Genomic DNA, 57,671 nt, shown 5'->3' on the forward strand with positions numbered 1-57,671 from the left:
ATATGTTTGAGAAAGCATGGGAAGAATTAGAGAAGACGGATCGGGCCATAGCCGATGTTATAACCCGTGAACGGGAGCGTCAGGAACACGGCATCGAGCTTATAGCCTCAGAGAACTTTGTATCCCCCGCCGTCATGTGCGCCATGGGATCAGTGCTGACCAATAAATACGCGGAAGGCTACCCTGCCCACCGCTACTACGGAGGCTGCCACGTAGTTGATGAAGCCGAGAACCTTGCCCGTGACAGAGCGAAACAGCTTTTTGGCTGCGACCACGTGAACGTCCAGCCTCACTCGGGCTCCCAGGCGAACATGGCAGTCTACTTTACATGCCTTGAGCCCGGCGACACCATTCTGGCCATGAACTTGTCTCACGGCGGCCACCTGACCCATGGCTCCCCGGTGAACTTTTCCGGACAGTTGTACAACATCATTCCTTACGGAGTGAGCAAAGATACAGAGACCATCGACTTTGCCGAAGTTGAACGCCTTGCCCTAGCCCACAGGCCTAAGCTCATCGTCTGCGGGGGCAGCGCCTATCCCCGTGAGATTGACGCGGAGAAATTCCGCGAGATAGCGGATAAGGCAGGCTCTCTGCTGATGTTCGACATTGCGCACATAGCGGGTCTTGTGGCGGCGAAGCTTCACAAAGACCCCATTCCATTCTGCGACTTTGTCACCACCACCACCCATAAGACCCTTCGCGGCCCCCGCGGCGGCATGATCATGTGCCGAGAGGCCTTTGCCAAGGGAGTTGACAAGAGCATCTTCCCCGGTATGCAGGGGGGTCCTCTTATGCACATTATCGCGTCCAAGGCAGTGGCTTTTGAGGAAGCCCTTCAGCCGTCCTTCAAGGAGTACCAGGGCAGAATAGTCAAGAACGCGGCCTCCCTCGCGGAAGCCCTTCTGAAACATGATTTTCATCTTGTTTCCGGTGGAACGGACAACCACCTTATCCTGATCAACCTCACGAGCCGTGGCGTAACGGGTAAGGCCCTTGAGACAGCCCTTGACAAGGCAGGCATCACGGTGAACAAGAACACAGTGCCTTTCGATACCCAGAGCCCCTTTATCACCAGCGGAGTGAGAATCGGCACGCCGGCGGTGACCACCCGCGGCTTTGGTTCCAGCGAGATGGAGCAGATAGCGTCCTGGATGGACGAAGTGGCGAAGAACGTAGAGAACGATAAGGTACTTTCCCGCATCCGCGCCGAGGTCCTTGATCTCTGTGGCAAATATCCCCTCTACGCGGGAATGTAAGCGTCTTGCCGTTGTAAGTTACTTGCTTTTAAAAGGCCATAAGTATGGAGGGTCGGATGATTTCCCGACCCTCTTTTTAACGAACCTTCCACTGACCGCCGTTCTTTCCGGCAGCTTATGCCGTCCGCGTTCCTGACAAGAAGCAGCTGCAGTTTCTTTTTAGCTTCACTATCCTTATTCCCATCGCCACCCCTCAAGTTAGGTATGATCCAGGTCTTTGTGGCAGCTGCTCTCGCCCTTTTTGCCGCCATGGCGATCATGTTCTACGAGCGTTTTCTTGTTTTGAAAGGTCAATAACACTCCAGAAAAATGCTTCCATTATGATAGAATGTTGAACACTACATCTAGGGAGGAGAGAGGCATGAAGTTTTTTATAACAGGAGGGGGCGGCCAGTTAGCCCTTGCCTTCCAGCGGCTTTTAAAAGAGGAAAATCTGCCTTTCGCTGTATATTCCCGCCAGGAGCTTGATATAACAGACATCACAAGAGTGCGAAAACGAATGCAGGAGGAAAAGCCTGATGTCGTTATAAATTGCGCGGCGTGGAATGATGTGGACAGCGCCGAGCAGAACTGGCGGGGCGCCTATATGGTCAATGCCATTGGCCCAAGGAACCTGGCCATCGCAGCAGAAGAACTGGGGATTCCCCTTGTAACCTTCAGTTCTGATTATGTTTTTAACGGAAAAAGCGTCCGGTCATGGACCATCGCAGATAAACCGGATCCTATTAATGTATATGGACAGACAAAACTTCTGGGAGAAGAATTTGTAAAAGATCACATCCGCCGTTTTCTCATCGTACGGGTGAGCTGGGTCTTCGGGCCAGAAGGAAGGGAAGAATCGAACTTTCTCAAAAAGGTTCTGCGGTGGAGCCGAGAGAAGGATGAGCTAAAAATTGTCTCAGATCAGATCTCAAGCCCTACATACGCACCTGATCTTGCGGAGCGTGTAATGGAACTTCTAACCCTTCGCGCGTGGGGAACCTATCATCTGTCGTGCAGCGGACGGTGCAGCCGTTATGAGTGGGCTTCTTTTGCCCTTAAAGAAATAGGATGGAAAAAGAACATTGTTCAGGCACAGAGCAATGAATTCAGAACCCTTGCCCAGCGTCCAGCCATGAGCTCTCTTGACTCCTTCCCCTTAGAAGAATTCGGCATTTTTATGCCGCGGTGGGAAGATTCAACCCTGCGTTTCCTTAAAGCCATAGGGCAGAAAAATGGCGGTAACAACAATGTATAGCGGTCATTTTGACGGAGCGTCGAGGGGAAACCCCGGTGAAGCCGGGGCTGGAGCTGTTCTGTACAACGAAGAAGGACACATGGTATGGCAAAAGTTTGCCTACCTCGGCTCACAAACAAATAACGAAGCTGAGTACGGAGGTCTGCTCCTCCTCCTTCGAGAAATACAGCTTAGAGGAATTAAAAAAATTGTGATTCGAGGAGATAGCCGTCTCGTTATTTGTCAGATGAAAAAAGAGTGGAAGGTCAACAGCCCTCACTTGAAGGAACTCTGGGAGGAAGCCCAGAGTCTGCTCAAAGGATGCCAGGCAACCTTCGAGTGGGTTCCAAGAAAGGAAAACAGCAATGCGGACCTGCTGTCGAATAAGGCTATTGACGAGCATTCAGGAAAAGCAGTTCTCAAGGCAGATTTGAATGCTGTTCGTTTAGAGCGGATCACACCCACCATTTTCATTGCCCACGGTTCTGAAGATTATGCTGTGGATATCCTTCACCGGGCATGTACCTGCCCGGCATTTGTCAATCGCAAGCAGTGCAAGCACCTTGAAGCGGCATTGCGAAAGCTAGAGCAAAAACCGTCTTTCGATTAAAAACAGCAGAGTAATTTAAGGGGGGCCCATGGCATGACATCGGAGTATGATCGTCGGACCTTTTTTCTGTGCTGGCTCGTTACCTATCTTGGGCAAGCCTATCTATCTATGTTCTTTTTGTATCCTGTAGCCTTGCAGCGGCAGGGGATCCCCTTGGCTCTCTCTGGCTGGCTCATGAGTATCTTCAGTGTGGGTTCCATGCTTATGCGTCCGGCAGGCAGCATATTAAACGAAAGGCTCGGGGTGAGAAAAAGCCTTCTCTACGCATCGGTTTTTCTTTTTTGCTGCTCTATTCCTCTTCTCTTTTTCCGATCCTTTAATGCCCTCCTTGTTGCTCGAGGACTCATGGGTCTTTTTTATGGCGTTGTCATGCTTGCTGTGACCACGTATCAGGCCCTGAGCATCCCGGAAGAGCGAAGGGGAAGCCTCTATGCGTGGATAGCCGTGGCCTATGTGCTGCCGCAACTTTCCATAGTGCCTCTAAGTGAGTTTCTTATTTCCTCCATAAGTGTCCAAGCTTTTCTGGCCCTGGCACCGGCCGTCGCTGCTGCAACGTTCCTGATCTCAAAAAACCTCCCGAAACTCAAAAATTTCTCAAAAGAAAGCAAAGTCAATTCTGAATCAGATTCTCAGGAAAACAGCCTTTCGCCAGACCAAGATTCAAAGGTGGTATTTCCGGCTTCTTCACAGCAATGGGGCAGCTGGGGTGAAATGGTTCGTGTGAAAGGGTTCTGGCCTCTTGTTTTAACACTTTTAACCTGGTCTTTTGTCAATACCTCCACATTACAGTATATGCCGGCCTTTATACGCTCCCGAGGTTTGATTGCCAGCTCCTTTGTGGCCGCAAATGCCGGGGTTTCTCTTTCCTTGCGGCTTTTTGCCACGAGATTTATGGACCTCATCGACAGAAGAACAGGAGCTGCCCTTGCCATCACCTTAATGGGAGCTGTTGTGGTTGGAACGCGCTTTGCCTTTTCAAACCATTCATTTTTCCTTTTGGGACTCATCTATGGATTGGGAATGGGTTTAGGTTTTCCTATGATACTGGCCCTTATGCCAGATGTTTTTCCCGAGCGGCTGAGGCCCAAAGGCATTGCCATCGGCACCCTGCTCATGGAATCGGGTTTTATTTTTACCCCTTTTATCATCAGCTACGGAGGGGGCTTCTTTGGCTTGGGAAATGTCATGGCCTTCATCGGGGTTACTGCCCTTGCCGGAGGGTTTTTCCTGAGTCTCCACGTATGGCGGAAAGCGTAGGAATAGCTGCTACAAGCGCCCTCGTATAGGCATGTTTCGGTGCGGAGAGCAGGGCTTCTGTAGAGTTCTCTTCGCAACATTCTCCCTCGAGGAGGACAATGCCTCGTTTTGCCGCCCCACGGGCCAGATAGAGATCATGGGTGACAAAGACCATGGCCATCCCCTCTTTCACCCTTTCATTGAGCACATGGATAATTTCACTTCTGGTAGAAGCGTCCTGCATGCTTGTGGGCTCGTCGCACAGCAGCAGGGCAGGCTCCAGAATCAGAGATCGCGCAATAGAAACTCGCTGACGCTGCCCCCCTGATAATCCGGAGCGGACCCTTGATAGAAGAATGCGCTCCTCTTCTATGCCGAGGGTTTTTAAAAGGCGGCGGGCCTTGCTATAGGCCTCAAGACGAGATTTTCGCCCATTCACGATAATCCAGGGTTCTGCCACAGCATCGAGGACGGTAAGGGTGGGCGGCAGGCTTCCGTAAGGATCCTGGGGCACATAGCCGCATCTTCTCCTTAGCTCTATAAGCTGGGAGTGGGAACATTTGTCGATGTTCTCACCAAAGAGTTCCACATTTCCTTCAGTTGGACTTATCAGACCAAGCAGAACCCTGAGAAGTGAAGTTTTTCCGCTTCCTGATTCTCCTATCAAAGCCAGACTTTCCCCCTGCTGAAGAGAGAGGGAAATGTTGCGAAGGGCCCATTGTCCCGAATTTTTACCATCCCTTGAGGGGTAGAAGACGCTAACCTTATCTGTCTTTGCTATAGGGTTTGTCATACGTATTCACCTTCCAGTTCCAGCAATGCTTTCACGAGTTGTGTCGTATGTCTGTGGCGAGGTTTTGTGACAATATCAGCGGGGGCCCCCTCTTCCACGATCTCTCCCTCATGCATCACGGCGATGGCGTCGCAGATCTGGACGGCCAGTGGCAGGTCGTGGGTTACGAGGAGAAGGCCCATGTTTCTGCCTCGGGCCAATCGTTCCAAAGTAAGGATAATTTCCTTTTGTGTAATGACGTCTAGTGCGGTAGTCGGTTCATCAGCGAGAAGAAAGTCTGGGTCGCAGGCCAGGGCTGTGGCGATGGCGGCACGCTGCTTCTGTCCCCCAGAGAGTTCATGAGGGTACCGATTGGCCAGGGACCACTCAAGATCAGCTTCCTCAAGAAGGGAGCGGCAGCGATGTCTGCGCGCTTCTCCCGAAAGTCCAAGATGGATTGCGAGAACTTCTTCTATATGCTTCCCAATGGTCAGCACAGGAGTAAAGGAATTCATGGCCCCCTGGGGGATGAGGGCGATATCCTTCCAGCGGATGGCGTTGAGCATTTCCGGCCGGAGAGAGATAAGATTGAGATTGTCGAAAATAACGGCTCCAGACACCTCTGTGTTTGAAGGGAGGAGTCCTGGAATGGCCATAAGCAGCGAACTTTTTCCGCTCCCTGATTCTCCCACAAGGCCAGTGATCCTCCCACGGGGTATGGAGAGGAAGGCATTCTTTACAGCTGACACGTCGTGGCTTTCGGTTTTATAGGTAATGGAAAGATCAACGATTTCAATCATAGCCGACGAGCCTCCTTCAGTTGAGGATCCACCTGTTCCTCCAGAAACTTGCCGAGGTCAAGGAAAATCAGACACAGCAGAGTAATGCCCAATCCCGGAGGGATCAGCATCCACCACGCTCCCTGGGTGAAAGCCCCGAAGGAATGGGCTTCATGAAGCATTCGCCCCCAAGAGATGATGCGGGGGTCGGAGAGGCCGAGAAAAGAGATACCTGCCTCTGCCAGAATGGCTCCGGGAACGCCCAGAGCTATATTGGCCAGAAGAAGGGGAAGGGTCTCGGGCAGCAGATGGCGCCACAGAATATAAAAGGTGGGTGCGCCAAGGCCGCGCAGCCCTTCAATATAATAGCTGTCCCGCAGCGATAACGTCATGGCTCTAACTGTTCTGGCGGTTCCCATCCACGAAAAGAGTGAAAGTATGAGCACTAGCTGCCACAATCCCTTGCCCCAGAAAGCGGCAAGCACCATAAGGATGGGAAGAATGGGAATGGAGAGAAGAATATCCACGGCGCGCATAATGGCCCCATCCACCCAACCTCCTTTATATCCGCTTGCCAGGCCGAAGAAGAGCCCCAGCAAAGAAGCGAGAAGGGTAGCAGAAATGCCGACGATAAGAGAAACCCGGATTCCGGCGATAAAGAGGGCAAAAATATCCCGCCCCCGCTGGTCAGTTCCCAGAAATCCCCATCGGCCTCCTTTCAGGTGGAGGATGATGGTTCCATCTATGGCCTGAGCAGGTTCCAGCTTCAGGGAGTATTTCCCCTTCTCTGAAAAAAGCGCTCCGGCTACCTGGGTGAAGGGGCTGAGCCCCAGCATCTGTTTAAAGGAGAGGTCTCGGCTGTCAATGTCAAAGAAGCTGGCTCCTCCAGGGAGCTTCTGAAGAATCATTCTTTTTGACGGGGTTTCCCAGATAAGGGCTGCTGGAGCGGCGAGGGTCACCTTCCCAGAAAGATGAACCTGGGATGGGGCTTCATACTCCCAATCCACATGGGCCTCCACCGACGTATCTGAAAGGGTTATGGCCATGGTGGGAGGAAGGTTCCTGTTAAGCCATAAGGGCGTTGAAAAGGGTGGCGCCACCTCTAAGTTGGGAGAAATGGTAAAAAAGTGAGACCCAAGAAAACCGACGGACAGAAGGAGTAAGAGAGTGATAAAACTCCATCGAGTGAAAAGGCCTCTCATCAGCGCCCCCTCCTTTCAAAGCGGACACGGGGATCGACCAGGCCGTAGAGCAGGTCTGCGACGAGGTTGCAGAACACCGTCATGATGGCTAAAAGGTAAAAGGAAGCTCCGGCGGCAGGGTAGTCCTGACCAGTCACCGCTTCGAGCAGAAAACGTCCCACTCCGTGGAGGGAAAAAACAGTTTCCGTTATGACCGCTCCTGAAATAACTCCGGGCAAAGAGAGAAGGAGGATTGTCAAAAGGGGAGGCAGGAGGGTGCGGAAAGCGTGATTCCAGACAATGCGCTTCTGTGGAAGTCCTCGGGCACGGCCCATGAGAATAAAATCCTCACCCATAACCCTCACCATAAGATTTCGTACGTAAAGGGCCCATCCGCCAAAACTGAGAAGAACCAGAGAGCTTACAGGAAGGGCGAGATGCCACATATAGTCAGAAACCCTGGCCCAGAAGGCCGTGGGCGGAGGAACAGAAATGCTCCCGCGCAAGGGGAAAACCGGAATAGCGTAGGCAAAGGTCATGAGGAGCACCAGCTGCACGAAAAAAGAAGGGAAAGAAAAAGAAACGGCACCGCTCCATAGCACCATCTTCTCGAGCCAGCGGCCCCGTTCCAGCGCAGCCTGGATCCCGAGCCAGGTTCCAAGAAGAGCGGAAAGGAAAAGGGCGCTCCCCAGAAGGGCCACGGTATTGGGAAGGCGCGAGGCCAGCTCATCCCATACAGGGCGACCTGTTAAAAAGGAATAGCCAAACTCGAAAGTAACCATCTGTTTCATATAGAGCAAAAACTGAAAGCTTAAAGGCTTGTCGAGGCCGTAAAGCCGCTGTAACTCAGCTTTTGCTTCAGGAGAAAAGCGTGGATCGAGAATAGAGGCCACAGGATCTCCCGGCATAAGGCGAAAAAGCAAGAAATTTAAAATGAGCACTACGAGCAGCACCAGAAAAGAGCCTGCAACCCTTCGCAACCAGTAATTTTTCATCTCTTTCACCTGCTGTTCAGAAGCCAGAAGGCGGGATTACGGGTAAGATGCACATATTCGCCGGGACGGTATTCTCTGAAAATAAAAGGCCCCGACCCCATGAGCTGGGTGAGTTTTTTATCTTTGTCAAGCCAGGTTTCAGCCGGTTTCCAGCTTCGCCAGTCCTTTACCTGCTCAAGAACATGGCGGGGGAAGATGGGCAGACCGCCAATGTTGTGGAGGTGCCAGTAACTGGTGGAATTCATAGTAACCACAAGGGTCAGGTCGTCAGGTGTCTCTACAGAGGCCACATCCCGAACAGAATCGTAATAGCGGGGCGGCTGGTGCTCTCGCAGATACTGAATGGTGTAGGCGCTATCTCCAGCAGTAATGGGACGGCCATCCTGCCAGATGAGCCCTTCCTTCAGATGGAAGGTCAGCCTTGTTCCCCCATCGGCAGTGTCAATAGTCCATGACTCTGCAATCCACGGCAAATCCAGAAGAGTTTCCGGATCCACGGTAATGAGGGCATCATAGATAAATCCCAGCACACTCCAGTCATAGGCCGAACCTGCAGCAAGGGGGTTGAGTGAACGGGGCTCATCTGAAAGGGCCCAGCGGAGCGGCTTCATAGCACCGGAGGCTGGTTCCAGCTGAAAAAGACTCCACGTATTATCCGCTGTAGCGTAGGGAGTGGTCACGTAGCCCTTCCACGAAGAAGATGCTGCCGTAATAAAGTAGCGGCTATAAATTGGGATCACGGGAACAAGCTCCGCAAGAAGCTTCTGGCTTTCTGAAGCAGCCTGCCGCGCAGATGCTTCGTCAGGAGCCCACCGAAGCTCAGCAAGAACCTTATCGAGGCGAGGTTCAGCAATGCCGGGAATATTGTAGCCGCCCTTTACATCCATGGAAGAATGGTAAAAGGCGAAAAGGGAGTCAGGGTCACGGGTCATCTGCCAGGCCATGACGTAAGAATCGAAGTTCCTCTCGTCGAGGCGGGCGATCATGGCAGAAAAATCCATAGGTTCCACTTCTATGGGAACGCCAATGCCCCGAAGAGACGCGGCAATCCGCTCGGCAATCTCCGCGGTTGTTGGAGCCACCTGAGCAGTGGGAGAAAGAAGCTTCATGGGCGAAAGAGTAATCTTCTCTGTTGAGCCTTCCCCTGCTGGGGCCATAAGAATCCCCTTATTGTTCCAGCTCCAGCCGGCGTTGCCCAGACGTTCCTTAGCCTTTTCAAAACTATGGGAATACTTCACCACGTCATCCTCAAAATAAGGAGACGCAGGAGGCAAAAAAGTTGAAAGGGGTTCGGCGTACCCCGCAAAAAGATCGCGGACAAGCTTCTCCCTGGGGATGGCTTCCCAGGCGGCCTGTCTCAGTTCAAGGCGGTTCCAAGGGAAAGTACGAAGATTCAAACCGAAGAAAAAGCCGTGAAACCCCTTGGCCAGGGACATAAGCACAGAAGAATTTTGTGATAGCCTTTCTATATCAGCCGGCCGGGCAATGTCAGAAAGAATATGAATCTCATCTTTCTCGAGGGCCAGCAGCTGGGCGTCAGGATCCCGCACAATAACTAAATAAAGGTCTTCTACCTTCGGCCCCTTAAAAGTGGTGGCATCAAAAGCAAAGGCAGCAGTGCTCAAACAAAGAATAACCCCAATCAAAATAGAAAATCGTCTCATTCTCCCACCCCCACGGTGCCAGGTCTTGAATTTTTGCATACCCATAGCGGTATCATGCCTGTTTTATATTGGCGCTCTATTTGATAATGGCGTTTAGAAGCCATCTAGCTGTGTATAATATTTATGAACTTATAGTGTCATGGTATCAGATTCTGTATAGTAGCCGCAGGTGTTTTTTAAGCAGACGGATCTTAAGATGCCTTGAAACGTATTGTGTAGATTGCCTACTTTGGTTCCGACAAGTGTATCAAAAAGGCCTTCGCGAAACAGACTTTGTTTTGCAATTTTGTTGAAAAAGTGTCTGTTGTTACATTTTAGCTTTCTGTTTATAATCAACATAATTATAATGTAATACCTTTTTAATGACAGGGGGGAAGGAAAATGTCAATAATAAAAGAGTTTAAAGAGTTTGCTGTGAAGGGGAATGCCCTGGACATGGCTGTGGGTATCATTATAGGCGGCGCATTTGGGGGAGTCGTTTCGTCTCTTGTAAAGGATGTTATTATGCCGCCTATTGGCTTAGCCCTGGGAAACGTGGATTTTAAAGATCTCTATCTGGTGCTTAAGGAAGGTGCCACTCCCAAACCTTATGTTTCTTTAACCCAGGCCCAGGAAGCGGGTGCGGTCACACTGAATTTGGGGGTGTTTTTAAATACGGTGATCAGCTTTCTCATTGTAGCTTTTGCTGTTTTTATTCTTGTTAAAAATATAAACCGGCTGCGCAAGCCACCAGAACCTGCTCCCAAAGCTCCCGTTAAGATTTGCCCATATTGCTTAACGGAGATTCCAGAAAAAGCCGTCAGATGTCCAGCCTGCACATCTACCCTCGAAGCCAGCTAAATGGTGCCAGGTCTTGAAAATGTGCATTAGTGATTCAGGGCACCAAGTAGAGCGATAAGTAAGGAATATAGAGACTGTGAGAGGAATATAGATAGAGGAAAGTTTTATTCATTTTGGATTTTGTCATTTGTTCAAAGGAAAACTAGGGAGAGGAGAGCCTGTAATAGGACCTTTCCCTTTTTTTATGTCACTTTGTACATCATCTATAAAACTGCCCATTTCCAAAGTTTGGCACCGTTCTTCACCATTATTCTTTTCGAAATTTTTTGACAACGCGGCTTACGGTGCTGTAGTGAACCTGATAAAAACGTGCAATTTCGGATATGGTAAAGTCGCCTGATTCGTAAGCTCTTGCCATTCCTTCCCTTTGGTCTGTGTAGGCTTTTTCGTAATAAGAAAGACTTTTATGTGGTTTGCTCTCTGGATGTTGCTCGCGAGGAATCTCGGAGGATAAAGTTTTCTGATCTCGAATGGCCTTTTCTATGTTTCCCACAAAGCTGTCATTTCCTAAGTAGAGGTTCTTTTTTACGAGATCATATATAGAATCACAATGAGGTATTCCCTCAGATATGAAACTAGAATACTCCATTTTTGCCTGAGAAGCAGAACCGTTAAAATGCTGTAACACCTCCTGACTATGAAGCCAAACAGGCGAATTCGCTATCCCGACAGTGCTGCGGTAGCTACTCCAGTTCCATTTTTCAGGGCTGGCTACGATTTCCGCCCGAACGGGGTTTAGCTCTACATAGCGAACGGCTTCAAGTAAATACTCATCGCGATCGACTAAAAAAGCTTTATAGCGTCCCTGAAATAAATGGCCGACCCGTTCGTGACGCGTGTTAAAGAAGCGGGTATAATTCCCGTTCAAATCCCGCATGCCAGCGGACAAATTAGGCAGGGGTGTTTCAATGACAAAATGATAATGGTTTGACATAAGACAATAGGCGTAACATCTCCACCCAAGCCGACTGTAGTTCCGGGCGTAAATTTTTAGGAACTGGCGACGATCCAGATCGTCTTTAAATATATTCTGCCGGGCGTTTCCTCGGGAAGTGACATGGTAAAGAGCTCCTGGGAACTCAATTCGGAGTGGTCTTGCCATGCCTTATAACATAGCATACATAAAGGAAAAAGTGAAATTATGCATGTAGGTACAGATTCAAGAGAGATAAAGAACTTTTTGTAAAGTTGTTAAGACATCATTTTTATAAAGCGAAGATTTCTCGTTGTTTTATGTGAATCCGTGCACTTTTGCACAATTTCAAGACCTGGCACCATTTAATGTTTTTTGTATAAAAGAAAGGCGCCTACTAGACCATTGTATGTAAATGTGATAATTTTACTATCGCTGGTTACTTGCCGGCTACTCGTTTAATTAGGAGGCAACAACTTGAGTCAGGGAACAGTCAAATGGTTTAATGCGACAAAGGGCTATGGATTTATCACCAGCGACGAGGGCAAAGACGTGTTCGTTCACTTCAGCTCTATTCAGGGAGATGGCTTTAAAACTCTTGATGAGGGTCAGAGAGTTACATTCGAAGTGACAGCTGGCGCTAAAGGTGACCAGGCAGCAAACGTAGTCAAGCTTTAAGACTCAGCTGAGTATAAAAACGGCCTCTTTCGAGGCCGTTTTTTTGTGTGCGCCCAGCATGGGCGCAATCTATACGGTGAGAGTCTGGAATGCACAATTTCAAGACCTGGCACTGCTACTTTTTAGCTTCGACATATGCGGATCGCACAAAATTTTCAACGCCACTCCCTGGAAACCAGTTTTTTATATATTCACGGCTTTCTTCTTTTACTGTAATTATAATATCTTTGAAACCAGCATTTTTTAACATTTCTTCTACTTCTTTAACAAGGGCCGCTCCTGCAACACACCCGCTATAAGCGTTCTGATTTGTTCGAATTTCTTCCGGAAGATTCTGTAAAGCTACTATATCAGCAATAGCGACTCGCCCTTCCTTGCGAAGCACTCTGTATATTTCCCAAAAAACCTGCTGTTTATGTGGAGAAAGATTAATAACGCAATTTGATATAACAATATCCACAGTGGCATCTGCTACAGGAAGATGCTCTATTTCTCCGAGTCTGAACTCCACATTGGAATAGCCTTCTTTTCCCGCTATGGAACGTGCTTTGTCAATCATGTTGGGAGTCATGTCGACTCCTATAACAAAACCATCCTTTCCAACAGCCTGTGCTGCAAGAAAACAGTCAAAACCTCCTCCGCATCCCAGGTCTAAAACGATGTCTCCAGGCTTAAGGCTTGCAATTCCTAGAGGATTCCCGCAACCAAGCCCCATATTTGCTCCCTTTGCTGTGGAGGAAAGTTCTGCATCAGAATATCCCAACACTTGTGAAATATCAGGTTGTGAAGAGACTGAACAGCATGAAGCACCCTGATCGCAGCACGATGTTCCGGATTGCGCAATAGCTCCATATCGCTCCCGTATTTTACTTCGGATTTCATCAGCGCTTTTTGCTTTATGTTTTTTCTTATCAGTCATATTTCTCCCCCCTAATATTTTAAATATATAAGACCACACAGGGTCATGTAAATGGGCAAAAGCGAGCAAAAGCTCACAGTTTGTGAAAAAATTCATTCATGCACATTTTCAAGACCTGGCACCAGCTTCTTCAGCTTCTTGACATTGTGCAAAAAATGACTATAATAATAACAAGCTACTCATCAGTGATGAGCAGCGAGGAGGGGTACAGATGAGCAATAAAAAAATTGAATGTCTAGTTCTTTCTTTTTTTTCCATGAACGACACTCCCCAGGGTGCGGGGGCAATACGTGTTTTTCTGGATAAGAAGGGCTTTCAACTTGGAGAGGCCACTGTAGGACGGATTTTAAGAAAGTTAGACGATGGTGGACTTCTCAACAAGATTGGTTTTCAGGGAAGGATACTCTCCGATAAAGGGAAAGAATACCTCAAGTATCTTCTTTCTTTGCAAGAGAAAAAAGAATCTTTAAGGGATTTCAGTCAATTTTTATTCACAGAAGAAGGTACGTATGTGCGAGATATTTTGGTTGCGAGACGTGCTTTAGAGTCTGAAGCTGCCGCCCTTGCGGCAGAAAACGCAACTTTGGAAGACTTGCGGGAAATCGAGAAAATCTTATACGAAATGGAAAAATTACTTGCTTCTAATAAGAGTATGGCAGTTACTGACGTTAAGTTTCACGACGCCATTGCCAGGGCCTCCAAGAATCGAATTATTGAAACCGCCTTGCGTGTCATTCGGCACGGCGGCCAAGACTCTTCAATTGTTGAGAGGTTGAGAAATCAGGCCGGAAGCACTATTGGGTCAGACCATAAAGCCATATACAGGGCAATAAAAAACAAAGAGAAAGAAGAAGCGCGCCAACTTATGACTGAACATTTGAATAACATCTTAAAAGATTTGTCTTTTGTGGAGAAAACCACACAGGAGTCTAACGAAAGTGTCTGCATTTAAAGGTGTGCTTATGTTTGAACACTCTATTTTAAACAAGATTAAAAGGAGGTAAGGTCATGAGCAAAATCAACACAAAGCTAGTAAGGATCTTGTCAGTGTTATTATGCATCTTTCTTTTCTCTGGAATTGGTTTGGCCAGTGGGGGTACGAAATACCTCAAAATAGCGACAGGCACTGTGGGCGGCACGTGGTTTTCCGGCGGGTCAGTTTTGGCAAGCATTATTACAGAAAAGGTAGAAGGCGCAAACGCTTCCCCTACGATTGGCGGCGGAGTAAGTAACTGCAGGGACGTAGATGCCAATAGAGCACAGATTGGATATTCCTATAGTGGAACGGCTCTTGATGCATGGGAAGGTAGAGTTCCCTTTGAAAAGCCATTAAAAAATTTGAGATACATCGGAAACCAATATATTGAACCATTTCACATCCTGTTTCTAAAAGAACAAGGTTTCAAATCTTTAGATGATTTAAAAGGTAAATCCTTTAGCCCTGGTAAGGAAGGTTTTACGGGAAAAATCGTTTTTGACCGTTTGCTAGAAGAAGCCAATATCTCTTATGACATGCTTGGAAAAGCAACGTATGTAGGTTTCCCAGACGGAGCTCTTCTGATGAAAGATAAACACCTTGATTTTTATGCAATTTTGACAATGCCTCCCAATTCCGCGTTTATGGATGTAGACACATTTTCCGCTGTCGATATCCTGCAGCTTCCTGAAGATTTGCTAAATAGAATGGCTGAAAAATATGGTATGGAAAAATGGATTATCCCCGCTGGCGCATATTCCGGTGTGAAAAATGATATCACCACAGTTGGTTATGGCGGTGGATTCTATTGCAACAAAGATTTGCCTGAAGATCTGGTTTATGAAATAACCAAAGCTCTTTGGGAAAATTATGAGAGATTCGTTGACGCGGCGCCAGCTTCATTTAAGAGCCAGATTAAGCTTGAGAACGCTCTTCGTGGAACAGTGCTTCCTCTTCACGAAGGGGCCTATAGATTTTACAAAGAAAAGGGTATGGAAATTCCCGAGGCAGGTATGCCCCTTAAATAGTTTGATGTCAATTTAGAAAAAGCGTTTCAAAAGAGTGTGTCTACCGGTGCGTAGAGTATTAAACAGGAGGGTTGGCCTATGCTTGCTAACATAAAAAAACATATATTAGGTATCCCCGACGAAGAAACCATCTGGTCGGAACTAAGAAAAAATGGCATTCTTTCTACTTTCATTGGTCTTGTTACTGTATCGCTTGCTTTATTTCACATAATTACGTCCTATGTAGGTCAACTTGAAGCTTTCCAGCACCGGGCGACACACCTTTTGGTTATTCTGGTATTAGTTTTTTTGAGCTCTATAGAAAAAAGGATTAAAGACGTCCATAAGTCAAGTGGCCAAAAGTGGTTGATATCGCTAGATATCCTATTCGCGTTATTGGCAGCTGTGAGTTTGTACTATACCTTTACAAACAGCACTGTTCTTCCTTTACGTGCGGGGAATCCAAATACTTACGACATCATCATTGGCGGTATCATCCTTTTTTTAACCATAGAGGCCGCGCGAAGGCACGTTGGTCTAGGTATCGTGATAGTAAGTGTGTTCTTCCTCTTTTACGTTTACGCCGGGCCGTGGTTCCCCGGATTTTTAAGTCACGCACCCTTTACTATTGGTGAAATTATTAATATCCAATACCTGGATCTTGAGGGTATTTGGGGCTCTCCGTTAGGTGCTTCTGCCAGCTTTGTCATTGTTTTTCTTATATTTGCCGGCTTGCTTATAGAAACGGGTATCCTGGATGTTTTTATGGATTTTTCTATGAAGCTTGTTGGTAAATCTGTTGGTGGCCCTGCTAAAGTGGCAATAGTCTCTAGTACGCTAGTAGGAATGGTTAATGGAACAGCCGTAGGAAATGCCCTCCTCACTGGTCAGGTTTCCATTCCAATTATGAAGAAAATGGGATATAAACCGCCCTTTGCAGCGGCTGTAGAAGCTGCGGCTTCCACTGGCGGACAAGTTATGCCTCCCATCATGGGATCGGCGGCTTTTATCATAGCGATGTTCCTTGGCATTTCTTACAACGAAGTATGCAAAGCTGCTTTGGTGCCGGCTCTCTTATGGTTCTTTTCCCTCTATGTGATAGTCCATTTGGAGGCGCGGAAATGGAACCTCAAACAGCTTACCGATGAAGATCACGCCAATTTGCCTTCTTGGGGGTATTTGTTCCAGAGAAGCTATTTGGCAGTGCCCATGATCGTGCTGATTTTAATAATGGTTATGGGTTTTAGCGAGGTCAGAGCGGGGTTTTGGGGAATAATTTCTCTTCTTGCGGTGAGCCTTATAAGAAAAGAAACCCGATTCACCCTTAAAAGTTTATGCGCAGGTTTAAAATCAGGTGTCCAGATGGCTTTTTCCGTTACAACAGCTTGTGCGTGCGCAGGCATTATTGTAGGGTGTGTTATGCAGTCAGGCCTTGGATATACATTAAGCACCTCCCTGGTGGAAATTGCAAAAGGAAATGCCCTTATACTCTTGCCTCTTGTCATGATAACTGCTCTTGTACTGGGCACAGGAATGATGACCGTTGGGGTGTACATAATCGTCTCTGTTCTATTAATTCCCGCAATGACATCTATGGGGCTGCATACCTTAGGAAGCCATTTATTTGCTTTCTACTTTGGAATTCTTTGTAATATAACTCCTCCTGTAGCTACAGCGGCTTACGGTGCTGCCGGAATTGCGGAAACAAGCCCATGGTCTACCGGGGTAGCTGCCTTTAAACTTGCGATTCCAATATTTTGTGTTCCCTATGTTTTTATTTTTCAGCCCGCTCTCCTTTTGGACGGAACCCTTTCTCAAATATTGTTTACTGTCATCACAACCTTTGCCGGGGTCTTTTGTTTTGACGTCGCTATAACTGGATATTTGTTTAGAAGGTGCAAAGTCGTTGAGAGAGCTATTTTTGTTATAGCAGGCATAGCGCTAATTTTCCCTAGTTTTAAGGTTTCTCTATTAGGAATAGTTCTTTTTGCCATTGCCTTTGCCATACAGAAGTTTTTGAAACTTGAAAATGCCGTAAGCTACAGCTAACAGGCGCCTTTTTGTTCAGAAGATATTTTACGGGAGGATGTTTATATGAATGTTGAAAAAAAGCTTGCTGAATTAGGTCTTGTTTTGCCTGATGTCCCAACTCCTGGCGGTTCTTATGTTCCGGTTCAAATCTCTGGGAATATGGCCTTTACTTCTGGACAGACGGCGTTGATCAACGGGGAAAGAAGGTACCTGGGTAAAGTTGGAAAAGAAGTGTCTTTAGAAGAAGGAGTACTCTCTGCTAGGGATGCATGTCTCAACTGCCTGGCTTCTTTGAAAAAAGAGCTTGGGACCCTCGATGCAGTTACGAAAATAATCAAATTAGTGGGCTATGTTAATAGCGCACCAGGGTTTTATCAGCAGCCGCAGGTGATTAATGGCGCATCAGACCTGCTAGTAGAACTTTGGGGAGAAGTTGGCCGACATGCCAGATCCGCAATTGGCACAGCAGAGCTTCCTGTTAATACGTCTGTGGAATTAGATTTGATTGTTGAAATAAAAAAAGAAGATTAGCGGTACTTTTTAAATAGATTACGACTAAAACTTAAATACAAATGGAGGCACTTCTTATGTTTAAACCTACTGGTTCATGGGTGGCAATGCCCACTCCTTTCAAGTCTGACGACACTATCGACTATAACGGGTTTGAAATTCTTATTGAAAGACAAATCAAGTATGGAACATCCCAATTGTTTGTTTTGGGATCATGTGGCGAAACAAGCCTGCTTACTATTGAAGAAAAGAAAGCGATCGTCAAAGAAGTAATAAAAATGACAAAGGGAAGAATCCCAGTTTTTTTCAATGCTTCGTCAAATACTACGGAGTCAAGTGTTGAATTTGCGAAGTATATTGAAGGCGAGGGTGGAGACGGCGTTATTTTTACGGTACCGCCATATGTGCTGATTCCTCAAGGCGCAGCCTATGACCATCTTGATACATGCATGGGCTCCATTAATATTCCCTGTGGTATCTATAACAACCCATCAAGAATAGGAGTTCTTGTAGAGGCAAGTACCATTGCCAGGCTTTCTGAAAAACACCCAAACTTTGTTGTGGATAAAGAAGCCATGCCTCATGTAAAACAACTGGTGCAGGTAAAACGTCTGTGTGGCGATAAAATTAATATTCTTTGTTGCGATTATCCAAACTATTCAATTGTCATTCCCACCCTTGCTATTGGCGGAAACGGAACAGCTAATATCGGAGGGAACATCATTCCTGAGGAAGTCGCGTTGTTTTCCCGTCCGTGGGATAGCGTAAAAACAATGGAAACATGCAGAGAAACCTACTTTAAATACTTTCCGCTTCTTGAAAGTCTTTACCAGTTGTCTAACCCAATCGTCATTAAGGCTGCTTTGAAGATCCTGGGCTTGCCGGGTGGTCACTTGAGAAAACCCTATTCTGATTTTGTAGGGCCCAAATTTGATGAGCTCAAAAAGTTAATGGGTGAACTTGGCGTATTAGAAAAGTATGGCAACGGCAAATAATTATAAAGAGTCACGTAAGGTTTTAGAAGGGAAGTGTGAACCAAGGTGGGGAAGCATCTGGTAGTTATTGGTGGAACAGCCGCTGGATTGAGTGCTGCTTCGAAGGCAAAAAGAATGGATCCTGACATAAAAGTCTCTGTGTACGAAAGAACAGGGTTCATAGCATATGGTGCTTGCGGATTGCCATATTACATAGGGGATCTTGTTAAAACGGAAGGCAAGTTGGCGGATTTTACCCCAGATGAATTAAAAGAAAAAAGGGATATTTCCACATACATCCATCACGAGGTAACTAAAATTGATGCAGACAGTAAAACCCTAGATGTTTATGACTTAAGAAAAAATGAGTTTTTCAAGGTTCCCTATGATTATCTTGTCATTGCGACGGGAGCGTCACCAATAATACCGGATATTCCCCACGTTCATGCCAATGGCGTGTTCTTCCTTAGAACCGTCGAGGATGGAATGGCTATTAAAAACGCGATTAAAGAAAGAAATGTGAAAAAAGCTCTTATCGTGGGTGGAGGGTTCATTGGCCTTGAAATGGCGGAGCAGCTATCCTTTTTAGGCATAGAGGTCACAATTGTTGAAGCTTTGCCACGGCTTCTGCCTCTTCTTGACGAAGAATATTCCAACGCGGTGAAGAAAAACTTAGAAGAGAACAACGTGTACTTGCATACCGGAACAACAGTAAGCGAGATTATAAGTGAAAATGGCAATGTTGTAGGGGTCAAAACAAATAACGGTGAAATATTTGACACAGACATGGCCATTGTCTCCATAGGTGTGAGGCCAAATTCCAGTATGGCTCAAAACGCTGGACTAAAAACAGGAATTAAAAACGCTATTGTTGTAGATGAGTACATGAAAACCTCTGATGAGTCGATTTGGGCATGTGGAGACTGTGTGCAAACCTTTAATTTTATAACAAAAAGAGAAACTTATGTCCCTCTCGGAACAACTGCCAATAAGCAGGGCAGAATTGCCGGAGGAAATATTGCGGGTGATAAAAGTACGTTTAAAGGAGTGCTGGCATCCCAGATCACAAAAGTCTTCGATCTGTATATAGCATCAACGGGATTGACAGTGGATCAGGCGAGAGAAGCCGGATTTCTGCCAGAAGAGGCGAAAATAGTGAAAAAGGATAAAGCGTCATATTATCCTGGGGGAAAAGACAACAACATAAAGCTTATATTCGATAAAAATACGGGAAGACTTCTTGGAGCCCAGGCAATAGGCAGTGAATCTATCGCAGGAAGAATAAATTTGCTTGCAACGGCAATAACAGCAGGTATGACAGTCGCCGAACTATCAGAGGTCGATTTGGTATATGCTCCCTCTGTAGCCCCTGTTTACGATCCTATCTTGATTGCGGCCAGCCAGGCAGTGAAAAAAGTAGTTTTAAAAAGGGATTAGACCTAACAACCAGGGCAGACTGCAAAAACATCTCTTGATAAGAGGGGAGATCAAATAATGAAAGACATTCAAGAAATAGAAAGAACGCTAAATCAACTAAAGGAAGCTTTGCCGCGGGTCAATCTGGCTTTCCTTCCAACCCCTCTGCATAAGCTCCCAAGACTTTCTCGCCAGTATGACATAGAACTATTCATTAAACGGGACGACTTGACGGGGATCGAATTAGGGGGGAATAAAACTCGCAAACTCGAATTCGTTCTTCCTGACGCCTTAGCGGCGAAAGCCGATTATATTATCACTGGCGCTTCAATCCAATCAAATTGGTGCAGACAGATGGTATCAGCATGCGTACAATGCGGACTCAAAACGATTCTCTATCTCTTTGGGCCCAACATCCCTACTGAATGCCAAGGCAACTTGTTATTAGATAAAACGCTAGGAGCCGAAGTTCACCTTATCAAATTAAATGAGGGAGAGAACCTTTATGACGGGCTCAACAGAACTGAGGAAATGCGCAAAAAACGCATACAAGAGCTCGAAGACGCAGGTCATAATTGTTTCTACCTCAAGGTGGGAGCGCCTTTCCCAAAAGGCCATGCGGCCTATGTATGGGCCATGGCTGAACTTGTTCATCAATTACAGAATTTGGGAATGACCCTGGATGATCTTGATTACATCGTAACCCCCCTTGGTGCCGGGGGAACCTATGCCGGACTGTTCGTGGCAAAAAAACTATTTGAATCAAAAGTGAAGATATATGGATATTGCACCTCGGGCATGCATCCTACTATGGAAGACGACATCTTGAATGCATGTAGGGATACAGCGCATTTCCTAGGGGTAGATTTATCTTTCGGCAAAAGCGACATCCATGTCAGCTTTGACTATGGCGGAGAATATGATGTGCCTACCCCGAAAAGCACGGAAGCAATTAAACATGTAGCACGCAGCGAAGGGGTGCTGTTAGATCCAGTATACACAGCAAAAGCCATGTCCGGACTTCTTGATTATTTAGAAAAAGGATTGATACCCTCTGGAAGCCGCGTTCTATTTTGGCATACGGGCGGTCTTCCTGCCCTATTTTCAGGCCGGGAAACTGCCGGAACGATTTATGAGTAACCAATCATAAATTTAGTAATGGAGGAGTAGCCATGACAATTTACGAGAAATTTGGAATAGAACCGATTATCAATGTGGATGGGCCCCTCACAAGATACGGCGGCGCCATTATGGAGAAAGAAACTTTGGATGCCATGGATGAGGCAGCAAAGTATTCTGTTCCACTGGATCAGCTTCAGGCAGCCGCATCTAAGATCATCGCAGAAAAAACTCATGCTGAAGCGGGGCTTGTAACAGGTGGAGCCTGTGCAGCTCTTACTTTGGCTACAGCAGCATGTATTTGTGGCTACGATGTGGCTCGTATGGATCGGCTGCCCGATACAACCGACATGCCGAACGAAGTCATAATGCCTTGCCACCAGATTAGCGGATATACCCATGCTATACGGGCAGCTGGCGCCAAACTTATTGGCGTAGGAATCCCCCACGCGCCAGTTGCTCCTTTTTCTGTATATATCACCAATAAATGGCACATTGAATCTATGATCACAGAAAAAACAGCTGCCATTGCCTATGTTGTAAGAACAGGAAGCCATCCGTCCCTCGAAGAGGTTATCGAAGTTGGCAAAAAGTATAATATCCCTGTAATTGTAGATGCTGCTCCAGAAATTCCTCCAATAGAAAACCTTCATAAGTTTATAGACATGGGGGCCGATCTGGTATGCATCAGCGGCGGCAAGGGAATCCGCGGACCTCAGAACAGCGGCATCCTCTGCGGTCGCAAAGATCTCATAGCTTCTGCTGCTATCCAAATGTTGGAAGCCCCATCAGAAGCCTATGACGAATGGAACCCGCCAAGCTCTTTCATACCAAAAGATAAATTCCGGGGAACTCCAAGCCATGGAATAGGGCGCGCCATGAAAGTGAGCAAAGAAAATATTGTAGGTCTGTTGACAGCGTTGCAGAATCTAAACGTAGAAGCTTTTGTGGCTAAAGAGGCATCACTTATAGAGTTGTTGCAAGGAATAAAAGGAGAAATAGAGAAAATTCCTGGCATTAGCGCGACTTTTGTTGAATCCGAATACTGTCTATGCTCTTACCCCACCCTTGAAATTAATGTGGATGAAAAAATCACCGGCATAAGTGCGTATGAGATATGCGCAAAGATGCGTTTAAAGAATATCTATTTACGTGATCGCTACGTCAACCAGGGAATAGTCAGGATCTACTCTATAAATATGAACAAAGAAATAGCGGAGAAGATAGAAAAGGCCTTAATCGAAACAATAAATGGTGCCAGGTCTTGAAAATGTGCATAAGCGCATGTTTTCACAATTAATACCCCTAAAAAGAAAAGCTTCCTTCTCTGTATAGCGCAAAGAGCAGCAACTCCTCTCCGAAAGTGGGGCGGCTTAAAGCCGCCCCCTTTGTATTCTCTTGGTACAATTGCACATTTTCAAGACCTGGCACCGATTACTTTGACGACATGAAAATCGCAACGGGGTGGAGAGAAGGGATATTCTCGCATACGATTTTTATTACCACTGCAATGGGAACGGCCAAAACAGCACCACCGCCTCCCCACAGCCATCCCCAAAAGAGCAACGAAACAAGCACCACAATGGGGTTAATATCAAGGGCGTCTCCCATAACCTTTGGAGCCAGTAAATTGCCAATACCCACCTGAATAGACAATAATGCAAAAGCCGTTATGATGGCAGGTGTAAAATCAGGATAAAACTTTACTAATGCCACAAGAATGGGCGGAATGGATGCCAAAATCGATCCAATATAGGGAATAAAGTTAAGCAGAAAGGCTAAAACCCCCCAGTTTACAGAGAAATCCACGCCTATGAGCTTCAGTGCCATCCATACGGCTATCCCCGTCATTGCGCTGATTACGACTGCAGTGGTCAAATATCTCCCGATTTGTTTTGATATGGAGTCGATAATTTGCTGCACACGCACAGAGGTCTTAGGTGAAAAGGCCCTATTTAATTTGTCCGATGAGGTGGGGGACCCTAATAAGATAAAAACAAGAAAAACGATCATGAGAAACAGGTTGCTAACGAGCGATATGGCTGTTCCAGGCAAAGTAATCAGCCAAGCGGTAAGCCGTTTCCCCCAATCAAACTCAAGTAAAAGCTCGGTAGGAATGTCATTTGTTTTTCCGAATTCTTGCACGAGCAGCAATAGCTTATCGTAATACGAAGGGAAAGCGTTTGCAAAAGGAACTAAGCGCCTGTACAGAAAGCTCAATGCCAATAGGCAAAGCCCAAGAAAAACCGCTATAAGAGCGGTGATAGAAAGAACAGGCGGAATTTTTTTGCGCTCAAGGGTGCGGATCATTGGCTTGAAAATGTAAGAAATAAGCCAGGCTACTACAAGCGGCATCACGACTCCTCTGGCAAAATGCAATACCATCCCCGCAGCAACAATGCTCAGGAAGCCCAAAAAGAAAACTTGGCTTCGCAATCCATATCGACCGACGACTTGTACTTTTTCTTTGGAGTCGTATTTATTATCAGTGGAAAAGGTCATTTTGTGCCCCCCTGAACAGTATTTCAACTTATTAAGTCTACCTATTTTACCCTATGGTGCCAGGTCTTGAAAATGTGCATTGGTGCATGATTTCACTATCTAGGCACAAAGCAACAAATCAAAACGGGGCCGCTCAATTCAATCGAGCAGCCCCTGTCTTATCTCTCATCATTCCCGTTACTGCATACTTCTGACACAATTGCACATTTTCAAGACCTGGCACCACTTCCGTCGCGGATCCCCTCGGCAGAAGTGAGAACGTGTGCCCGCATCAATTCAACAGCTCTTTCTTCATCACGGTTTCTCAATGCCTTAACGATTTCCCTGTGTTCATCGAGGCTTGGATTTCCTCCAAAATCAAAAAACGACTCAAAAAGAACCAGATATACAAAAGAGCGAGAGAGCACGCTTACTATAAATTCGTATAAAACCACGTTTCCGCTGGCCTCTGCGATGATTTTGTGAAAAGCATTATTGATTTCCAGATACTTATCGAGGTCTTTTGCGGCAAAGATGCTTTCTTCTTTCTGAATTTCTTCTTCTAACATGCAGAGCTGAAGTGGAGTAATTCGGTGCACAGCTTTTTTAATGGCAAGGCACTCCAGATAGGCCCTCATTTCGAAGGTGTTCTCTATTTCTTCTTTCGAAGGGTTTACCAGGCTTGCTCCCTCGTTAGGGAAAATGTTAATTAGCCCCTCATTCGCCAATTGCCTAAAGGCTTCCCGCACAGGGGTCCGGCTTACATTTAACTGCTCAGCAATAGCGATTTCCGGAAGGCGCTGTCCAGGTTTAAATTCTTTATTCATAATCTTATGGCGCAGTTCCTTATACGCATAATCTACAGATGATTGAACTTGCGAACGGTGTCTCAACAAGAACTCCCCCCAACATGGGTTTTTATTAATACAGGCGGCCCATTGAGAGCCCCTATACAATCAGCTTTTCGAACAAAACAAAAACCATCTTTGTTTTTTATAATATTGTACCAATTCTTTTCAAAAAAAGTATAGTTTGGCAATTATGTTGAGCGTTGTGTTTCTTTACAAGCCTCAATTTTTAGTTTTACTCAAGTTGCTGTATCCATTGAATACTAAAAGATGCCAGCAGCCTTGTCAAGAATTATTCATTTTAAAAACGTTAGTAAAGCAAAAAGTAAAACTATCTTTTAAAGTTAGATAAGTGAATTGTCAAAGAATATCTTCACATCACCAGATGTATTTGTTTAAACAGTTTTAAGATACATCTCATTTAAATTGCCACACTTGCCAATTTCAAAACTTGACAAAAGGTAAAAATACGCTATAAATAACTTATGAATACCTTGTATCCCAAGAATACAAAATGATTCTAACACGTATATTTCAAATGATCTCCCGCTTCTTTGCATCTGCACAAGACATGCTTCTTTTGACAGAATAGCGTTTATCTCCAAAAGGTGCTTAATTTGAATCAATTAATATTTTAATTGGAGTTTTAGAAACCCTGCGTGGAAAACGCGGAAACCATGAAGTATATCAAAACTTCGGCATTAATTGACTCTTGCTTTCAGCATAAATTTAGGGGGGCTATGTGTATGAACGTGATTAAAAACGTGGATATAGCTGTCAACGCAAATGTCTATAACGATGGAAAAGTTACGAGCAGAACTTTCTGGACAAAAGAAGGAATGAAAAAGACGATAGGAATTCTGTTGCCAGGTCGTTATTCTTTTTCTACAGATGGGGAAGAAAAAGTAGAGATAACCTCGGGCTTCATTGAGGTTAAGATCCATCCTTCCTGCAGCTGGGTACGGTATGGAGAAGGGGAATTTTACGTGCTCCCTGCATCAACCTCATTTGAGCTGCAATGCAAAGAAATTGTAGAGTATGTTTGCAGTTATTCCAACAATTAATAGGGAGGGGAAAAAATGAAAGTTTCGTCGAAGATAGGAATTTTTGCTTTATGTGTCGCGTTGTTCTTGGCATGTGGTTTTATGAACCCAGAAACATCTGAAGCAGCTGACACTGTTTACAAGTGGAGAGCGGTAACCCATTCTCTCTCGGGAACGGAAGACTACAAGATCATTCAAGAATTTTGTGAAATGGTTAATAAGGCTTCAAACGGCAGACTTGTAATAGAACCTTTTGGTGCTGGTGTTTTGTTTCCAGTTTTCGATTCTTTTGATGCTATTAAAAACGGCATTGTAGAACTCTCTATGTGTTCAACAGGCTACTGGACTGGTAAAGATCCTATGTTTGCAGCCTTTGCCACCCGTCCGGGATGTCCTATTCGCAGCTACCATGAAGTTATGTATCTTGATAGGGCTGCTTATCCAGTTATGAAAGAACTTTATGCAAAACACGGCCTTACGCTCCTCGGAACTTTTGACGCCTGCACACCAGAACCCTTAATGCTCGCTAAGAAACCTATTCAGTCCATTCAGGATTTTAAGGGAATGAATATCCGTACAAGCGGAATGGGCACACAGTTTTACCAGGCTTTAGGAGCCTCTGCCGTATCATTGTCTGGTCCTGAAATCTATACTGCACTTCAGCTTGGCACCATCGATGCAGCGGAGTGGACAAACTGGCAGGAAAATATGGAAATGGGATTCCATGAAGTAGTAAAGTATGCTCTTGATCCGGCAGTTCATATTGGAGCAACTTCAAGCAAATTCCTCACAGTGAATCCTAAGAAATGGGAAGCTCTTCCAGAAGATCTAAAGACCATAGTGCTTCTAGCAATGGATCATGCCAGATATCAGTCTGCCCTGAAAATGCATTCTAGTGATGAGTTTTACAAGAGAAAGTGGATAGAAAGCGGTGTGGAAGTCGTAAGTCTCCCTGCAGAAGATTTTAAGGAAATGCAGAAAGTCGGAATGAAAGTTTATAAAGAATATGTTGAAAAGGCTCCCAATGGTCAGGCGTATTTAGAGATATATGCCCGTGTACTCCATGAGCTTGGTTACGAGGAAGAAGCAAGATTTTATGGATATGGGCAGTAGCAATTAGTAATCTTTGTTCTTGACAGAGTGAAGGTGGGGTTCTTAATGATCAACCTTCACTCTGCCTTTCAATGCAATTGCTCGAAAGGAGAATCTCCGTTGATGGAAAAGATCAATAAATTATTAGCCTACCTGACACTTCCTTTGGCCGTAGTTATAGTTTACAGCGCTTTCATGAGATATGTCTTTCACAACATGCCTGACTGGAGTTTCGAAATATCTCTTTTTATGTTTGGTATTCAGGCCATAATGGGAGGAGCGTATTGCCACGCAAGAAAAAAGCACGTAAGTGTAGATATTTTAGAAAAATATCTTTCTCCTAAAGGTAAAATTCGTCTTGAGATTGTTTCAGAGTGTGTCATCCTATTCGTTTGTATTATTCTCATTTACATCAGCGTTCCATGGGCATGGCAATCCTTTATGATAGGTGAAAAATCCATGCATCAAACAGCATTCAATCCTTCAATCTGGTGGTTTAAAACAGTTGTTCCTGTAGGAACGCTACTGCTTATGGTGCAATCTTTTCGCAATCTCAGCATAAAAATCCGGGAGTGCCGGGGAAAGTAAAAAGAAGGAGAAAACATGACCATTTCATATGTACCTCTTGCGATGTTTGGTGTTCTTTTTGCGGTTTTAGCCTTAGGGATTCCCATTGCTTTTTCTCTCTGTTTTATCAGTATTATTTTTGCGTGGAGTCTCTGGGGCTTTGGCGGCGTATCTCTTCTAACAACGGCTGTATGGGGGACAATGAACAACTTCGCTCTTATAGCTGTTGTTCTATTTGTTTACATGGCCCTTATTTTGCAAAAAACGCGAGTTGTTGAAGATATCTATGATGCCTGTTATAAGTGGTTTGGAGGCGTTCGAGGTGGATTGGCTGTTACGACTATAGTGGTAGGAGCCATCTTGGGGGCAGTTTCCGGTGTTGTTGCCGCAGGTGTAATCGGACTGGGACTCATCGGTTTGCCTCAAATGTTGAAATATGGCTACAATAAAAAAGTCAGTTTGGGGTCGGTTCTTGCGGGAGGAACCCTTGGACAGCTTATTCCGCCAAGCACTACTATGGTGGTTTATGGGGCTATAACGGGAGTATCAGTCGGTGGTCTTTTTGCTGGAGGAATAACATGCGGTCTCTTTCTTGCTTTTCTTTACTGTGTCTATATCCTTACCAGATCATTTCTTGACAAGGGCTTTTGTCCAGCTCTTCCAGAAGAAGATCGCGCAACTTTTATAGAAAAAATAAAAAGTTCTAAAGGAATTATCCTTCCTACTATTTTAATTTTCCTTGTCTTGGGTTCCATCCTTTCAGGAGCGGCGACTCCTACAGAAGCTGCGGGAGTTGGCGTAGCAGGGGCATTGATGCTTGGTGTGATGAGCCGCCGTCTTACATGGAAGATGGTAGCGGAGTCAGCATGGGAAACTCTTGAAATAACCGCTATGGTGGGATGGATTGTTGCTGGAGCTCTTGCCTTTGGTTCTGTCTTTTCCGGAACAGGTGGAAACCAGCTTGTCATGACTATTGCGACCTCCCTTCCTGGTGGGCGATGGGGAGTTTTCATTGCTGCGAATATTTTTGTATTCTTTCTTGGAATGTTCTTGGAACCCACAGCCATGATTATGCTTGCAGCTCCAATCCTTTCTCCATTGATGACAAAAATGGGCTTCGATCCTCTATGGTGGGGACTCGTATTTATGATGTTGCTTCAAATGGCTTATATCTCACCTCCCTTTGGCTTCAGCCTATTTTATCTTAAGGGAGCTACTCCTAAGGATATTGATATTTCAGATATTTATGCAGCTAGCGTGCCGTTCATGGGCCTACAAATTCTGGCCGTCATTTTATTGGCCTTTTTCCCGGAAATAGCTGTGGGTTTATCGAAGTTGCTCATTTAATTTGACAAGAAAATCAATATGTAAATAAGGGGTGCTTAAACCATGGAATATTTGTTAATAGAGGGCGGCAAAGTTTGGACTGGCGCAGGTACTGTAGAAGAAGCGCTTCTTCTTGGGGGAGACAAGGTAATTGCTGTGGGCAGCAAAAGCAGCGTGCAATCTCATCCGAAAGCGGCAAAGGCTAAAAAAATTGCACTCAAGGGAGAAACAGTCATTCCAGGCATGACAGACAGCCATCTCCACTTGACGGCTGTTGCCAAATATAAAGTAGCTATAGATTTGAGCGATGTTAAAAGTAAAGAAGAATTCTTGCAGAGAATAAAAAAAGGCGCTGAGAATTCTACTTCGGACAGTTGGGTGTATGCGTCCAGATTAAATGAGGCACATTGGGATAGACCTGCTCTTCCCACCCGGGAAGATCTTGATTCCCTGAACTTGCCTAATCCTATCGTGGTAACCCGTATCTGTTCCCATACCAATGTGGTTAATACGAATGCGCTGGAGAAATGCGGCATTCCCTTAGATGCAGACATAGAGGGAGCCGTAAAAGGACTTGACGGCAAACTCAACGGCATACTTCATGAGCAAGCGGGATTTAATGTAGTGGAAAAAATGAAGAAAAGTCTCTACACTCAAGAGCGAGTTACCGAGCTTGTTGCAGAAAAGTGCCATGAAATTGCTGCCTATGGCTTAACGGCGATCCATCCTTGCGGCGCTTTTTCCTATGGTCTTGAAGAGAGTCTCGAGGTATACCAGTCTCTCAGAGCTGCCAATCGTCTTTCACTAAGAGTATTTGCCTATTTCGATTTTATGCCCAATCTGCCAATTTCAAGTGGTTTAGGTGATGACTGGGTTAAATATCAGGGATGGAAAACATTTCTGGATGGATCACTCGGAGCCGCTACCGCAGCCTTCACAGAACCATACTCTGACAATCCGGAAAGTTGCGGTCTTTTAAACCATTCCCTTGACGAAGTTAAGGCCTGGCTTGAAGAATGTCAGTCCAGAGGTATTCAGGCGCAGATTCATGTTATAGGAGACAGGGCTCTGGATCAGGCACTTGACGCTATAGAATACGTTGTGTCAAAACGGGGAACAACCTCCCATTCTTTGCCGGTTCGTTTGGCTCATACACAGCTGTGCAGGCCGGATCAAATTAAACGAATGGCATCTCTCAGAGTTGTCTGTGATATTCAACCCATGTTTTTACCTAGTGATATGCATATGGCCCCTTCTCGACTGGGAGAAAAACGTCTTGAAATGGCTTATCCATGGCGTTCTCTTTATGACGGCGGTTTGCTTTTGACAGGTTCGAGCGATACTCCGGCAGAATCCATCAACCCGTGGACAGGTGTGTGGGCTGCTGTAAATCGCACTGGCGCCGACGGTAAGCCTGAAGAAGGATGGACGCCTAAAGAAAAACTTACATTGGAACAAGCCCTAAAAATTTACACTGTCAATCCTTACAAAGCTATGGGGTATGAAAACATTGGAACTTTGGAAGTTGGCAAGAAAGCAGACGTTGTCGTTCTAAACAATGACATTTGGGGGATGCCCACCCAGAAATTAAAAGATGTTACCCCTCAATATGTATTTGTTGATGGGCTTCAAAGTGTTGGCGATTTGACAGACTGGCCTACTATCAGCAAGTAAAATACGCAGAGCAATCTCAAATTCGTTTCTTATCAGTATTTTGTACTATTAGTTTATCGTCAAAATATGTATTCTTTGAACACCATGAATTCAAGAAAGAGGAGGAAGCTCATGGCCAAGAATAAGGTTGTATATCCTTATATTCCTAACTCTGTTCCTCATATTCAAGAAGAAATGTTAAAAGAAATAGGAGCAGAAAGCATTGATGAATTTTTTGAATGTATTCCTGAAGAGCTTAAACTTAAAGGTCCTCTTGACCTTCCTGCCCCTCTTCTCTCCGAGGCAGGGCTGAAGCGTCATATCGAACGGATTCTTTCTAAAAACGCAACAATATCTGAAAATATCAGTTTTCTTGGCGGAGGTTGCTGGAACCACTACGTTCCAGCCGTGTGTGACGAAGTTAACCAACGTTCTGAGTTTCTCACCGCCTACGCCGGGGAGCCCTACGAAGATCATGGTAGATTTCAGGCACTTTTCGAATATGAAAGTATGATGGCCGAGCTTATAGACATGGATGTAGTAAACGTCCCCACATATGACGGGGCTCAGGCATCCGCTACATCTATTCGAATGGCCGCTCGTATTACAGGCCGACAGGAGGTTCTTGTGGCAGAAAATATTCATCCTGAAACCATGTCGGTCATAAAAAACTACTGCAACCCTGATCTCACTATTGCCTATGTTCCATGCGACCCCAAAACAGGCTGCCTTGATCTTCAGAAACTCCAGAGTCTTGTTTCGTCAAAAACAGCAGTTCTTTACTTCGAAAACCCATCTTTTATCGGCACCATAGATCCCAACGGCGAAAAAATGGCAGAAATTCTTCATAACGCCGGTGCCCTCATGGTCACAGGGGTTGATTCTTCCTCCATGGGATTGCTCACCCCACCTTCCCGTTACGGCGCTGATATCGTGTGCGGCGACATACAGCCTCTCGGCATGCACACCTATTACGGTGGGGCCAGAGGCGGTTTCATGGGGGTTCGAGATGATGAAACCTTTATCAAAGAATATCCATCCCGGCTTTTTGGCATTGCCCCCACCTCTCATGGAGAATGGGGGTTTGGAGACGTTGCCTGGGAACGTACCTCCTTTGCCGAACGGGAGAACGCAAAGGAATTTGTAGGAACCGCCGCTGCCCTTTGGGGCATCACCGCAGGAGTCTACCTAGCCCTTATGGGCCCTAAAGGCATGAAAGAGCTTGGGGAGAGCATTTATGTGCGCTGCCAATACCTCATGAAGAGGATGGAAGAGCTTCCGGGCGTCAAAATTCCTCTTGCATCAACAGCTCATTTCAAAGAGTTCCTTGTGAATTTTGACGGTACTGGAAAAACGGTGCAAAAAATCAACAAAGCTCTTCTGGACAAGAATATTTTTGGCGGCCTTGACGTTTCAAAAATATTCCCCGGCTACGGTGAGTGTGCCCTCTACTGCGTAACAGAGACTGTGACCCAGGAAGACATGGATACGCTCATCACAGCTCTGGTCGAAATTCTTGCATAAAAGAAAGGAAGGAACACTCATGGGAATGAATATGCAAACCAAACTGAGAGACTTCCATCAGGCTCGATGGGATGAGCCTATTATCTATGAACTCTCTACGCCAGGTGAGCGAGGAGTGCTTTTGCCTGAAATAGAGGAAGGCATTCAGAACAGCGCAAAAGATGCTATGGCAAAACTTCCCTCCCACATGGTTCGTTCAGACTATGCAAATCTTCCTGAAATGGGGCAGATGAGAGTGTTGAAGCACTATCTGCGCCTATCCCAGGAAAACCTTGGCGCTGATCTTAATATCGACATTGGGCAAGGAACCTGCACCATGAAATATAATCCTAAAATAAATGAAGAATTGGCACGCAATCCCAAAATAAGCAAACTTCATCCCTATCAGGATGAATCTACAGTTCAGGGAGCTCTCGAAATTATCTATAACATGGATCATGCCTTGAGAGCCATTTCCGGCATGGATGCCTTCTCCCTGCAAACAGGCGGCGGCTCTCAGGCCCTTTATTCGATAATTTCTATTATCAGGGCCTGGGTTGAACATACCAAACAGACGGAAACCAAAGATGAAATCATCACAACCATCTATTCCCACCCGTCAAATGCAGCTGTGGCGAAACTCAAAGGCTTCAAGGTAATCACCATTTACCCCGGTGCAGATGGGCGGCCGGATTACGAAGCCCTTAAAAATGCCGTGTCGGAACGTACCGCGGCTCTCATGATTACAAACCCTGAAGACATTGGCATTTACAACTCTCGCATTAAGGAGTTCACAGACCTGGTGCACAGCGTTGGCGGACTCTGCAGTTACGACCAGGCCAACCTCAACGGCATTATGGGCATTACCAGGGCCCGGGAAGCCGGTTTTGACATTTGCTTCTTCAACCTTCACAAAACTTTCTCCGCTCCTCATGGATGCGGCGGTCCGGGAAGCGGAGCCGTTGGCGTTACCGATATGTTGAAGCCCTTCCTTCCTGTTCCCGTGGTAGAAAAGAATCTGGAGACAGGGGCTTTCTTCTTGAATAACGACCTTGCCCATACCATTGGAAAAAACAAAAACTTCTACGGAACCATCTCGGCCATTCTTAAGGCTTACGCATGGGTTAGAGCCTTGGGGGCCGATGGAATTAAAGAGGCTGCCAGAGTAGCGGTTTTAAACAACAACTATATGTTTAGAAAGATTCTGGCCATTCGGGGAGCGTCAGCACCCTATGCAGAAGGGGAGCATCGTATTGAACAGGTTCGTTACAGCTGGCAGAAACTAAAAGAAGAAACAGGCATCACTACAAACGACGTTCAGAACAGGATGTTCGATTTTGGCGTTCATTACTGGACCAGCCATGAGCCATGGATTGTACCGGAACCATTCACTATCGAACCTACGGAATCTTATTCCAAGCAAGAACTCGACGAGTTCCTTGCCATTACAGAACAGATTGTGAAGGAAGCTTACGAAAACCCGGAGATTGTGAAGACAGCACCTCACAACAGCACGATCCACCATGTACATCATGAGTATTTTGACGATCCGGAAAAATGGGCCATCACATGGCGGGTCTACAATAAAAAATATCAGGGATACTTTGAGAAAAAAGAAACAGAGGAATAAATCAAAATGAAGAAGCTGGGGCTGATCATAAATCCAATAGCGGGCATGGGTGGCAAGGTTGGGCTTAAGGGAACCGATGGCCTCAGCATATTATCGCGCGCTCTGGAAATGGGAGCCGCCCCCCATTCTCCAGGTCGTGCCGCTGCGGCTTTAAAACAGCTTCTAAGTATAAAAGAGCAGATACAAATTATAACCTTTCCCGGCGATATGGGTGAAACCGTGGCAAAGCAATGGGGTTTTTCAACCCAGACCCTCCTGAAAGGGATAGTTTCTGAAAAAAACACCACACGAGATGATACCCTCAGGGCCGCAAAAGAACTGCTCGATCAAAAGGTAGATCTTCTGCTTTTTGCAGGAGGGGACGGCACAGCCCGTGACATCTACGAAAGTGTAAAAACAAATCTCACAGTATTAGGAATCCCCTCGGGAGTAAAAATACACTCTGCCGTTTTTGGCTGCTCCCCCCAACAGGCGGGAGAGCTGGCACTCTTGTACTTAAATGGTAGCGAAACACGGGAAAAAAGTGCGGAGGTCATGGATATTGATGAAGACCTTTTCAGAAAGGGCATTGTTACGGCCAAACTCTATGGATACCTCAAAATTCCCTTTGAAAAGAGGAGGGTACAGCGCCTTAAAGCCGGGAGCTCGATATCAGAAGAGGCGCTTCACCAGGCTATAGCGGCCCATGTTGTTACCAACGAAATGAATTCCGACACGCTTTATGTCATAGGGCCCGGAACAACAACACGATCTGTAATGACCGTCCTTCAACTTGACTACTCCCTTTTGGGCGTCGATTGTATTGTTAACAAACGGCTTGTTGAGAAAGACCTTTCGGAAGAGGCGCTCTTAAAACTCTGTGCTCAATACGAAAAGCGAAAGCTCATAATTACTCCTATCGGGGGACAAGGTTTTCTTCTAGGGCGAGGAAATCAGCAGATAAGTTCAAAAGTTCTTCGTTTTTTCTCCCGTAACGATATTCTTGTTCTCTGCACGCCGGCAAAGCTTCATGCTTTAGAAGGTTCTCCGCTGCTCATAGATACCGGCGACAGTTCTATTGACCAAAAGTTTTCTGGTTACATGCGCCTCATTACGGGGTACAACGAATACGTAATGTATAACGTAGTGGTGCCAGGTCTTGAAAATGTGCATTAGCGTATAGTTTCACGAGTAAGACACAGGTAATAGCAGGGGCTGCTCAGTTGATCTGAGCGGCCCCTGTCTTTTATCTCAACATTCCCATTACAGCATGCTTCTGACACAATTGCACATTTTCAAGACCTGGCACCATTCCCTTCTCTTTGGTATTATTATCCATTGTATGTTTAAAAAATTCACGCTACAAATACTTATCATATAGAGTTTTGGTAAGATGCTCACGATGGTGATAGGAGGAAAAATAATGGAACAACTTCTTGTCTATGGAGGAAAAGTTTGGACAGGCGATTCGGATAAGCCCTTTGCAGAGGCGTTACTTGTGGAGGGAAACCGTTTTATCGCTGTCGGTACCCTAGAGGAAGTTAGAAACGCCGCAAAAAAGGCAGAAAATAAAAAAACCACTGAGTTACATCTCAACGGCAATCTTGTTATGCCAGGTATATCAGATGCTCACTTTCATTTCACAGCTTTCGCCAAACAGAATCTATATCTTGATCTTCAGGATATCCGCTCCCTCGACGAGCTTTTAGAAACTATTAAAAACTATGCCCGCCAGGTTCCTGCAGGTTCATGGATACGGGGCGTTCGATACAACGAAATGAACTGGGAAAAACCCGAAAAACTCTCCCGTTCCGTGCTTGATTCTTTAAATCTGCCTCATCCCGTTATTCTAAGCCGATATTGCGGCCACGCCCACGTAGCCAATACTTTGGCCCTTGAAAAGGGAGGGCTTCTGCAATCTCCCAACCTTTCCTCTGATGAAATGGAGCGGGATAGTTCTGGCCAACTCACAGGCAATATTTTTGAACGGGCGGCAATGCCCCTTCTAAGACGTGTAGAAGAAGAGTATGAGACTCCCGAAAAGATGCAAAAAGGCGTTGCCGAGGCCGGATTCATCGTGGCAAAAACAGGAACCACATCTGTTCATGCCAGCGATGCCCGGTCATACGGCTTGGGGGAAGATATTTTTGCCTTTCAGGGTCTCGCTGAGGAAGGCGCATTGCCAATTCGGGTGAACACATACCATGACGCCCTTCCAAACTTTACATTCCGCACTGGATTTGGCGATACCTGGGTTCGCTACGGCGGGTTAAAGGTTTTTCTCGATGGATCCTTAGGCGGGCACACTGCAGCCCTTCTTTCTCCCTATTCAGACAAAGCAGATGAAAAAGGAATCCTCCTTTACTCTGATGACGAACTTTACAACCTTCTGTATGACGCCGCCAGCCGTTCAATCCAGGTTCAGATCCACATGATCGGCGATGCTGCCATAGAGCAGGGCATCCGGGTTGTAAAACGGCTTCTTTCGAACATAGAAAAACCGGCCCTGCCCTTCAGGTTCAACCATCTTATAGTCTGCCACCCTGAACAAATAGAAGAGCTCAAAACCCTTCCCATTGTGGCAGACATTCAGCCAACCCAGTCTTACACAGACAGGGTGATGGCCCCGTCACGCCTTGGTTCTGACCGGTTGCCTTATTTGTATAATTTTAGAACCCTCTACGAAACAGGCCTGTTGCTCACTGGGTCAAGTGATTGCCCCATGGAGCTTCCAAACTCATGGTTAGGCATATGGGCGGCCGTAGCACGCAGCGAAATGGACGGCACTCCTTTGAGCTACCTCAATCCAGATGAAACGCTCACTCTCGAACAGGCCCTTCGCATCTACACCGTCAATCCCCCAGAAGCGGCGGGGATGGGCCATATCCTGGGAAAAATCAAAGAGGGCTATCTTGCCGATTTCACTATCATAGACGGGGATCCCTTTACCATGCCCGTACAGCAATTAAAAGACACAGAATCTCTTTACACCTTCGTTGACGGCAAGCTCAGCTACGGGAATATAGAGAACTGGCCTCACATAAAAGATATCCGCTAAGGCAGGAGGCATTGTGAATGTGGAAATACAAAGTTGGCATATTTAGCGTCGTCAACAAGAATGGAGTAGAAATAGAACAGGAAATACTCAAAGAAATCGATGCCCAGGTGATGAACATCCAAACAGAAGAAGATTTCGAAAGAATGCTGCCTGAAATTGACGGGCTCATTATCGCAGATGCTGCAATAACAGAAGAAGTCCTCGATAAGTTGGAAAAATGCAAGGTTGTTGTACGCCAAGGAATGGGAACCGACAATATTGACATCCCAGCTGCCACGGCCCGGGGCATCCAGGTCTGCAATACTCCAGGTTTCAATATTAGGGAAGTTGCGGACCATGCGCTGGCTTCCGCTTTGTGCCTTGCCAGATACATCCCGTTCTTCAACCATGTCATTAAGAACGAAAAAAAGTGGTCTCACCTCTCATTCCCGGCCCCAAAAAGGGTTGGCGCCATGGAGTTCGGCATAATCGGCTTCGGTAAAATAGGTCAGCTTTTGGCGTCAAAGGCCAAGGGTATCTTTGGAAATATCACGACTTTTGACCCTTACCTCAACAGAGACGCTGCTGCGGAGCTTGGCGTAGAAGGAAAAAATACCCTTGAAGAGCTGTTTCAGACTGCCGATATCATCAGCTTGCACGTGCCCCTTACACCAGAAACCCACCATCTTCTCAATAAAAACACCTTCGCTCATATGAAGCCGGGTATGTTTGTCATCAATACCTCCCGAGGTTCTCTCATCGATGAAGAAGCGTTGCTTTGGGCCATAAGGGAAAAAATAGTCGCAGGCGCATTCCTTGACGTTATTGAGAACGAGTGGGAACCTGATCTTGAGGCTCCGCTCTTTAAGGAGCCCAGAATCATTTTTACACCACATACGGCGTGGTATAGCCAGGATTCTTTACATCTGCTTCGAACAGTGCCGGCCCAGGAGGTCAGAGATGCACTTCTTGGAAAACGACCTGTGGGCAGGGTTAACTAAGAGAGGACGGATCTGAATGAAGTTATATGAGAAAAGCGCTCGCATGCAGCAATGTTCCTTTGAAGGGGGCATTCGAGACATCTTTGAAGCGGCTTTAAAACTGGAAAGCAAGGGGCAGAAAATTTATCACTTGGAAATAGGCCGTCCCGACTTCGATTCCCCAGAGTGCGCAAAAAAAGCAGCCATACAGGCTCTTGAGGAAGGGTTTGTTCACTACACATCCATGAACGGAATCCCAAGCTTGCGGGAAGCAATTGCAGAGCATGAGAGAAAGAAGGGCTGCCTCTTTGGGCCTCAAAACGTCATTGTCACCAGCGGCGCTTCGGAAGCCCTCCTGACATCCATGATGGGCCTTTTGAATCCGGGGGACGAGATTATTCTGCCGACCCCCTGTTTTGTTTCATATAGAGAACAGGCTCTTTTGGCTGGTGCGGTGCCAGTCATGGTTCCGTCTTTTTTAGAAAACCGATACCAGCTCGATATGGAATCCATAAAAAAGGCTCTTACTCCGAGAACCAAAATGATCATTATCAACTCGCCCAATAACCCTACCGGCGCTCTTATGCATCGTGGCGATGTGGAAGAGCTCATAGCGCTCGTTCAGGGTAAGGATATCTGGGTTGTCACTGACGAATGCTACTCTGATTTCATCTACGACAACGAACATGTGAGCATTGCCAGCTACCCGGAGATGAAAAAACAGGTCATCCTCGTCAGCTCTACGTCAAAAACATTTTCTATGACAGGGTGGCGCATTGGATACCTTATGGCGCCGGAACCGGTTCTTCCCTTTTTAAGCAAAGCTCACCTTATGACCATCTCATGCGCTAATTCCTTTGCTCAGGTGGGAGCCGCCGAAGCCTACAAGAGCGGAGCGGCCCATACGCAAGAAATGGTGGCGGCCTTCAAAGAGCGGCGGAACATTGTGGTATCGGCGCTGAATCGATGCCCGGGCATTAAGTTCCCCGACCCCCAGGGAGCCTTCTACGTTCTTCCATCAATAGAAAAGCTCAACATGAAGCCCCTGGATTTTGCCAAAGAACTTATGGAACGCTATGGAGTTGCCATTACTCCCGGAAACGCCTTCGGAATAGACAATCACGTTCGAATAGCTTATGCTATTCCGGCTGAAGATCTGCGCCAGGCCATGGAGGGCTTTGTGGCCCTTTATAACGAAAAAATAAGAGGTTGAGCATTCATAAACGTCAACTATTAAATAGGAAGGGGAATAAACGATGAAGAGATTTCTTATTTCTGTAGTAGCACTCGCATTACTTGTCATGTCGGCACACTCAGCGTTGGCTGCCTCTGAGTTTCGAATGAAAGTACACTCTGTAGGGAGTGACGCCCACCCCTCAACAACCATGCTTCATGAATTTAAAAAGTATGTAGAAGAGAACTCTGGCGGAAGAATAAGCGTTTCCATCCATAACAACGCCCAGCTTGGCGGAGATAGACAGGCCACAGAAGCCATGCAGCTTGGAACCATAGAGTGTGGAGTGTTGCCAACTACGACCATCGCTTCCTTTGACCCAAGATTTAACATCTTTGAGCTTCCATTTATCTTCAAAAGTCACGAAGAAGCCTACAAACACCTTGACGGCGCTCTTGGCGAAAAATTGAAAGAGGCCCTCCTGAGCCAGGGCATGCGTATTATCGGCTATGGAGTTAATGGATTCAGGCACATTTCAAACAACCGCGGTCCCATAACAAAACCGGAAGATCTCAAGGGACTAAAGATCAGAACCCAGGAGAACCCCATCCATATCGCAGCCTTTAAACTCCTTGGTTCAAGCCCCACCCCCATGAGCTTTTCAGAGCTTTACACCGCTTTGGCCCAGAAGACCGTGGACGCTCAGGAAAACCCCATAACCCTCACTTACTCTTCAAAGTTCTACGAAGTGCAGGAGTACTATTCTCTCACGGGGCACGTGTATGCTGTGGCTCCCCTCGTGGTAAGCACCATATTCTTTGACCGCCTGCCAGAAGACCTTCAGAAAGTTGTTCTCGACGCTGGCAAACTCTATGCGGACGGAGAACGGAAATCAACTGTGGAACTTGAGGGACAGATGCTCCAGGAGCTGAAAAATCATGGCATGAAGGTCAATGAGCTGACGCCAGAAGAACTTGAGGTTTTCAAAAAAACCACATTGCCAGTATATAAAGAGTTTGAGTCTAAGATAGGAACAGATCTTCTGAACATGATCCTGAAAGGTGAGGAGGCATCTTAAGAACCACAGGGGGTTCGTATTGAATGAAGCGTTTAAAGACCTTTTTGGACGACCTTGAGGAAAATCTGCTTTGCGGTATTTTAGCCCTCATGGTTATCATCATCTTTTTACAAGTTATTATGCGATATGTCTTTGCCAATTCTCTTACGTGGAGCGAAGAGCTGGCAAGGTATCTTTTTATATGGCTCACCTGGCTCGGCACGGGCTATGCCTTTAAGAGCAACCGCCACCTGCGGATAGAATTTCTTGTGGATAAGCTCTCCGTACGGGTGCGGTACTACCTGGAGTTTCTAATTCTCGTTCTCTGGCTAGGCTTTAGCGTATTCCTCGTCTATCAAGGGTGGATTGTTACAAATCTGAACTGGACGCGGGGTCAATTGTCCGCAGCCATGCAAATTCCTATGGCCCTGGCCTATGCTGCCGTGCCAGTGGGATGTCTGTTTATGGCGCTGCGGCTGGCTTTTAGGCTCTTTAGCGGCTTTTTAGAGAAAAGATATGAGTAGGAGGAGGGGCGTACGATGGATATAGCTGTACTTTTCGGGTTTGTCGCCCTCTTTCTCGCGCTAAGCCTTCCCATCGGCATTGCTCTGGGATTGGCCACCGCGCTTACCATGTTCTTAACGAGCCCTATTCCCTTGACCATGATAGCACAGACGGCCTTTACGGGGCTTGACTCTTTTCCCCTCCTTGCCATTCCATTCTTTATGCTGGCGGGATCGCTCATGGGTTATGGCGGAATTTCAAAGAGGCTCGTTAACCTTGCGGAAAGCCTTGTGGGCTTTCTTATCGGCGGTCTTGCCATGGTCACTGTCACAGCCTGCATGTTCTTTGCGTCTATATCCGGGTCTGGCCCTGCAACAGTGTCAGCCATTGGATCTTTTATGATCCCTGAAATGCGGGCCAAAAAATACGAAGGAGCCTTTGCCGCCGCCCTTACCGCTGCCGCTGGCTCTATCGGCGTCATTATCCCTCCCTCAATTCCTTTCGTCATTTTTGGCGTCGTATCGGGAGCTTCAGTGGGAGAGCTTTTTGTTGCGGGAGTCATTCCGGGTATCATCATAGGCATTGCCTTAATGATCGTTTCTTATTTTTCTGCTAAAAAACATGGATACCCTCGCTCTGACAAGACACTGGGACTCAAGTATTTTATGAAAAACTTTGTTGACAGCTTCTGGGCCCTGCTTGTGCCGGTCATCATTATGGGCGGCATCTACGGGGGAATATTTACTCCCACCGAAGCGGCTGTGGTTGTTGTGGTATACGCTCTCTTTATAGGAAAGTTCATCTATAAGGAGCTGGATTACAAAACCACCAAAGCAGCCTTTAGGGATGCGGTGATGGTGAACGGCGCCACGTCATTCATGCTGGGACTTTCCATGTCCTTTGCCACCTATCTCACCATGGAGCAGATCCCCATGCGGGTGGGGGCGTGGATCATCACAGTATCTAGCGAACCGTGGATCATCCTGTTTCTCATCAACCTGATGCTTCTTGTTGTAGGATGCTTTGTGGATAACATATCGTCCATGATCATCTTGACGCCTATTTTTCTCCCTGTCATAAAACAGATAGGCATCGACCCTGTCCATTTTGGAGTGGTCATGACCCTTGCTCTCGCCATCGGTTTTATTACCCCTCCCTATGGGGCCAATCTTTTTGTAGCATCAGCTGTTTCTGGGGAAAAGTTAGACAGCATATCCAAAAAGATCTTCCCCTTTGTGGGAGCCATGGTCGTCTGTCTGGCTCTTTTTACATATTTCCCGGGCATCAGCATGGGATTAGTCAATCTTTTAATGCGATAATCCTTTCAGGGCGGCTCTTAAACCGCCCTTTTTAAATTCCATTTTTCCTTGCCCATATCGTTCTTTCGAGAATGTTTTAATTCTCTAGTAGAAAGTTTTAGAGTTGCTGCTCACCGCTTGTCATATTTTTAAGCAATATATTAGTTGAATTTATGACAGACTCGGAGTATTATATTGGCGGAGGGGTGGTGATGAGATGCTAAATTATGAATTGATAGGACAGCGTTTTAATGAGTTGCGGAGCAAGAGTGGCCTAACACAAGGCCAGATGGCAGCTTATCTAGACGTAGATCAGAGCTATATTTCGAAATGTGAAAAAAATGAACGGCAATTCAGTATTGATATTTTAGAAAAAGCTGCATCACTTTTTGGGTGTCCGGTGGAATATATTGTAGGCTTAACAAGCGAATTTTCACCAATGTCTATTGCTTTTCGAGCAAAAAGCGTTACCAGGGAAGATTTGGAGGCTATAGCAGCGTTGAACAAAATAGCATTAAACCTACGCTTTATGGAAGAGCTGCTTAAGGAGGAATCCATTTGAAAGAGAAGATAGAAATCAACGGGGAAGCAATCTATTTACGCAAGCTATTTGGAGAAGATACGGATTCCCCCATTGATGTTTTCTCCTTGCTCCACAACAACGGCGATTTGACCATTGTGCTTTATCCTATGAGCAATCGGGTTAGCGGAATGTGCATAAGGGATGGGAACAATAAAATCATTTGTATTAATTCGACTTCGACTTACGGCAGACAGCGCTTCACTATTGCTCACGAGCTGTATCATTTATTTTTTCATAAAGATTTTAAAAGTATTGTGTGTTCAAAAGATATTGAGGCTCAAAAGGATCTTCAAGAAAAAGAAGCGGATCTTTTTGCATCCTATTTTTTGGCACCTTACGAGGCATTGACATCTTTTATTAAAAATAAGCTGAAAAAAGAAAAACAGACATTGCACGTTGATGATATCGTAAAGATAGAGCAACACTATGGGTTGAGCAGGCAGGCAACTTTATGGCGATTGGTTAATGATGGGTATATCACCCAAGAAAAAGCTAATACAATGAAAACAGGCATAATATCATCCGCAATAAGGCTGGGGTTTGATGACAAATTATATCGCCCGTTGCCAGAAGATAAACAGCACATTACCTTTGGAAAATATATCAAGCTGGCTGAAGAGTTGAAAGATAAAGAACTGATTTCTACTGGTAAATATGAAGAGATTATGTTGGAAGGATTTAGGGGGGATATTATATACGGGCTCAATCCTCCAGAAAACTATGATTAAAAAACTATTTTTTGATACCGACTGTATTTCTTCCTTTTTATGGGTGAAAGAAGAAAAAATTTTATTAACCCTTTACCCAGAAAGAATTATTCTGCCAAAGCAAGTTTCCGATGAGCTTTGTAACCCTAGTATCCCCCATATCAAGAGAAGAGTTGTGCAGTTGTGTTCGGAGGGGGGCCTTGCGATAAAAGAAATTCTTGCCCAAACAGACGAATTCCATTTGTATTGCGGTTTAGCAATTTCGCCACCTAAAGGTGAAAAAAGAATTGGCAAAGGAGAAGCAGCCGCAATCGCATTAGCTAAAACCTGTAATGGAATTCTCGCCAGTAACAATCTGAGAGATATTTCAAGGTACATAGAAAAATATAATTTAGAACATATAACAACGGGAGATATTTTAATTGAAGCTTTAAAAAAGGGTCATATCGATGAGCGAGAAGGAAACCGTATGTGGTGCGATATGATTAGTAAAAAAAGGTTCTTGCCGACTTCAACCTTTACGGAATATAAAACTAAAAAACTAAAAAACTAAAAATACTCCAACCCATCTGCCCGCAAACACCCCTGCCGCTATCCAATGTTAAAAACCCTAAAAATAGACAAAAATGCTATAGAGTAGATAAAATTTAGTCAACAGTGTATTATACAAAAGTGCTGCGCAATCAGATAGCTTTCAGTGTCTGCTTTTCTCAAAATCTCTTCAGTATTCGACGATGCCAACTCACATCACAGCACAAAATAGCCAATATTCTGTCTATCAAAATTAAATATACGTCTCAATAAAAAAAGAGTTATAATGACAAAACGAGCTAACTCTCCGCTCAGTAGGGGGTGTCACCATGAATGTACAACATCTTAAAGATCAGGTATGTCAGTGTATTGACGAGAAAAAAGAAGACCTTCTCTCTCTCGTTCGCGAGATAGGCAGCCACGCAGAATTAGGATTCAAGGAGTACCGCACCTCTTCCAGCGTTGCAGCTTTTTTAAAAGACCTCGGTCTCCCCGTCCAGACGGGGTTGGCGGTAACAGGCGTAAAAGCTCTATTGAAGGGAAGCCGGCCAGGGCCAACAGTGGCTATTTTAGGAGAGCTTGACGGGGTTATCAGCCCAGACCACCCGGAAGTGGTGAAAGGCACAAATGCGGCCCACGCATGCGGCCACAACCTGCAAATAGGCACAATGCTTGGCGCTGCCATGGGCCTTACATGGGCCAGCGCGGCAAAAGAACTTGACGGATCCATCTGCTTTATGGGGGTGCCGGCAGAGGAGTTTATCGAAATTCAAGAGCGAATGGAGCGCCGCCAAAAAGGAGAGATCCATTTCCTGGGAGGCAAACAAGAGCTAGTCTATCAGGGGGCCTTCGACGATATAGACATGGCCATGATGGTTCACGCCGGAACAAACATGCCCCATCCCTCGTTCATGATTGGCGAGACGGGCAATGGCTTCATTGCCAAAACCATTCGCTACATGGGAAAAGCCACCCACGCCGCCGCAGCCCCCCATGAAGGCATCAACGCCCTTAACGCCGCGGTTCTCGGCATCAACGCAGTGCACTCTATGAGAGAAACTTTTCGCGACGACGACCACGTTCGAGTCCACTTCATCATCACTAAAGGAGGCGACTCTGTAAACACCATCCCTGCCGACGTTCGTCTCGAAGCCTATGTGCGGGGCAAAACCATGGATGCCATCAACAGCACCCACGAAAAGTTCGACCGTGCCTTCAGGTCTGGCGGCGATGCAGTAGGGGCCAAAACCGAAATAGTTACAATTCCGGGATACCTTCCCCTCGCCTGCTCAGCCGCCATGAACAGCCTTTTTGAGTCGAATGCCGGGAGCTTCCTCCCCCATCAGAATATCGCCACGGCTCCCCACTTCGATGCCTCTACCGACATGGGGGATATCTGCCACATTATGCCCGCTATCCATCCTTATTTCGGCGGGGTTGCAGGAGCCCTCCATTCCGGTGATTTCAGGGTAGTGGATTACGATGCAGCGGTGATTCTTCCTGCAAAGGTTATGGCAACAACTGTTATAGATCTCTTATGCAACGGGGCAGAGAAGGGGCGTGAACTGCTTAAAGCCCACCGTCCTCTTATGTCACGAGAAGAATATCTTCAGACTCTGGAGCGTTACTTCAACATATGAAAGGAGTGGTAAAAGGTGAAGGATGCAATTCGCAACTGGAAGATTCATGCTTTAGTTGTCATCCTTGTAGTAATAGCAGAGTTGATCGGCATTCACTCTTTTAAGGTTGGCATTGGCACCATCGTTCTTCTTCCAATGCTTTATGCTCTTATTATAGGGGCTCTTCTAGGGCCAAAATTTGTCAAAGTTGTCAATCAAAAAGATATGGTGGACGCAGGCAGCCTCATCGGCGTCACCCTCATGCTTCTTATGGCGAGGTACGGCACTCTTGTGGGGCCCAACCTGCCCATGATTCTCAAAACAAGCCCGGCCCTTATTCTGCAGGAATTAGGCAATCTGGGAACCGTCCTCATAGGTATTCCCATAGCGGTTTTCCTCGGCCTGAAGAGGGAGGCAATCGGTGCTGCCCACTCTGTATCGCGAGAGCCCAACGTAGCTCTCATCGGAGATGTCTATGGCCTCGATACTCCTGAAGGGCAGGGGGTAATGGGAGTCTATATCTGCGGAACAGTCTTCGGAACCATCTTTTATGGCCTTATGGCTACTGTTACCGCAGCGCTTAACATCTTCCATCCATTGGCTCTGGGAATGGCTTCCGGCGTTGGAAGCGCCAGCATGATGACCGCCTCCGTCGGTTCCCTGAGCGCCATGTATCCTGATATCGCCGACAAGATCCAGGCCCTTGGCGCGGCAAGCAACATGCTCTCTGGCCTTGACGGCCTTTACATGTCTCTATGGATGGCCTTGCCTCTCTCAGAATGGCTCTATCGAAGAACTTATAAAATAAAATACGGCGAGTTCCCTGAAAAGCCAGAATACAAGGAGGTGTAAACCATGAAATCTTTTGAAGTCTTTATTGTGCTTCTCATTGTTGCCGTCATGACCCTCATAGGAAACCTGGTGGGGGCAAAAACACCTCTTATGAGCGCCATTCCAGGCATGGCAGCGTTAGTGGCTATCTGCATGGCTGGAGTTTTTTGCGCAAAGGCCATTCCAGTTCGCATTCCCTCTGTTGCCTATATCGTAACCATTGGCTGCATCCTGACCTATCCTGGTTTTCCCGGTTCCGCCATTCTCTCGGCCTGGGTCAAGAACGTTAATTTCCTGGCCCTTACCACACCTATTCTTGCCTATGCGGGCATCTCTCTTGGGAAAGACCTGGGAATGCTGAAAAAAACAGGCTGGAGAATAGTCGTAGTCTCATTCGTCGTTTTTATAGGAACGTACATTGGTTCAGCCGTTATAGCTCAGGCTGTCCTGAAAATGATAGGAGAAATCTAAGCACCACATGTAAAAAAGAAGTAACACTCCAGACGCAAAGGGAGGGGCTAGCCCCTCCCTTCTTTTCCTTCACTAAAACTGCCAGCAACACCACACCGAAACATTAATTATTCCCCAAATCAATTTAACCTTTTGTTTTTTAACCTCCTTCAACCCACTTATATAAGGTGAGGGGGGGTGAAAACATATGGAGGTCTACATTCCAATGGAAAGCCGCCTGCAGATTCGAGTCAACATTGGTTTTGACGATAACGGAGACCCAGTAACCCGTTCTCTCAATTTTGCCGATGTGCAATCTGAAGCAGTGGCTCTCAATGTGGCAGCTGTTTCAGCGGCTCTTGGCGGACTCCTCGACTATCCCATAACAGAAACACGAAAAATAGACACTAATGTCGTGGAGTAGAGAAGATTTTGTCAATAGTGTATAATGTGAGCGCGCTGCGGTATTAGTGACGCTCCCGGGTTGATTGCAGAAAGGAGTGAAACTTGATGAAAACCCTTCGCCTTAAGTTTGGTACTGCCGATGGAAAGAACCGAACCCTCTCCCTTCGCTATGCGCGTCAGGATGCGACGGAAGAAGAGGTTCGCACAGCAATGCAAGCCATCATAGACAACAATATATTTATAAAGGGTTTGGTCTCAATTCTTGGGGCCGAACTCGTAGAGACCTCTGTCACTACTCTCATTGAAGAGTAGAGCATAGGCCTCATGCGGCCGGAATCTTCTTCCGGCCGCTTTTTCGTGTCTTGAAAAAAGGAGGTGACGTTATGGAAGACTTTTTGGCATCCTGTCTTCAAAGTGGTTTTTCTGTAGCCGTAGCAGCCTATTTGCTTGTGCGCATGGAAAAACGGCTGGATGAACTGACAGGAGCCATCCGGCGGCTGGAGAGCGCTATTACCCATATGGAAGGAGGAGAACTCAGTGAAACCAATCATCAACTCGTTGCAGCTCACACCCCACTTTAATCTTCGAGAATTTCAATGTTCCTGTTGCCAACAGGTAAAACTGTGGCCCCCGCTAGTAGAGTGCCTGGAAAAGCTGAGAAGCCTCTGGAAAGAACCCATCGTACTTACCAGCGGATATCGTTGCCCCAACCATAATAAAAGGGTTGGGGGAGTTGCCAATAGCCTTCACGTGGAAGGCCGGGCTGCCGACGTGGTAGTAATGCATAGGTATCAGCCACTTTTTTGTGAACTGGCCGAAAGGGCTGGCTTCACAAGCATCTTGCCCTATGGAAAAAGAAACTTCATTCATCTGGCCATAAAAAATTCAAGGAGGCATAACGAATGATCTGTGTTCCCTGTAGTGACAAAGACCCAGAAGAAAAAATCCTTAGAGACTATTTTGACTACATTAAGAAAATAGCCTGGCGTTACGCAGGCCGCGGCGCAGAGGTTGAAGACCTGGAACAAGAAGCGTCAATGGGCCTCATCACATTAGCAAGAAAATGTCCCCCCAATGAAGAACTCTCCAATTACATTAGAAAACGCCTGCCTGGCCAAGTGCGGGATGCCGCGCACCGCTACCGCTATCCCGATCTTCACTGCGAACTGACAGAAGCCCACAAAGAGGCAATCCCCGCACCAAAAAAACACATACCAATCGATTTTATAGATCTTTTAGAAAGGAACTTCAGCGAATCCGACCTCTTCATCATCTGGGCCCTCTCGTGGGGCTGCACTCAGAAAGAGATTGCTGAAAAACTTAACAAGACGCAGCAATCCATCCACTATCGCCTTACGAAAATAAGAAAACACTTACAAGACCTTCTGAGGCGCTATTGGGATATGGAATAGACTCTATTGTTTGTAATCTGAGAGGGAGCCGTCAGGCTCCCTCTTTTACATCAGAAAGGGTATAATTTCATCTGTTAGCTCTGTAAAACAAACAATAACGTATACATGTGGAGATCGATATAAAAATGGATAGGCACTTTCTAGGTATTTCCTTAGCCCTTATGACAGGCGTTTCATGGGGCACAGTAAGCCCTATCGGGCGAATCCTTGCCCTTCAGGGCATCAATATGGTAACCGTTACAGTTCTCAGAACCTTTCTGGTGGTTGCGGGCTTTGGGCTCTATCTGGCGTTGCGGAGTCCCCAGTACCTTCGCACTTCCCTCAAAGAACAGAAAATATTTTTAATATACGGTATTCTGTCAGTGGTCTTTACCTATACAGGCTTTCTTTTTTCCCTCAAGTATTTAACTGTTTCGGCAGCCCTTATCATTCATTACACCTTTCCAATGGTGACCCTTCTTGGTGGCCTCCTGATAACAAAAGAACCTCCCACACCTGCACAGGTGCTTTCAGCCCTTCTCATCCTTGTTGGAGTATGGGTAGGCATGTTTTCTGGCAAGGAGGGAACTCAAGAGATCTCACTGCCCGGCATCCTCTGGGGGCTTGTGGCTGTTCTCGGATTGTCGGGACAATCCCTTCTGGGCAGAGAAACGTCCAAGAAAGGGGAACTCAACAGAAACAGCATCATCTTCTATTCACATGTATGGGGCGGCCTTTGCCTCATTATCATAAAGACCTTCACTGCCGGGTGGGCCGATGTGTCGCCCCTTTCCCTCGTCAACTGGGGATATATCGCCATTATTTCCTGTGTAGGCAGCCTCTTGGCCTATGCCGCTTTTTATACGGCCTTGAAATACATATCAGCCACTGCTGCCAGCCTCATGTGCACTGTAGAGATAATAACGGGCATCACTCTGGCCGCCCTTATGAGCGCAGAATTCCCCACATTGAGAGAAATGGCGGGCTGCACTATTATTATTCTGGCTATTGTGCTGGCTGCTATTCCCCCAAGGGTCTTTAAAGGCCGTTTTAAGGGCGCTCCACGGCAAAACAACGCCTAAAGAGGCATCAAACTATGAATAGCTAAAAACATATGCGCAGAGAGCCTTCTTTTTATTTGACTTCCTCTTTTATGAGTAATAAAATGACTCGAAAAGAAGAAGGAAAAACATAAATCATGATTGATTCTTTAATTACTTCAAAAACCCGTGTCAAATTGCTCTTAAAGTTCTTTCTCAACCCTGAGAACAGGTCGTACCTTCGTGAACTTTCCGAAGAGTTCGGCGAATCAACCAATGCTGTGCGGGTAGAGCTCAACCGCCTTGCTGAAGCAGGGCTTTTGCAATCCCAAGACGAGGGGCGAACCAAGCTCTACAAAGCCAATACAAAACACCCGCTCTTCCCCGAAATACGGGCCATAGTCACAAAAACCCTCGGTATCGACCAGCTTGTCGACCAGGTTATAAGGCGCCTCGGCAACGTAGAGCTCGCCTTTATAACGGGAGACTACGCAAAAGGCATAGACTCTGGCCTCATCGACCTCGTGCTGGTTGGCGATATTGACAGAGCCTACCTCCAAAACCTCATAGACAAGCTAGAAAAGATGATTGAACGGAAGATTCGGGTGCTGGTTTTGACTACCAAAGAATTGCAAGCGTTGCATAACAGGTTTGCAGATAACCTGCTTGTGATTTGGGAAGGCAAATCAAGCTTAATGGTTAACGATAAAGGCAGGGAGAAGAATGCTATTTAATTCCTATAGTTTTATCCTTTTTTTTATCCCCATTGTATGGTTAGGATTTAGATTCCTTTCGTCAAATAGGCTTTTGACGGGGGCTTTAATTTGGCTAACAATTTCATCTTTCTACTTTTATGCATACTGGAACCCGCCATTTATTTTTTTGCTGCTTTTTTCCATATTATTTAACTTCAGTATTGGAAAGGCGCTTGAGGGAAAAAATAGATATAGAAAATATTTCCTGTTCTTAGGAGTCGCAGTCAATTTATTATTGATTGTCTACTTTAAGTACGGGAACTTTTTTATGAGCAATATCTTTGCCCTGTCCAGTTCCCAATGGGTCGATAAAGATATCTTCCTTCCATTGGGGATTTCTTTTTTCACCTTCCAACAAATAGCCTTTTTAGTTGAGGTCTACCAGGGGAAGATCGTTGCTCCCTCCCTATTAAATTTTTCGTTGTTTGTTTCCTTTTTTCCTCAACTTATCGCAGGACCCATAGTTCGTTATCCCGAAATAGTTCCCTATTTTTCTCGCAAAAAAACATTTGGAGTAAGTTACAGGAATATCGCTCTGGGTTTGTTTCTTTTCTCTATTGGTTTAGCAAAGAAAGTCATAATAGCAGATTCTTTGTCTCCATGGGTTGCACAAGTTTTTGATAAGACGGGGTCGTTACAATTTTGGACAGCATGGAGCGGCACTCTCGCCTATACCTTTCAGATATATTTCGATTTCAGTGGCTACTCAGATATGGCACTGGGATTGGGAAAATTATTTAACATCAGCCTCCCTATAAATTTTAATTCTCCTTACAAGGCCCTTTCTATAACAGATTTCTGGAGACGCTGGCATATTACGCTATCAAGTTTCTTGAGAGATTATCTTTATATTCCTCTGGGAGGGAATAGAAAAGGAAAATTAAACCAATATAAGAACCTCTTGATAACAATGACCCTTGGCGGCTTATGGCATGGCGCTTCATGGACATTTGTCTTTTGGGGGTTATACCATGGCTTATTGCTTTTAGCTCATAAAGTGTTATCGAACTTTTTCAAAAAATATCATTTAGGAAAAATTCCCATATTTATAAAATGGGGAGCGACGTTTTTTAGTGTTACCTTGGGATGGGTTTTTTTCAGATCTCATTCTTTTGCTCAAGGCTGCACGGTAATAAAAGCAATGATAGGCGTTCAAGGTATTCCTTCTTTAAACTTATCATTATTGCGAGGAACGCATTTCCCTGAGTTATTGCTTTGTCTTTTTATTTGTGTGTTTATGCCCCAATCTTGGGAGATGGCTTCTTTCTATGAAATTAATAGTGATACCAGGCAACTTTCTCTATCTAAAATAAAAATTGCGGCAGCGGCCCTTGTCTTTTTATTAGCTGTGATACTTATAGGTACAAAACCCACAGAATTTCTTTATTTCCAATTTTGAGGTATTGCTATGAAAAATAAACGATTGGTTTCTCTTTGGCTTTTTGTTGTAGGAATTGGGCTTTTCATTTTCTGGGGCAGCCTTATTGCCGTAGACCCTCTGGGAATATGGCATTTCCCCATAATAAGGGGGTTTAACAATTACAAAGTATCCCAGCCGGCTCATCTAGATTTCTTTAAACCCTACGAGTATCGCATGATAAAACCGGATGTGGTTTTTCTTGGCTCATCTCGAGTATATGTTGGTTTATGCCCTGATGACTATCCCGATAAGAGTGTAAAAGTCTATAACATGGGCATGAGCTCTTTATCCATACGAGATGCCTATCAATATCTTAACTTTATGATAAAGGTTCATAAGCCTCAAAAGGTGTATTTGGGGCTAGATTTTTTCCAGTTTGATTCTCATAATTTCAATGATTCTCGACAAGGATTTTCTCAAGAGCGTTTAGATAAAATTTCTGGTAGTTGGTTCTCATATATGGCATTTAAATTGCAAGAAACAGCGGGGCTTCGTGGAATTATAAAGCCTACCGTGTTGAGAAGTCAGGAAGAGAGAGATACGGTTTTATTTAGAAAAGGATGGGATGTTCAAAGAGGCAGCGCATTAGAAGCGAATGAAGATGCCTATATACATTCATTAATGAGTTTTTTTAAAACATATCAGCAGTTTTCTTTATGTGATGAAAGCTTTTTTTGTTTAGAGAAAATTATTAAGGCAACTCGTGCAGAAGGAATTGACCTGGTATTATTTTTTAACCCTATTTCTGCCGATCTTTTGTCGCTTATCTGGGTGACAGAGCAATATGATAATTTTAAGAGTGTGAAAACACGTGTTGCAGAAATTACAGATTACTACGATTATGCTTATATAAACCGTCTTACAAAAGATAGGAGCTTATTCTATGATGCATCCCATTACAAAAGTGAAGTTGGGAAGTTTTTCGCATTGAGCAGGTTTAATAGTGTAAATATAGATGTGCACAATGTATTGAGTCTACTTTCATATCAACAGGCAGAATTAAAAAAATATCTCATTAAGAATTGGGGAAATGATGAAGATGTTTTAAGGGTTTTAAATGATGGAGATACAAAGAAGGCTCGTGCTATATTTAAAATTAAACATTATTTAAGGTTAAATAATGATGAGAAGGTTGAATAGCATTAGTATTATAAATAAAATTAAAAAATACGCTTTCTTAAAAGCTGTTTCTGTCCTGGTAGGGGGAACAATTTTAGGGCAGCTTATAAATGTAGCTATCTCTCCCATTTTATCAAGATTATATTCTCCTGCTGATTTTGGAGTATTTGCTGCTTTTAACTCACTTCTGCTTATTGGCGTGAGTTTCTCTTCTGGAGGATATCATCTTGCTTTACCTCTTGCTAAAGATAAAGAAACAGCGAGAAGTTTAGTTATTTTGGGGGGGATTTTGCAATTATTTATTTTTATAATGTTGTCCGTGTTCGTTTTTTCTTCATTAAAAGATATTTTTTGCGAAATGGTTGGTCTTAATGTGCTTGCTCCTTATTTAAAATTACTACCCATAGGTGTTTTTTTTGCGGGATTCTTTGAGCTTTTATATTATTGGGGCCTCTCGCAGAAAAAATTTTTAGAAATGTCTAAGGCTAAAATAATTAAAAGCTTTTACAATGCGATAGGAAGCATATTATTAGGCTGGCTAAATTTTAGGCCTTGGGGCTTACTATGGGGACAAATGTTTAATTATGGGGGAGGGTGGTTTTCTCTCTTAAGCAGCCTTTTAAAAGAAGGGAGTATTAGGACTGGTTTGGGGATCGTATGGAAAACTGCGGTTCGTTACAAGAGATTCCCGTTGTTTAGTTTATGGAGTGCTGTTTTGAATTCATTAAGCAATCAGTTTATGCCGCTGGTTTTCATTGCTTTTTGGGGTGAACAGATGGCGGGTTGGTTTGCTTTTAGTATGATGGTACTTCAGCTCCCTATAAGTTTAGTGGGACAAGCTATAGGACATGTTTTTTTCCAAAGAACAAGTGAGAGTTTAAACAAAAAAACGGAGAACCATATTGGCGAAATTACGTTACGTACTTTAAAAACGCTTATAGTGATGGGAACAATTCCTCTTTTAGGAATTGGAATCATTGCACCAGAATTATTTGCTTTTATTTGGGGAGAAAAATGGCATATGGCAGGTGTCTATTCCAGCCTTCTATCTCCGTATATACTTTTAGTTTTTTGTTTTTCTCCTATTTCTACGCTTTTATATGCTTTAGAATTACAAGATAAAGACTTTTTTTTAGGAAGTGTTTTGTTTTCTTCTCGCTTTGTTTCTATAATTTTAGCTGCGCGTTTCTCGGGAAACATGGCTCCAATAATTTTATATAGTGTTTTGAGTTTTTGCGCTTATGCTTTTTTGCTTTGTTGGCTTTTAAAAATTAGTGGTAATTCTTGGGTTAGAGCGGGAGCCTTTTTTATAAAAGAGATACTCATTGCATTAGCTTTGGGAAGCCCAGTTATAGCGCTACGATATGGAGGATATCTTGTTTCTTTTAAATTTTTGTTGGGGTGTATTTGTTGGGGAGCGAGCATATATGGAGCTCGAATGTATTTTTATATACGAGGGAAAAAAGAATATTAGAGGAGGAGCTTTCTGTGGATAAAGAGTATCGAATGTGTCGTCGTTGTATTATGGATACTTCAGATCCAACAATTACTTTCGATAGTAATGGTGTTTGTAATCATTGCCATTTTTTCGATTCTATTGTTAATAATTTATGGTTCCCTAATAAAAAGGGTGAAACTTTATTAAGTGATATTGTTTTGGAGATAAAAAAAACGAGTAAAGGTCAAAAATATGATTGTATATTAGGGCTTAGTGGTGGTGTAGATAGCAGTTATCTTGCTGTTGTGGCAGTTAAAGAATTAGGTTTAAATCCATTGGCTGTACATATTAATGGTGGCTGGAATTCCGAAATAGCAGAACGGAATATTGAGAAAATAGTTTCTTATCTTAATCTCAATTATTTTACTTATACGATAAATTGGGAGGAGATGAGGGATCTTCAGGTTGCATACTTAAAAGCTGGAGTTATTAATCAAGATGTGCCTCAAGATCATGCTTTTTTCGCTGCTCTTTATAAATACGCTACAGATAATAATATAAGGTATGTTTTAAGTGGAAGTAATTTTGCTACAGAATCTATACTCCCGGCTAGTTGGGTTTATAATGCTATGGATTTGCGAAATTTAAAAGCGATATATTCCCAGTTCGGGGAGTACACTTTAAAGAGCTATCCTATGGTTAGCTTTTTTAGATATTACTTTTATTATCCTTTTGTTAAAAAAATGAAAGTGATAAAGCCTTTGAACTATATGCCTTACAACAAAGAAGAAGCCATGGCTAAGCTTCAAAAAGAACTCGGATGGATTAACTATGGAGCGAAACATTATGAGTCTAGGTTTACAAAGTTTTACCAAGGGTATTTTTTGCCTAAACGATTTGGTATTGATAAGAGAAGAGCTCATTTTTCTAGTTTAATTCTTGCGGGACAAATGTCGAGAGAAGAAGCTTTGCTAGAAATGCAAAAGCCGCCTTATGGATCCTTAGAAGAATTAAAAGAAGATATACAATATATTTTAGCAAAACTACAGTTAAGCGAAGATGGGTTTGACGCAATAATGAACGCCCCGTTTAGGGCGCATACAGATTTTAAATCTAATAGAACTTTATTTAGAGTAAAAGATAGGATAAAGAGAATCATCAAGTTTTTTTAAAAAAAATGACATTAGAGAACGTGGTATAGAACCGAGGACACGAAAGGTTTAATTTGATAGACTATTTTATAAAAGGTAGAATTAAACAAAGGGGGAAAGTGGAGTCCCTTCCTAGTAGCGTCAATGTTTTTTGTACCCAAGATTCCACAGTCTCTCAGAAAGTTTTTTCCCCATGCTCACGGGAAAGGATTCTTTTTTCGGGTTCCTTTTCGGGGCATAGAGTTGCTCTATATCCGTGTTCTCCGCTTTGTCGATGCTATATATTTACCACTTCTAGCACGAGGGTCGAGTTTCTGCTCAATATGAACCCTGATAAATTGGAGGGCAAGCGTGTTGTCTCTTTTCTGCGGTATCTTCTTTCGTATGCAGCAGCTCCCTCTGTTCTTGGGGTAGTTTTTTTGTCGCAGATAAAGCGCTGCTGTCTTTCGGGAACTGTTGCATCTTTTTATAAGAAAGTATGCGAAATATATTGTACTTTTTATTGTATGTTATCGACGTTTCTAAAATAAAATTTATTCAGTATTAATAGTTTGCTTGCTTATGTTGGTTGCTTTTTTAACTTTTATTTTACATATGTAATCAAAAATGTAGCTAATGAGGATTGTTGGAATGAATCCATGACTAATAAGTGCTGTTGTAAAATCGGCGTCTATAAATGATAAAGAATTAACGAGAAGCGAGGCAGTACAAGCAACGAGAGTGTTTTTTGAAAGAAAAGTTGTGCTAAAAAATAACAAGTCTAATATTATTATGCTGATAATAGCAAAGACAATCATGCCCCAAAGACCGAAGTAACTATAATAGGAAAAAAAATGGCAGGTGTTGGCTAAGCCACTAGCTATGGGGGCATTTGTATAGTGTAAATATATAACATTAGCAACATTAACTCCTTTTTCCCCCAAAAGAGAAGCTATTTTAGGAATTCCTGCAACACCCCAGAAGCTAAATTTTTGAGCATAATGAACGAACCATAGCCCAGTTTGGCTTGGTGTAACTAAAATTCTTCTAAAAATATAAGGATAATATTTAAACATTAATAAGAAGGAAAAGTTTTTTCCTTCTCTAAGGATGGATAATAAAACAGGAATGCTTAAAATACATAAAAGAGCTATAAAAAATAATAAAAAATTAAATTTTAATCGTTTTTTTATAACAATGGCAAAAACAGATGTAAGGACTAACTTGGCAACTGGCCATCTTGCCCCTGGTAGCAAAACTACACTGCAACAAAACAGGTAAAAAACACACAGAATAATATTCTTTGAAAAGCTGATTTTATGCATATTATTTTGCATTTGTAACGTTAATATAGCAACAAAAAAAATGGACATACTATTAGAAAAAAAAGAAAAAACATATTTTACTAAAGTGCTATTTAGTAATTTTAGGGATCTTTCTCTCGCTAAAGTTGCTGTTGCGGGGTTAAAAAACATAGAGTAAAGGCCAGTGGATTTAAATGGAACAAAAAAACAATAAATAAAAGCAACAAGTAATGATACCAAGAAAAGGAAAAAAATCCCCTTAAAAGTGTCGTTTTGTGTTTTTGTAGGGGTAAAATTTATAATTTTTCTAGTAATGTTTCTTATTTTAAAAAAGTTTCGACATATAAAAGATATAAAAATACAAAGAATAGGAACAATGTAAACAATGATAAACCAAGATAAGGGATTAGGAAGATACCCTATTACAGTGGGCGATAAATATGTGCTTCCTAATTGGATAAGAACGTGAAAAGCTAAAAGAAAAAACATACTAGGTTGAAGAAATACGTCTTTATGTTTAAAAAATAAATAAATAAAAAGACAAGTATATATAAAACACATGGAATAACATATCACAGCAAAAAACATAAATTAATCATCACCTTAATTTAGTCAACCGCTAAAGTGCTATAAATCTGTTTTCGGTTGCATATAGTTTTACACCCTCTGGTTTGTTATGGGGGCAGATTATAGGTATGACAGGCGGAATTACTTCTCTTGTTCGTATAACGAAAAAAAACTTTTCCCTAAGCGTAGTCAATAAAAAAATGTTAGCAATCGTTGCTAAAAAATATTACAATTTCCCTCTTTATCAAACGTGGGGGACCCTCCTTAACGTGCTAAGTATACAAATAATGCCACTTTTGCTCGCCTCTTTTTTCTCCTCAGATGTAACTGGATGGTTTGCTATGAGCACGAGAGTTCTTCAGCTGCCCGCCAGTTTTTTAGGTCAGTCTATAGGACAGGTTTATTTTCAGAAAGCAAGCGTTGCACAAAGGGAGGAACGATTATCAGATGTAACGGTTCGTACTCTTAAGGCTTTGGTTACTTTAGGGACATTCCCTATTTTATCTTTAGGTTTTATAGCCCCGGATCTTTTCCCTTTAATCTTAGGGGACAGTTGGAAGATAGCTGGTTACTACACTCTTTTCCTTGCTCCTTACCTATGGATGCAGTTTTTATCATCTCCTATCTCTGCTACTTTTTTGATAGTGAATAAACAAAGGTATCTAACTCTTTTTCAAGGATTCATGTTACTTATGGGAGTGGCATCTCTATATATAGGTTATTTAGTCCAAGGTTCTTATGCCCCTATTATTATTTATGGAGTAGGGAAATTTATAGTCTACTTCTTGTACCTCGTTATTATTATGAAATTGGTGGGTAAAGGGATGAGCGAATATTTAGGAGGAATAATAAAGGAGTTTTTTATTGCCATGTTGCTTATTGCTCCAATAATAGTTGCTCGCTCTTATCGAGCGCCAGCATTTTTAAGTATAGGCGCATGGATTTTTTCTAGCTTAATTTATATGTTTTGGATTCTCAAATCGAAGATGATAACCGGGGAATAGTTTTTCAGCAAAAAAGAATGCTTAATAGTTAGCAGGGAGACATTTTTGTTCCTTTGTAACTGAAAAACGAGTTATCAAGCCTAAAAATATCCAAAATTGGAAATATGTCA

The 57,671-nt window shown here is 44.6% G+C and carries 58 protein-coding genes (1 of these 58 running past the window's edge); 46 read left to right on the forward strand and 12 right to left on the reverse strand.

The window, feature by feature from the left end; genetic code table 11:
* Positions 1–2: 2 nt before the first annotated feature.
* On the forward strand, positions 3–1,259 hold the full coding sequence (glyA, locus tag BUC50_RS01485) for a serine hydroxymethyltransferase (protein WP_013047610.1): 1,257 nt from the start codon (positions 3–5) through the stop codon (positions 1,257–1,259).
* Here the strand turns inward: glyA and BUC50_RS01490 are convergent.
* On the reverse strand, positions 1,244–1,510 hold the full coding sequence (locus BUC50_RS01490; RefSeq protein WP_148211359.1) for a hypothetical protein: 267 nt from the start codon (positions 1,508–1,510) through the stop codon (positions 1,244–1,246). The two genes, glyA and BUC50_RS01490, sit on opposite strands and share 16 nt — an antisense overlap.
* Before the next feature lie 110 nt (positions 1,511–1,620).
* On the opposite strand from BUC50_RS01490, the gene rfbD reads away from it, so the two are divergent.
* From rfbD to BUC50_RS01505, 3 genes are read left to right on the forward strand one after another with little or no spacing between them, the layout of a single operon-like run.
* Complete coding sequence (gene rfbD, locus BUC50_RS01495) at positions 1,621–2,496, forward strand: dTDP-4-dehydrorhamnose reductase (RefSeq protein ID WP_013049159.1); 876 nt, start codon at positions 1,621–1,623, stop codon at positions 2,494–2,496.
* Positions 2,474–3,085, forward strand: coding sequence for a ribonuclease HI family protein (locus tag BUC50_RS01500; protein ID WP_211204278.1), 612 nt, complete (start codon positions 2,474–2,476; stop codon positions 3,083–3,085). Before rfbD ends, BUC50_RS01500 begins: the two co-directional genes overlap by 23 nt.
* A 33-nt stretch (positions 3,086–3,118) precedes the next feature.
* A complete protein-coding gene (locus tag BUC50_RS01505) occupies positions 3,119–4,342 on the forward strand; it encodes an MFS transporter (RefSeq protein ID WP_286677059.1) in 1,224 nt (407 codons plus the stop codon).
* Here BUC50_RS01505 and BUC50_RS01510 read toward each other — a convergent pair.
* The 5 genes from BUC50_RS01510 to BUC50_RS01530 are packed head-to-tail and all read right to left on the reverse strand — an operon-like array spanning position 4,287 to position 9,712.
* Positions 4,287–5,114: an ABC transporter ATP-binding protein gene (locus tag BUC50_RS01510; RefSeq protein WP_013049156.1), complete on the reverse strand. Its 828-nt coding sequence runs from the start codon at positions 5,112–5,114 to the stop codon at positions 4,287–4,289. The two genes, BUC50_RS01505 and BUC50_RS01510, sit on opposite strands and share 56 nt — an antisense overlap.
* A complete protein-coding gene (locus tag BUC50_RS01515) occupies positions 5,111–5,893 on the reverse strand; it encodes an ABC transporter ATP-binding protein (RefSeq protein ID WP_013049155.1) in 783 nt (260 codons plus the stop codon). Before BUC50_RS01515 ends, BUC50_RS01510 begins: the two co-directional genes overlap by 4 nt.
* The gene (locus tag BUC50_RS01520) at positions 5,890–7,074 is read right to left on the reverse strand and encodes an ABC transporter permease (RefSeq protein WP_013049154.1); all 1,185 of its coding nucleotides are present in this window, start codon (positions 7,072–7,074) and stop codon (positions 5,890–5,892) included. Before BUC50_RS01520 ends, BUC50_RS01515 begins: the two co-directional genes overlap by 4 nt.
* Positions 7,074–8,048: an ABC transporter permease gene (locus BUC50_RS01525; RefSeq protein ID WP_013049153.1), complete on the reverse strand. Its 975-nt coding sequence runs from the start codon at positions 8,046–8,048 to the stop codon at positions 7,074–7,076. Before BUC50_RS01525 ends, BUC50_RS01520 begins: the two co-directional genes overlap by 1 nt.
* Before the next feature lie 5 nt (positions 8,049–8,053).
* Positions 8,054–9,712, reverse strand: a complete 1,659-nt coding sequence (locus BUC50_RS01530) for an ABC transporter substrate-binding protein (RefSeq protein ID WP_013049152.1) — start codon at positions 9,710–9,712, stop codon at positions 8,054–8,056.
* Between the two features lie 381 nt (positions 9,713–10,093).
* Here BUC50_RS01530 and mscL point away from each other — a divergent pair, with 381 nt between their 5' ends.
* A complete protein-coding gene (gene mscL, locus BUC50_RS01535) occupies positions 10,094–10,552 on the forward strand; it encodes a large-conductance mechanosensitive channel protein MscL (RefSeq protein ID WP_013049151.1) in 459 nt (152 codons plus the stop codon).
* A gap of 247 nt (positions 10,553–10,799) precedes the next feature.
* Here the strand turns inward: mscL and BUC50_RS01540 are convergent, their stop codons facing one another.
* The gene (locus BUC50_RS01540; RefSeq protein WP_013049150.1) at positions 10,800–11,654 is read right to left on the reverse strand and encodes a transposase; all 855 of its coding nucleotides are present in this window, start codon (positions 11,652–11,654) and stop codon (positions 10,800–10,802) included.
* A gap of 288 nt (positions 11,655–11,942) precedes the next feature.
* Between BUC50_RS01540 and BUC50_RS01545 the strand changes: the two genes are divergently transcribed.
* Positions 11,943–12,143, forward strand: coding sequence for a cold-shock protein (locus tag BUC50_RS01545; RefSeq protein WP_013049149.1), 201 nt, complete (start codon positions 11,943–11,945; stop codon positions 12,141–12,143).
* Positions 12,144–12,258: 115 nt separating this feature from the next.
* Here BUC50_RS01545 and BUC50_RS01550 read toward each other — a convergent pair whose 3' ends face one another.
* The gene (locus BUC50_RS01550; RefSeq protein WP_286677060.1) at positions 12,259–13,062 is read right to left on the reverse strand and encodes an arsenite methyltransferase; all 804 of its coding nucleotides are present in this window, start codon (positions 13,060–13,062) and stop codon (positions 12,259–12,261) included.
* 211 nt (positions 13,063–13,273) lie between these two features.
* On the opposite strand from BUC50_RS01550, the gene BUC50_RS01555 reads away from it, so the two are divergent.
* The 8 genes from BUC50_RS01555 (at position 13,274) to BUC50_RS01590 (ending at position 22,363) form a co-directional block, all read left to right on the forward strand.
* Positions 13,274–14,014, forward strand: coding sequence for an FCD domain-containing protein (locus BUC50_RS01555; protein WP_286677061.1), 741 nt, complete (start codon positions 13,274–13,276; stop codon positions 14,012–14,014).
* A 56-nt stretch (positions 14,015–14,070) separates the two neighbouring features.
* Positions 14,071–15,066, forward strand: coding sequence for a TAXI family TRAP transporter solute-binding subunit (locus BUC50_RS01560; RefSeq protein WP_286677062.1), 996 nt, complete (start codon positions 14,071–14,073; stop codon positions 15,064–15,066).
* A 78-nt stretch (positions 15,067–15,144) separates the two neighbouring features.
* Positions 15,145–17,094 (forward strand): TRAP transporter permease, encoded by a 1,950-nt coding sequence (locus BUC50_RS01565; RefSeq protein ID WP_013049145.1) that lies wholly within the window; start codon positions 15,145–15,147, stop codon positions 17,092–17,094.
* Positions 17,095–17,139: 45 nt separating this feature from the next.
* Positions 17,140–17,607 carry a RidA family protein gene (locus BUC50_RS01570; RefSeq protein WP_013049144.1) on the forward strand — a complete coding sequence of 156 codons (468 nt, stop codon included), beginning with the start codon at positions 17,140–17,142 and terminating at the stop codon, positions 17,605–17,607.
* A 56-nt stretch (positions 17,608–17,663) separates the two neighbouring features.
* Entirely contained in the window at positions 17,664–18,581 is a 918-nt protein-coding gene (locus BUC50_RS01575) for a dihydrodipicolinate synthase family protein (RefSeq protein WP_013049143.1), read from the forward strand.
* 45 nt (positions 18,582–18,626) lie between these two features.
* Positions 18,627–19,997: an FAD-dependent oxidoreductase gene (locus BUC50_RS01580; protein WP_013049142.1), complete on the forward strand. Its 1,371-nt coding sequence runs from the start codon at positions 18,627–18,629 to the stop codon at positions 19,995–19,997.
* A gap of 57 nt (positions 19,998–20,054) precedes the next feature.
* Complete coding sequence (locus BUC50_RS01585) at positions 20,055–21,116, forward strand: 1-aminocyclopropane-1-carboxylate deaminase/D-cysteine desulfhydrase (RefSeq protein WP_013049141.1); 1,062 nt, start codon at positions 20,055–20,057, stop codon at positions 21,114–21,116.
* 32 nt (positions 21,117–21,148) lie between these two features.
* A complete protein-coding gene (locus BUC50_RS01590) occupies positions 21,149–22,363 on the forward strand; it encodes an aminotransferase class V-fold PLP-dependent enzyme (RefSeq protein WP_013049140.1) in 1,215 nt (404 codons plus the stop codon).
* Positions 22,364–22,529: 166 nt separating this feature from the next.
* Here BUC50_RS01590 and BUC50_RS01595 read toward each other — a convergent pair whose 3' ends face one another.
* Positions 22,530–23,597 (reverse strand): AI-2E family transporter, encoded by a 1,068-nt coding sequence (locus BUC50_RS01595; protein WP_213700628.1) that lies wholly within the window; start codon positions 23,595–23,597, stop codon positions 22,530–22,532.
* Positions 23,598–23,806: 209 nt separating this feature from the next.
* Positions 23,807–24,469, reverse strand: a complete 663-nt coding sequence (locus BUC50_RS01600) for a GntR family transcriptional regulator (RefSeq protein WP_013049138.1) — start codon at positions 24,467–24,469, stop codon at positions 23,807–23,809.
* Positions 24,470–25,170: 701 nt separating this feature from the next.
* On the opposite strand from BUC50_RS01600, the gene ppnP reads away from it, so the two are divergent.
* The 31 genes from ppnP (at position 25,171) to BUC50_RS01755 (ending at position 54,728) form a co-directional block, all read left to right on the forward strand.
* Positions 25,171–25,488 carry a pyrimidine/purine nucleoside phosphorylase gene (gene ppnP / locus BUC50_RS01605; RefSeq protein WP_013049137.1) on the forward strand — a complete coding sequence of 106 codons (318 nt, stop codon included), beginning with the start codon at positions 25,171–25,173 and terminating at the stop codon, positions 25,486–25,488.
* Positions 25,489–25,503: 15 nt separating this feature from the next.
* Complete coding sequence (locus tag BUC50_RS01610; RefSeq protein ID WP_013049136.1) at positions 25,504–26,580, forward strand: TRAP transporter substrate-binding protein; 1,077 nt, start codon at positions 25,504–25,506, stop codon at positions 26,578–26,580.
* A 45-nt stretch (positions 26,581–26,625) separates the two neighbouring features.
* Positions 26,626–27,147 carry a TRAP transporter small permease subunit gene (locus tag BUC50_RS01615; protein ID WP_083775814.1) on the forward strand — a complete coding sequence of 174 codons (522 nt, stop codon included), beginning with the start codon at positions 26,626–26,628 and terminating at the stop codon, positions 27,145–27,147.
* A gap of 15 nt (positions 27,148–27,162) precedes the next feature.
* Positions 27,163–28,473 carry a TRAP transporter large permease gene (locus tag BUC50_RS01620; RefSeq protein WP_013049134.1) on the forward strand — a complete coding sequence of 437 codons (1,311 nt, stop codon included), beginning with the start codon at positions 27,163–27,165 and terminating at the stop codon, positions 28,471–28,473.
* 42 nt (positions 28,474–28,515) lie between these two features.
* On the forward strand, positions 28,516–30,126 hold the full coding sequence (locus BUC50_RS01625) for an amidohydrolase (protein WP_013049133.1): 1,611 nt from the start codon (positions 28,516–28,518) through the stop codon (positions 30,124–30,126).
* A gap of 111 nt (positions 30,127–30,237) precedes the next feature.
* Positions 30,238–31,629, forward strand: a complete 1,392-nt coding sequence (gcvPA, locus tag BUC50_RS01630) for an aminomethyl-transferring glycine dehydrogenase subunit GcvPA (protein ID WP_286677063.1) — start codon at positions 30,238–30,240, stop codon at positions 31,627–31,629.
* A gap of 25 nt (positions 31,630–31,654) precedes the next feature.
* Entirely contained in the window at positions 31,655–33,238 is a 1,584-nt protein-coding gene (gene gcvPB / locus BUC50_RS01635) for an aminomethyl-transferring glycine dehydrogenase subunit GcvPB (protein WP_286677076.1), read from the forward strand.
* 6 nt (positions 33,239–33,244) lie between these two features.
* Positions 33,245–34,393 carry an ATP-NAD kinase family protein gene (locus BUC50_RS01640; RefSeq protein WP_013049130.1) on the forward strand — a complete coding sequence of 383 codons (1,149 nt, stop codon included), beginning with the start codon at positions 33,245–33,247 and terminating at the stop codon, positions 34,391–34,393.
* Between the two features lie 247 nt (positions 34,394–34,640).
* Positions 34,641–36,275 carry an amidohydrolase gene (locus tag BUC50_RS01645; RefSeq protein WP_273015159.1) on the forward strand — a complete coding sequence of 545 codons (1,635 nt, stop codon included), beginning with the start codon at positions 34,641–34,643 and terminating at the stop codon, positions 36,273–36,275.
* Between the two features lie 17 nt (positions 36,276–36,292).
* Positions 36,293–37,255: a C-terminal binding protein gene (locus BUC50_RS01650; RefSeq protein WP_013049128.1), complete on the forward strand. Its 963-nt coding sequence runs from the start codon at positions 36,293–36,295 to the stop codon at positions 37,253–37,255.
* Positions 37,256–37,271: 16 nt separating this feature from the next.
* Positions 37,272–38,447: a pyridoxal phosphate-dependent aminotransferase gene (locus tag BUC50_RS01655; protein ID WP_286677064.1), complete on the forward strand. Its 1,176-nt coding sequence runs from the start codon at positions 37,272–37,274 to the stop codon at positions 38,445–38,447.
* Positions 38,448–38,490: 43 nt separating this feature from the next.
* Positions 38,491–39,486 (forward strand): TRAP transporter substrate-binding protein, encoded by a 996-nt coding sequence (locus tag BUC50_RS01660; RefSeq protein WP_013049126.1) that lies wholly within the window; start codon positions 38,491–38,493, stop codon positions 39,484–39,486.
* A gap of 23 nt (positions 39,487–39,509) precedes the next feature.
* Positions 39,510–39,989 (forward strand): TRAP transporter small permease, encoded by a 480-nt coding sequence (locus tag BUC50_RS01665; protein WP_013049125.1) that lies wholly within the window; start codon positions 39,510–39,512, stop codon positions 39,987–39,989.
* A gap of 15 nt (positions 39,990–40,004) precedes the next feature.
* Entirely contained in the window at positions 40,005–41,288 is a 1,284-nt protein-coding gene (locus BUC50_RS01670) for a TRAP transporter large permease (protein ID WP_013049124.1), read from the forward strand.
* Positions 41,289–41,484: 196 nt separating this feature from the next.
* Positions 41,485–41,829: a helix-turn-helix domain-containing protein gene (locus BUC50_RS01675; RefSeq protein ID WP_013049123.1), complete on the forward strand. Its 345-nt coding sequence runs from the start codon at positions 41,485–41,487 to the stop codon at positions 41,827–41,829.
* On the forward strand, positions 41,826–42,578 hold the full coding sequence (locus BUC50_RS01680; RefSeq protein ID WP_013049122.1) for an ImmA/IrrE family metallo-endopeptidase: 753 nt from the start codon (positions 41,826–41,828) through the stop codon (positions 42,576–42,578). Before BUC50_RS01675 ends, BUC50_RS01680 begins: the two co-directional genes overlap by 4 nt.
* A complete protein-coding gene (locus BUC50_RS01685; RefSeq protein WP_286677065.1) occupies positions 42,571–43,110 on the forward strand; it encodes a PIN domain-containing protein in 540 nt (179 codons plus the stop codon). Before BUC50_RS01680 ends, BUC50_RS01685 begins: the two co-directional genes overlap by 8 nt.
* A gap of 307 nt (positions 43,111–43,417) precedes the next feature.
* Positions 43,418–44,728, forward strand: a complete 1,311-nt coding sequence (locus BUC50_RS01690; protein ID WP_286677066.1) for an amidohydrolase — start codon at positions 43,418–43,420, stop codon at positions 44,726–44,728.
* A gap of 15 nt (positions 44,729–44,743) precedes the next feature.
* A complete protein-coding gene (locus tag BUC50_RS01695; protein ID WP_013049120.1) occupies positions 44,744–45,559 on the forward strand; it encodes a DUF3100 domain-containing protein in 816 nt (271 codons plus the stop codon).
* Between the two features lie 3 nt (positions 45,560–45,562).
* Entirely contained in the window at positions 45,563–46,009 is a 447-nt protein-coding gene (locus BUC50_RS01700) for a hypothetical protein (protein ID WP_013049119.1), read from the forward strand.
* 187 nt (positions 46,010–46,196) lie between these two features.
* Positions 46,197–46,412 (forward strand): DUF1659 domain-containing protein, encoded by a 216-nt coding sequence (locus BUC50_RS01705; protein WP_013049118.1) that lies wholly within the window; start codon positions 46,197–46,199, stop codon positions 46,410–46,412.
* A gap of 86 nt (positions 46,413–46,498) precedes the next feature.
* Positions 46,499–46,705: a DUF2922 domain-containing protein gene (locus tag BUC50_RS01710; RefSeq protein ID WP_013049117.1), complete on the forward strand. Its 207-nt coding sequence runs from the start codon at positions 46,499–46,501 to the stop codon at positions 46,703–46,705.
* A gap of 71 nt (positions 46,706–46,776) precedes the next feature.
* The gene (locus tag BUC50_RS01715; RefSeq protein WP_013049116.1) at positions 46,777–46,974 is read left to right on the forward strand and encodes a YvrJ family protein; all 198 of its coding nucleotides are present in this window, start codon (positions 46,777–46,779) and stop codon (positions 46,972–46,974) included.
* Positions 46,931–47,299 (forward strand): YcbK family protein, encoded by a 369-nt coding sequence (locus tag BUC50_RS01720; protein WP_013049115.1) that lies wholly within the window; start codon positions 46,931–46,933, stop codon positions 47,297–47,299. Before BUC50_RS01715 ends, BUC50_RS01720 begins: the two co-directional genes overlap by 44 nt.
* Positions 47,296–47,805, forward strand: coding sequence for a sigma-70 family RNA polymerase sigma factor (locus tag BUC50_RS01725; protein ID WP_013049114.1), 510 nt, complete (start codon positions 47,296–47,298; stop codon positions 47,803–47,805). Before BUC50_RS01720 ends, BUC50_RS01725 begins: the two co-directional genes overlap by 4 nt.
* Before the next feature lie 125 nt (positions 47,806–47,930).
* Positions 47,931–48,866, forward strand: a complete 936-nt coding sequence (locus tag BUC50_RS01730; RefSeq protein ID WP_286677067.1) for a DMT family transporter — start codon at positions 47,931–47,933, stop codon at positions 48,864–48,866.
* Between the two features lie 116 nt (positions 48,867–48,982).
* Positions 48,983–49,558, forward strand: coding sequence for a winged helix-turn-helix domain-containing protein (locus BUC50_RS01735; RefSeq protein WP_286677068.1), 576 nt, complete (start codon positions 48,983–48,985; stop codon positions 49,556–49,558).
* Positions 49,548–50,978, forward strand: a complete 1,431-nt coding sequence (locus BUC50_RS01740) for an MBOAT family O-acyltransferase (protein WP_286677069.1) — start codon at positions 49,548–49,550, stop codon at positions 50,976–50,978. The genes BUC50_RS01735 and BUC50_RS01740 overlap by 11 nt, the downstream gene beginning before the upstream one ends.
* A gap of 9 nt (positions 50,979–50,987) precedes the next feature.
* Positions 50,988–52,139, forward strand: a complete 1,152-nt coding sequence (locus tag BUC50_RS01745) for a hypothetical protein (RefSeq protein WP_286677070.1) — start codon at positions 50,988–50,990, stop codon at positions 52,137–52,139.
* Positions 52,120–53,592 carry a lipopolysaccharide biosynthesis protein gene (locus tag BUC50_RS01750; protein WP_286677071.1) on the forward strand — a complete coding sequence of 491 codons (1,473 nt, stop codon included), beginning with the start codon at positions 52,120–52,122 and terminating at the stop codon, positions 53,590–53,592. Before BUC50_RS01745 ends, BUC50_RS01750 begins: the two co-directional genes overlap by 20 nt.
* Positions 53,593–53,606: 14 nt before the next feature.
* Positions 53,607–54,728 carry an N-acetyl sugar amidotransferase gene (locus BUC50_RS01755; RefSeq protein WP_286677072.1) on the forward strand — a complete coding sequence of 374 codons (1,122 nt, stop codon included), beginning with the start codon at positions 53,607–53,609 and terminating at the stop codon, positions 54,726–54,728.
* A gap of 512 nt (positions 54,729–55,240) precedes the next feature.
* Here BUC50_RS01755 and BUC50_RS01760 read toward each other — a convergent pair.
* Complete coding sequence (locus BUC50_RS01760; protein ID WP_286677073.1) at positions 55,241–56,230, reverse strand: hypothetical protein; 990 nt, start codon at positions 56,228–56,230, stop codon at positions 55,241–55,243.
* 527 nt (positions 56,231–56,757) lie between these two features.
* Between BUC50_RS01760 and BUC50_RS01765 the strand changes: the two genes are divergently transcribed.
* A complete protein-coding gene (locus tag BUC50_RS01765) occupies positions 56,758–57,561 on the forward strand; it encodes an oligosaccharide flippase family protein (protein WP_286677077.1) in 804 nt (267 codons plus the stop codon).
* Between the two features lie 21 nt (positions 57,562–57,582).
* Here the strand turns inward: BUC50_RS01765 and BUC50_RS01770 are convergent, their stop codons facing one another.
* A protein-coding gene (locus tag BUC50_RS01770) for an O-antigen ligase family protein (RefSeq protein WP_286677074.1) crosses the window boundary here: on the reverse strand, positions 57,583–57,671 show its end. Its footprint extends 727 nt past the window's final position; the window shows 89 of its 816 coding nt (coding positions 728–816); its start codon lies off the right edge, out of view — the gene reads right to left on this strand; the stop codon is at positions 57,583–57,585.

This window comes from Aminobacterium sp. EBM-42 (assembly GCF_001896635.1).
Lineage (GTDB): Bacteria > Synergistota > Synergistia > Synergistales > Aminobacteriaceae > Aminobacterium > Aminobacterium colombiense.

Coding starts and splice junctions, on each gene's coding strand:
- glyA (WP_013047610.1), top strand. CDS start 3: ATGTTTGAGAAAGCATGGGAAGAATTAGAGAAGACGGATCGGGCCATA.
- BUC50_RS01490 (WP_148211359.1), bottom strand. CDS start 1,510: ATGGCGGCAAAAAGGGCGAGAGCAGCTGCCACAAAGACCTGGATCATA.
- rfbD (WP_013049159.1), top strand. CDS start 1,621: ATGAAGTTTTTTATAACAGGAGGGGGCGGCCAGTTAGCCCTTGCCTTC.
- BUC50_RS01500 (WP_211204278.1), top strand. CDS start 2,474: ATGGCGGTAACAACAATGTATAGCGGTCATTTTGACGGAGCGTCGAGG.
- BUC50_RS01505 (WP_286677059.1), top strand. CDS start 3,119: ATGACATCGGAGTATGATCGTCGGACCTTTTTTCTGTGCTGGCTCGTT.
- BUC50_RS01510 (WP_013049156.1), bottom strand. CDS start 5,114: ATGACAAACCCTATAGCAAAGACAGATAAGGTTAGCGTCTTCTACCCC.
- BUC50_RS01515 (WP_013049155.1), bottom strand. CDS start 5,893: ATGATTGAAATCGTTGATCTTTCCATTACCTATAAAACCGAAAGCCAC.
- BUC50_RS01520 (WP_013049154.1), bottom strand. CDS start 7,074: ATGAGAGGCCTTTTCACTCGATGGAGTTTTATCACTCTCTTACTCCTT.
- BUC50_RS01525 (WP_013049153.1), bottom strand. CDS start 8,048: ATGAAAAATTACTGGTTGCGAAGGGTTGCAGGCTCTTTTCTGGTGCTG.
- BUC50_RS01530 (WP_013049152.1), bottom strand. CDS start 9,712: ATGAGACGATTTTCTATTTTGATTGGGGTTATTCTTTGTTTGAGCACT.
- mscL (WP_013049151.1), top strand. CDS start 10,094: ATGTCAATAATAAAAGAGTTTAAAGAGTTTGCTGTGAAGGGGAATGCC.
- BUC50_RS01540 (WP_013049150.1), bottom strand. CDS start 11,654: ATGGCAAGACCACTCCGAATTGAGTTCCCAGGAGCTCTTTACCATGTC.
- BUC50_RS01550 (WP_286677060.1), bottom strand. CDS start 13,062: ATGACTGATAAGAAAAAACATAAAGCAAAAAGCGCTGATGAAATCCGA.
- BUC50_RS01555 (WP_286677061.1), top strand. CDS start 13,274: ATGAGCAATAAAAAAATTGAATGTCTAGTTCTTTCTTTTTTTTCCATG.
- BUC50_RS01560 (WP_286677062.1), top strand. CDS start 14,071: ATGAGCAAAATCAACACAAAGCTAGTAAGGATCTTGTCAGTGTTATTA.
- BUC50_RS01565 (WP_013049145.1), top strand. CDS start 15,145: ATGCTTGCTAACATAAAAAAACATATATTAGGTATCCCCGACGAAGAA.
- BUC50_RS01570 (WP_013049144.1), top strand. CDS start 17,140: ATGAATGTTGAAAAAAAGCTTGCTGAATTAGGTCTTGTTTTGCCTGAT.
- BUC50_RS01575 (WP_013049143.1), top strand. CDS start 17,664: ATGTTTAAACCTACTGGTTCATGGGTGGCAATGCCCACTCCTTTCAAG.
- BUC50_RS01585 (WP_013049141.1), top strand. CDS start 20,055: ATGAAAGACATTCAAGAAATAGAAAGAACGCTAAATCAACTAAAGGAA.
- BUC50_RS01590 (WP_013049140.1), top strand. CDS start 21,149: ATGACAATTTACGAGAAATTTGGAATAGAACCGATTATCAATGTGGAT.
- BUC50_RS01595 (WP_213700628.1), bottom strand. CDS start 23,597: ATGACCTTTTCCACTGATAATAAATACGACTCCAAAGAAAAAGTACAA.
- ppnP (WP_013049137.1), top strand. CDS start 25,171: ATGAACGTGATTAAAAACGTGGATATAGCTGTCAACGCAAATGTCTAT.
- BUC50_RS01610 (WP_013049136.1), top strand. CDS start 25,504: ATGAAAGTTTCGTCGAAGATAGGAATTTTTGCTTTATGTGTCGCGTTG.
- BUC50_RS01615 (WP_083775814.1), top strand. CDS start 26,626: ATGATCAACCTTCACTCTGCCTTTCAATGCAATTGCTCGAAAGGAGAA.
- BUC50_RS01620 (WP_013049134.1), top strand. CDS start 27,163: ATGACCATTTCATATGTACCTCTTGCGATGTTTGGTGTTCTTTTTGCG.
- BUC50_RS01625 (WP_013049133.1), top strand. CDS start 28,516: ATGGAATATTTGTTAATAGAGGGCGGCAAAGTTTGGACTGGCGCAGGT.
- gcvPA (WP_286677063.1), top strand. CDS start 30,238: ATGGCCAAGAATAAGGTTGTATATCCTTATATTCCTAACTCTGTTCCT.
- gcvPB (WP_286677076.1), top strand. CDS start 31,655: ATGAATATGCAAACCAAACTGAGAGACTTCCATCAGGCTCGATGGGAT.
- BUC50_RS01640 (WP_013049130.1), top strand. CDS start 33,245: ATGAAGAAGCTGGGGCTGATCATAAATCCAATAGCGGGCATGGGTGGC.
- BUC50_RS01645 (WP_273015159.1), top strand. CDS start 34,641: ATGGAACAACTTCTTGTCTATGGAGGAAAAGTTTGGACAGGCGATTCG.
- BUC50_RS01650 (WP_013049128.1), top strand. CDS start 36,293: ATGTGGAAATACAAAGTTGGCATATTTAGCGTCGTCAACAAGAATGGA.
- BUC50_RS01655 (WP_286677064.1), top strand. CDS start 37,272: ATGAAGTTATATGAGAAAAGCGCTCGCATGCAGCAATGTTCCTTTGAA.
- BUC50_RS01660 (WP_013049126.1), top strand. CDS start 38,491: ATGAAGAGATTTCTTATTTCTGTAGTAGCACTCGCATTACTTGTCATG.
- BUC50_RS01665 (WP_013049125.1), top strand. CDS start 39,510: ATGAAGCGTTTAAAGACCTTTTTGGACGACCTTGAGGAAAATCTGCTT.
- BUC50_RS01670 (WP_013049124.1), top strand. CDS start 40,005: ATGGATATAGCTGTACTTTTCGGGTTTGTCGCCCTCTTTCTCGCGCTA.
- BUC50_RS01675 (WP_013049123.1), top strand. CDS start 41,485: ATGCTAAATTATGAATTGATAGGACAGCGTTTTAATGAGTTGCGGAGC.
- BUC50_RS01685 (WP_286677065.1), top strand. CDS start 42,571: ATGATTAAAAAACTATTTTTTGATACCGACTGTATTTCTTCCTTTTTA.
- BUC50_RS01690 (WP_286677066.1), top strand. CDS start 43,418: ATGAATGTACAACATCTTAAAGATCAGGTATGTCAGTGTATTGACGAG.
- BUC50_RS01700 (WP_013049119.1), top strand. CDS start 45,563: ATGAAATCTTTTGAAGTCTTTATTGTGCTTCTCATTGTTGCCGTCATG.
- BUC50_RS01705 (WP_013049118.1), top strand. CDS start 46,197: ATGGAGGTCTACATTCCAATGGAAAGCCGCCTGCAGATTCGAGTCAAC.
- BUC50_RS01710 (WP_013049117.1), top strand. CDS start 46,499: ATGAAAACCCTTCGCCTTAAGTTTGGTACTGCCGATGGAAAGAACCGA.
- BUC50_RS01715 (WP_013049116.1), top strand. CDS start 46,777: ATGGAAGACTTTTTGGCATCCTGTCTTCAAAGTGGTTTTTCTGTAGCC.
- BUC50_RS01725 (WP_013049114.1), top strand. CDS start 47,296: ATGATCTGTGTTCCCTGTAGTGACAAAGACCCAGAAGAAAAAATCCTT.
- BUC50_RS01730 (WP_286677067.1), top strand. CDS start 47,931: ATGGATAGGCACTTTCTAGGTATTTCCTTAGCCCTTATGACAGGCGTT.
- BUC50_RS01735 (WP_286677068.1), top strand. CDS start 48,983: ATGATTGATTCTTTAATTACTTCAAAAACCCGTGTCAAATTGCTCTTA.
- BUC50_RS01740 (WP_286677069.1), top strand. CDS start 49,548: ATGCTATTTAATTCCTATAGTTTTATCCTTTTTTTTATCCCCATTGTA.
- BUC50_RS01745 (WP_286677070.1), top strand. CDS start 50,988: ATGAAAAATAAACGATTGGTTTCTCTTTGGCTTTTTGTTGTAGGAATT.
- BUC50_RS01750 (WP_286677071.1), top strand. CDS start 52,120: ATGATGAGAAGGTTGAATAGCATTAGTATTATAAATAAAATTAAAAAA.
- BUC50_RS01765 (WP_286677077.1), top strand. CDS start 56,758: ATGTTAGCAATCGTTGCTAAAAAATATTACAATTTCCCTCTTTATCAA.